The sequence below is a fragment of the Ancylobacter tetraedralis genome (genome assembly GCF_014195655.1).
Taxonomy (GTDB): Bacteria; Pseudomonadota; Alphaproteobacteria; order Rhizobiales; family Xanthobacteraceae; genus Ancylobacter; species Ancylobacter tetraedralis.
Map to the genome: position 1 here is coordinate 1 of NZ_JACICD010000003.1, position 53,284 is coordinate 53,284.

Annotated in this window: 67 protein-coding genes, 1 tRNA gene and 1 pseudogene (1 of these 69 cut by a window edge); 51 read left to right on the top strand and 18 right to left on the bottom strand. The window is 66.7% G+C overall.

Annotated features, from left to right (window positions below; all coding sequences use genetic code 11):
* The 33 genes from FHS55_RS08330 to FHS55_RS08490 all read left to right on the top strand — a co-directional run.
* The coding region (locus FHS55_RS08330) for an EF-Tu C-terminal domain-related protein (RefSeq protein ID WP_131837545.1) at positions 1-95 on the top strand (95 nt) is incomplete at its 5' end.
* 97 nt (positions 96-192) lie between these two features.
* A complete protein-coding gene (rpsJ, locus tag FHS55_RS08335) occupies positions 193-501 on the top strand; it encodes a 30S ribosomal protein S10 (RefSeq protein ID WP_013166261.1) in 309 nt (102 codons plus the stop codon).
* A 22-nt stretch (positions 502-523) separates the two neighbouring features.
* A complete protein-coding gene (rplC, locus tag FHS55_RS08340) occupies positions 524-1,261 on the top strand; it encodes a 50S ribosomal protein L3 (protein ID WP_183189286.1) in 738 nt (245 codons plus the stop codon).
* Between the two features lie 2 nt (positions 1,262-1,263).
* Positions 1,264-1,884 carry a 50S ribosomal protein L4 gene (rplD, locus tag FHS55_RS08345; RefSeq protein WP_183189776.1) on the top strand — a complete coding sequence of 207 codons (621 nt, stop codon included), beginning with the start codon at positions 1,264-1,266 and terminating at the stop codon, positions 1,882-1,884.
* The gene (locus FHS55_RS08350; RefSeq protein ID WP_183189287.1) at positions 1,881-2,177 is read left to right on the top strand and encodes a 50S ribosomal protein L23; all 297 of its coding nucleotides are present in this window, start codon (positions 1,881-1,883) and stop codon (positions 2,175-2,177) included. Before rplD ends, FHS55_RS08350 begins: the two co-directional genes overlap by 4 nt.
* 23 nt (positions 2,178-2,200) lie before the next feature.
* Complete coding sequence (gene rplB, locus FHS55_RS08355) at positions 2,201-3,034, top strand: 50S ribosomal protein L2 (RefSeq protein WP_183189288.1); 834 nt, start codon at positions 2,201-2,203, stop codon at positions 3,032-3,034.
* Between the two features lie 17 nt (positions 3,035-3,051).
* Positions 3,052-3,330: a 30S ribosomal protein S19 gene (rpsS, locus tag FHS55_RS08360; protein ID WP_183189289.1), complete on the top strand. Its 279-nt coding sequence runs from the start codon at positions 3,052-3,054 to the stop codon at positions 3,328-3,330.
* 10 nt (positions 3,331-3,340) lie between these two features.
* A complete protein-coding gene (rplV, locus tag FHS55_RS08365) occupies positions 3,341-3,721 on the top strand; it encodes a 50S ribosomal protein L22 (RefSeq protein WP_183189290.1) in 381 nt (126 codons plus the stop codon).
* Positions 3,721-4,428, top strand: coding sequence for a 30S ribosomal protein S3 (rpsC, locus tag FHS55_RS08370; protein WP_183189291.1), 708 nt, complete (start codon positions 3,721-3,723; stop codon positions 4,426-4,428). The genes rplV and rpsC overlap by 1 nt, the downstream gene beginning before the upstream one ends.
* 30 nt (positions 4,429-4,458) lie before the next feature.
* Positions 4,459-4,872 (top strand): 50S ribosomal protein L16, encoded by a 414-nt coding sequence (gene rplP / locus FHS55_RS08375; protein WP_183189292.1) that lies wholly within the window; start codon positions 4,459-4,461, stop codon positions 4,870-4,872.
* Positions 4,873-4,883: 11 nt separating this feature from the next.
* Positions 4,884-5,093 (top strand): 50S ribosomal protein L29, encoded by a 210-nt coding sequence (rpmC, locus tag FHS55_RS08380; protein ID WP_183189777.1) that lies wholly within the window; start codon positions 4,884-4,886, stop codon positions 5,091-5,093.
* A 10-nt stretch (positions 5,094-5,103) separates the two neighbouring features.
* Positions 5,104-5,352: a 30S ribosomal protein S17 gene (gene rpsQ / locus FHS55_RS08385; protein WP_183189293.1), complete on the top strand. Its 249-nt coding sequence runs from the start codon at positions 5,104-5,106 to the stop codon at positions 5,350-5,352.
* 75 nt (positions 5,353-5,427) lie between these two features.
* Complete coding sequence (gene rplN, locus FHS55_RS08390; protein WP_018390610.1) at positions 5,428-5,796, top strand: 50S ribosomal protein L14; 369 nt, start codon at positions 5,428-5,430, stop codon at positions 5,794-5,796.
* Positions 5,796-6,113 carry a 50S ribosomal protein L24 gene (gene rplX, locus FHS55_RS08395; protein WP_183189294.1) on the top strand — a complete coding sequence of 106 codons (318 nt, stop codon included), beginning with the start codon at positions 5,796-5,798 and terminating at the stop codon, positions 6,111-6,113. Before rplN ends, rplX begins: the two co-directional genes overlap by 1 nt.
* On the top strand, positions 6,106-6,663 hold the full coding sequence (gene rplE / locus FHS55_RS08400) for a 50S ribosomal protein L5 (RefSeq protein ID WP_183189295.1): 558 nt from the start codon (positions 6,106-6,108) through the stop codon (positions 6,661-6,663). Before rplX ends, rplE begins: the two co-directional genes overlap by 8 nt.
* Positions 6,664-6,722: 59 nt before the next feature.
* On the top strand, positions 6,723-7,028 hold the full coding sequence (gene rpsN / locus FHS55_RS08405) for a 30S ribosomal protein S14 (protein ID WP_183189296.1): 306 nt from the start codon (positions 6,723-6,725) through the stop codon (positions 7,026-7,028).
* Positions 7,029-7,041: 13 nt separating this feature from the next.
* Entirely contained in the window at positions 7,042-7,440 is a 399-nt protein-coding gene (gene rpsH, locus FHS55_RS08410; protein ID WP_183189297.1) for a 30S ribosomal protein S8, read from the top strand.
* A gap of 21 nt (positions 7,441-7,461) precedes the next feature.
* A complete protein-coding gene (gene rplF / locus FHS55_RS08415; RefSeq protein ID WP_183189298.1) occupies positions 7,462-7,995 on the top strand; it encodes a 50S ribosomal protein L6 in 534 nt (177 codons plus the stop codon).
* Between the two features lie 12 nt (positions 7,996-8,007).
* Positions 8,008-8,370: a 50S ribosomal protein L18 gene (gene rplR, locus FHS55_RS08420; RefSeq protein WP_183189299.1), complete on the top strand. Its 363-nt coding sequence runs from the start codon at positions 8,008-8,010 to the stop codon at positions 8,368-8,370.
* 40 nt (positions 8,371-8,410) lie between these two features.
* Positions 8,411-8,962, top strand: a complete 552-nt coding sequence (gene rpsE / locus FHS55_RS08425) for a 30S ribosomal protein S5 (protein ID WP_152301896.1) — start codon at positions 8,411-8,413, stop codon at positions 8,960-8,962.
* 26 nt (positions 8,963-8,988) lie between these two features.
* Positions 8,989-9,180, top strand: coding sequence for a 50S ribosomal protein L30 (gene rpmD / locus FHS55_RS08430; protein ID WP_183189300.1), 192 nt, complete (start codon positions 8,989-8,991; stop codon positions 9,178-9,180).
* A 19-nt stretch (positions 9,181-9,199) separates the two neighbouring features.
* Positions 9,200-9,688, top strand: coding sequence for a 50S ribosomal protein L15 (rplO, locus tag FHS55_RS08435; RefSeq protein ID WP_183189301.1), 489 nt, complete (start codon positions 9,200-9,202; stop codon positions 9,686-9,688).
* A gap of 54 nt (positions 9,689-9,742) precedes the next feature.
* Entirely contained in the window at positions 9,743-11,074 is a 1,332-nt protein-coding gene (gene secY, locus FHS55_RS08440) for a preprotein translocase subunit SecY (RefSeq protein WP_183189302.1), read from the top strand.
* The gene (locus tag FHS55_RS08445; RefSeq protein WP_183189303.1) at positions 11,071-11,655 is read left to right on the top strand and encodes an adenylate kinase; all 585 of its coding nucleotides are present in this window, start codon (positions 11,071-11,073) and stop codon (positions 11,653-11,655) included. The genes secY and FHS55_RS08445 overlap by 4 nt, the downstream gene beginning before the upstream one ends.
* 188 nt (positions 11,656-11,843) lie before the next feature.
* Entirely contained in the window at positions 11,844-12,212 is a 369-nt protein-coding gene (gene rpsM, locus FHS55_RS08450) for a 30S ribosomal protein S13 (RefSeq protein ID WP_183189304.1), read from the top strand.
* 117 nt (positions 12,213-12,329) lie between these two features.
* Positions 12,330-12,719: a 30S ribosomal protein S11 gene (rpsK, locus tag FHS55_RS08455; RefSeq protein ID WP_018390623.1), complete on the top strand. Its 390-nt coding sequence runs from the start codon at positions 12,330-12,332 to the stop codon at positions 12,717-12,719.
* Positions 12,720-12,824: 105 nt separating this feature from the next.
* The gene (locus tag FHS55_RS08460) at positions 12,825-13,865 is read left to right on the top strand and encodes a DNA-directed RNA polymerase subunit alpha (protein ID WP_183189778.1); all 1,041 of its coding nucleotides are present in this window, start codon (positions 12,825-12,827) and stop codon (positions 13,863-13,865) included.
* Positions 13,866-13,935: 70 nt separating this feature from the next.
* Positions 13,936-14,361: a 50S ribosomal protein L17 gene (gene rplQ / locus FHS55_RS08465; protein ID WP_183189305.1), complete on the top strand. Its 426-nt coding sequence runs from the start codon at positions 13,936-13,938 to the stop codon at positions 14,359-14,361.
* Positions 14,362-14,489: 128 nt separating this feature from the next.
* Positions 14,490-15,929 carry a DegQ family serine endoprotease gene (locus FHS55_RS08470; protein ID WP_183189306.1) on the top strand — a complete coding sequence of 480 codons (1,440 nt, stop codon included), beginning with the start codon at positions 14,490-14,492 and terminating at the stop codon, positions 15,927-15,929.
* A 7-nt stretch (positions 15,930-15,936) separates the two neighbouring features.
* Entirely contained in the window at positions 15,937-17,259 is a 1,323-nt protein-coding gene (locus FHS55_RS08475) for an AAA family ATPase (RefSeq protein ID WP_183189307.1), read from the top strand.
* A gap of 262 nt (positions 17,260-17,521) precedes the next feature.
* Positions 17,522-18,712 carry an RluA family pseudouridine synthase gene (locus tag FHS55_RS08480; protein WP_183189308.1) on the top strand — a complete coding sequence of 397 codons (1,191 nt, stop codon included), beginning with the start codon at positions 17,522-17,524 and terminating at the stop codon, positions 18,710-18,712.
* A 309-nt stretch (positions 18,713-19,021) separates the two neighbouring features.
* Positions 19,022-20,416: an exopolysaccharide biosynthesis polyprenyl glycosylphosphotransferase gene (locus FHS55_RS08485; protein ID WP_246339990.1), complete on the top strand. Its 1,395-nt coding sequence runs from the start codon at positions 19,022-19,024 to the stop codon at positions 20,414-20,416.
* 433 nt (positions 20,417-20,849) lie between these two features.
* Positions 20,850-21,632 carry a polysaccharide deacetylase family protein gene (locus tag FHS55_RS08490; protein WP_183189310.1) on the top strand — a complete coding sequence of 261 codons (783 nt, stop codon included), beginning with the start codon at positions 20,850-20,852 and terminating at the stop codon, positions 21,630-21,632.
* A 364-nt stretch (positions 21,633-21,996) separates the two neighbouring features.
* Here FHS55_RS08490 and FHS55_RS08495 read toward each other — a convergent pair.
* Positions 21,997-22,081, bottom strand: a tRNA-Leu gene (locus FHS55_RS08495).
* A 250-nt stretch (positions 22,082-22,331) separates the two neighbouring features.
* Here FHS55_RS08495 and lipB point away from each other — a divergent pair.
* On the top strand, positions 22,332-23,030 hold the full coding sequence (gene lipB / locus FHS55_RS08500) for a lipoyl(octanoyl) transferase LipB (RefSeq protein ID WP_183189779.1): 699 nt from the start codon (positions 22,332-22,334) through the stop codon (positions 23,028-23,030).
* A gap of 90 nt (positions 23,031-23,120) precedes the next feature.
* Here the strand turns inward: lipB and FHS55_RS08505 are convergent, their stop codons facing one another.
* Positions 23,121-23,411: an acylphosphatase gene (locus FHS55_RS08505; RefSeq protein WP_183189311.1), complete on the bottom strand. Its 291-nt coding sequence runs from the start codon at positions 23,409-23,411 to the stop codon at positions 23,121-23,123.
* A gap of 154 nt (positions 23,412-23,565) precedes the next feature.
* Between FHS55_RS08505 and mgtE the strand changes: the two genes are divergently transcribed.
* The 3 genes from mgtE (at position 23,566) to FHS55_RS08520 (ending at position 28,225) form a co-directional block, all read left to right on the top strand.
* Complete coding sequence (gene mgtE / locus FHS55_RS08510; RefSeq protein ID WP_183189312.1) at positions 23,566-24,969, top strand: magnesium transporter; 1,404 nt, start codon at positions 23,566-23,568, stop codon at positions 24,967-24,969.
* Positions 24,970-25,115: 146 nt separating this feature from the next.
* The gene (locus FHS55_RS08515; protein ID WP_183189313.1) at positions 25,116-27,422 is read left to right on the top strand and encodes a putative bifunctional diguanylate cyclase/phosphodiesterase; all 2,307 of its coding nucleotides are present in this window, start codon (positions 25,116-25,118) and stop codon (positions 27,420-27,422) included.
* An 11-nt stretch (positions 27,423-27,433) separates the two neighbouring features.
* Positions 27,434-28,225 (top strand): YdcF family protein, encoded by a 792-nt coding sequence (locus FHS55_RS08520; RefSeq protein ID WP_183189314.1) that lies wholly within the window; start codon positions 27,434-27,436, stop codon positions 28,223-28,225.
* A gap of 2 nt (positions 28,226-28,227) precedes the next feature.
* Here FHS55_RS08520 and FHS55_RS08525 read toward each other — a convergent pair whose 3' ends face one another.
* Both FHS55_RS08525 and FHS55_RS08530 read right to left on the bottom strand, forming a co-directional pair.
* Complete coding sequence (locus FHS55_RS08525; protein WP_183189315.1) at positions 28,228-28,563, bottom strand: DUF3253 domain-containing protein; 336 nt, start codon at positions 28,561-28,563, stop codon at positions 28,228-28,230.
* The gene (locus tag FHS55_RS08530; protein ID WP_183189316.1) at positions 28,563-29,309 is read right to left on the bottom strand and encodes a DUF599 domain-containing protein; all 747 of its coding nucleotides are present in this window, start codon (positions 29,307-29,309) and stop codon (positions 28,563-28,565) included. The genes FHS55_RS08525 and FHS55_RS08530 overlap by 1 nt, the downstream gene beginning before the upstream one ends.
* Positions 29,310-29,591: 282 nt before the next feature.
* On the opposite strand from FHS55_RS08530, the gene FHS55_RS23710 reads away from it, so the two are divergent.
* From FHS55_RS23710 to FHS55_RS08545, 4 genes are all read left to right on the top strand, one after another.
* Complete coding sequence (locus FHS55_RS23710; RefSeq protein WP_281379574.1) at positions 29,592-29,717, top strand: hypothetical protein; 126 nt, start codon at positions 29,592-29,594, stop codon at positions 29,715-29,717.
* 211 nt (positions 29,718-29,928) lie between these two features.
* A complete protein-coding gene (locus FHS55_RS08535; RefSeq protein WP_183189317.1) occupies positions 29,929-30,615 on the top strand; it encodes a glutathione S-transferase family protein in 687 nt (228 codons plus the stop codon).
* Positions 30,616-30,669: 54 nt separating this feature from the next.
* Positions 30,670-31,104 (top strand): DUF1489 family protein, encoded by a 435-nt coding sequence (locus FHS55_RS08540; protein WP_183189318.1) that lies wholly within the window; start codon positions 30,670-30,672, stop codon positions 31,102-31,104.
* A 69-nt stretch (positions 31,105-31,173) separates the two neighbouring features.
* On the top strand, positions 31,174-31,344 hold the full coding sequence (locus tag FHS55_RS08545; RefSeq protein WP_183189319.1) for a hypothetical protein: 171 nt from the start codon (positions 31,174-31,176) through the stop codon (positions 31,342-31,344).
* 19 nt (positions 31,345-31,363) lie between these two features.
* Here FHS55_RS08545 and panC read toward each other — a convergent pair whose 3' ends face one another.
* A complete protein-coding gene (gene panC, locus FHS55_RS08550) occupies positions 31,364-32,224 on the bottom strand; it encodes a pantoate--beta-alanine ligase (protein ID WP_183189320.1) in 861 nt (286 codons plus the stop codon).
* A 254-nt stretch (positions 32,225-32,478) separates the two neighbouring features.
* On the opposite strand from panC, the gene FHS55_RS08555 reads away from it, so the two are divergent.
* On the top strand, positions 32,479-33,195 hold the full coding sequence (locus FHS55_RS08555; RefSeq protein WP_183189321.1) for a VWA domain-containing protein: 717 nt from the start codon (positions 32,479-32,481) through the stop codon (positions 33,193-33,195).
* Positions 33,192-33,890: a DnaJ domain-containing protein gene (locus FHS55_RS08560; protein WP_183189322.1), complete on the top strand. Its 699-nt coding sequence runs from the start codon at positions 33,192-33,194 to the stop codon at positions 33,888-33,890. Before FHS55_RS08555 ends, FHS55_RS08560 begins: the two co-directional genes overlap by 4 nt.
* Positions 33,891-33,899: 9 nt before the next feature.
* Here the strand turns inward: FHS55_RS08560 and FHS55_RS23410 are convergent, their stop codons facing one another.
* Together FHS55_RS23410 and FHS55_RS23415 are read right to left on the bottom strand one after the other, a co-directional pair.
* Positions 33,900-34,502 carry an SPOR domain-containing protein gene (locus FHS55_RS23410; RefSeq protein ID WP_246339992.1) on the bottom strand — a complete coding sequence of 201 codons (603 nt, stop codon included), beginning with the start codon at positions 34,500-34,502 and terminating at the stop codon, positions 33,900-33,902.
* 352 nt (positions 34,503-34,854) lie between these two features.
* Positions 34,855-35,622, bottom strand: a pseudogene (locus FHS55_RS23415) (D-alanyl-D-alanine carboxypeptidase family protein); the annotation flags it as partial.
* Between the two features lie 377 nt (positions 35,623-35,999).
* On the opposite strand from FHS55_RS23415, the gene FHS55_RS08570 reads away from it, so the two are divergent.
* The 5 genes from FHS55_RS08570 to FHS55_RS08590 all read left to right on the top strand — a co-directional run bounded on the left by FHS55_RS08570 (position 36,000) and on the right by FHS55_RS08590 (position 40,845).
* Positions 36,000-36,338, top strand: a complete 339-nt coding sequence (locus FHS55_RS08570; protein ID WP_183189323.1) for a phasin family protein — start codon at positions 36,000-36,002, stop codon at positions 36,336-36,338.
* Positions 36,339-36,731: 393 nt separating this feature from the next.
* Positions 36,732-37,064, top strand: coding sequence for an ATP-dependent Clp protease adapter ClpS (gene clpS / locus FHS55_RS08575; RefSeq protein ID WP_306889678.1), 333 nt, complete (start codon positions 36,732-36,734; stop codon positions 37,062-37,064).
* Positions 37,065-37,095: 31 nt separating this feature from the next.
* A complete protein-coding gene (gene clpA / locus FHS55_RS08580) occupies positions 37,096-39,546 on the top strand; it encodes an ATP-dependent Clp protease ATP-binding subunit ClpA (protein ID WP_183189325.1) in 2,451 nt (816 codons plus the stop codon).
* A 292-nt stretch (positions 39,547-39,838) separates the two neighbouring features.
* Complete coding sequence (locus FHS55_RS08585) at positions 39,839-40,498, top strand: AzlC family ABC transporter permease (protein ID WP_343056075.1); 660 nt, start codon at positions 39,839-39,841, stop codon at positions 40,496-40,498.
* The gene (locus tag FHS55_RS08590; protein ID WP_183189327.1) at positions 40,495-40,845 is read left to right on the top strand and encodes an AzlD domain-containing protein; all 351 of its coding nucleotides are present in this window, start codon (positions 40,495-40,497) and stop codon (positions 40,843-40,845) included. Before FHS55_RS08585 ends, FHS55_RS08590 begins: the two co-directional genes overlap by 4 nt.
* A gap of 3 nt (positions 40,846-40,848) precedes the next feature.
* Here the strand turns inward: FHS55_RS08590 and FHS55_RS08595 are convergent, their stop codons facing one another.
* The 4 genes from FHS55_RS08595 to FHS55_RS08610 form a co-directional block, all read right to left on the bottom strand.
* On the bottom strand, positions 40,849-41,271 hold the full coding sequence (locus FHS55_RS08595) for an HIT domain-containing protein (protein ID WP_183189328.1): 423 nt from the start codon (positions 41,269-41,271) through the stop codon (positions 40,849-40,851).
* 79 nt (positions 41,272-41,350) lie between these two features.
* Complete coding sequence (locus tag FHS55_RS08600) at positions 41,351-42,646, bottom strand: GNAT family N-acetyltransferase (protein WP_183189329.1); 1,296 nt, start codon at positions 42,644-42,646, stop codon at positions 41,351-41,353.
* 120 nt (positions 42,647-42,766) lie between these two features.
* A complete protein-coding gene (locus tag FHS55_RS08605; RefSeq protein WP_183189330.1) occupies positions 42,767-43,513 on the bottom strand; it encodes a glycerophosphodiester phosphodiesterase family protein in 747 nt (248 codons plus the stop codon).
* 28 nt (positions 43,514-43,541) lie between these two features.
* Positions 43,542-44,003, bottom strand: coding sequence for a RidA family protein (locus FHS55_RS08610; RefSeq protein ID WP_183189331.1), 462 nt, complete (start codon positions 44,001-44,003; stop codon positions 43,542-43,544).
* A gap of 152 nt (positions 44,004-44,155) precedes the next feature.
* On the opposite strand from FHS55_RS08610, the gene FHS55_RS08615 reads away from it, so the two are divergent.
* Positions 44,156-45,028 carry a cell envelope integrity EipB family protein gene (locus tag FHS55_RS08615; RefSeq protein ID WP_183189332.1) on the top strand — a complete coding sequence of 291 codons (873 nt, stop codon included), beginning with the start codon at positions 44,156-44,158 and terminating at the stop codon, positions 45,026-45,028.
* On the opposite strand, the gene FHS55_RS08620 is transcribed toward FHS55_RS08615, so the two are convergent.
* Both FHS55_RS08620 and FHS55_RS08625 read right to left on the bottom strand, forming a co-directional pair.
* Positions 44,985-46,355, bottom strand: coding sequence for a DNA polymerase IV (locus tag FHS55_RS08620; RefSeq protein ID WP_183189333.1), 1,371 nt, complete (start codon positions 46,353-46,355; stop codon positions 44,985-44,987). The two genes, FHS55_RS08615 and FHS55_RS08620, sit on opposite strands and share 44 nt — an antisense overlap.
* Before the next feature lie 8 nt (positions 46,356-46,363).
* Entirely contained in the window at positions 46,364-46,666 is a 303-nt protein-coding gene (locus FHS55_RS08625; protein WP_183189334.1) for a DUF3572 domain-containing protein, read from the bottom strand.
* Positions 46,667-46,789: 123 nt separating this feature from the next.
* On the opposite strand from FHS55_RS08625, the gene FHS55_RS08630 reads away from it, so the two are divergent.
* Complete coding sequence (locus FHS55_RS08630) at positions 46,790-47,161, top strand: response regulator (protein ID WP_183189780.1); 372 nt, start codon at positions 46,790-46,792, stop codon at positions 47,159-47,161.
* Positions 47,162-47,616: 455 nt separating this feature from the next.
* Here FHS55_RS08630 and rpmG read toward each other — a convergent pair whose 3' ends face one another.
* The 5 genes from rpmG to rnr form a co-directional block, all read right to left on the bottom strand.
* On the bottom strand, positions 47,617-47,784 hold the full coding sequence (gene rpmG, locus FHS55_RS08635) for a 50S ribosomal protein L33 (RefSeq protein ID WP_018390658.1): 168 nt from the start codon (positions 47,782-47,784) through the stop codon (positions 47,617-47,619).
* Positions 47,785-47,903: 119 nt separating this feature from the next.
* Positions 47,904-49,061 (bottom strand): MFS transporter, encoded by a 1,158-nt coding sequence (locus FHS55_RS08640; protein ID WP_183189335.1) that lies wholly within the window; start codon positions 49,059-49,061, stop codon positions 47,904-47,906.
* A gap of 253 nt (positions 49,062-49,314) precedes the next feature.
* Complete coding sequence (locus FHS55_RS08645; protein ID WP_183189336.1) at positions 49,315-50,076, bottom strand: NUDIX hydrolase; 762 nt, start codon at positions 50,074-50,076, stop codon at positions 49,315-49,317.
* Between the two features lie 13 nt (positions 50,077-50,089).
* On the bottom strand, positions 50,090-50,548 hold the full coding sequence (locus FHS55_RS08650) for a DUF983 domain-containing protein (RefSeq protein ID WP_183189337.1): 459 nt from the start codon (positions 50,546-50,548) through the stop codon (positions 50,090-50,092).
* 32 nt (positions 50,549-50,580) lie between these two features.
* Positions 50,581-52,860, bottom strand: a complete 2,280-nt coding sequence (rnr, locus tag FHS55_RS08655) for a ribonuclease R (protein ID WP_246339994.1) — start codon at positions 52,858-52,860, stop codon at positions 50,581-50,583.
* 252 nt (positions 52,861-53,112) lie between these two features.
* Between rnr and FHS55_RS08660 the strand changes: the two genes are divergently transcribed.
* A protein-coding gene (locus tag FHS55_RS08660; protein ID WP_183189338.1) for an MDR family MFS transporter crosses the window boundary here: on the top strand, positions 53,113-53,284 show its beginning. 1,310 nt of this gene lie beyond the right edge of the window; 172 of the gene's 1,482 nt are visible here — the first part of the coding sequence; its start codon is at positions 53,113-53,115; its stop codon lies off the right edge, out of view.

Below are 53,284 nucleotides of genomic sequence, written 5' to 3' on the forward strand. Positions count from 1 at the left end.
TCGTGCCGATCGCGATGGAAGAGAAGCTGCGCTTCGCCATCCGCGAAGGCGGTCGCACCGTCGGCGCCGGCGTCGTCGCATCCATCATCGAGTGATCTAACCAATCCCGAGGGGCGCGGGATCGCCTGCGCCCCTTTTTCGTGGTGCTCGTAATAGAGCCCTATTGACGAGCCCTCTGGGAGCCTGAAGTCAATGAACGGCCAGAACATTCGGATTCGCCTCAAGGCGTTCGATCATCGCATACTCGACGCCTCGACGCGTGAAATCGTTTCGACGGCGAAGCGCACGGGCGCCCAGGTTCGCGGCCCCATTCCGCTGCCGACGCGGATCGAGAAATTCACGGTCAATCGTTCTCCCCACGTCGACAAGAAGTCGCGTGAGCAGTTCGAGATGCGGACGCACAAGCGTTTGCTGGACATAGTCGACCCGACCCCCCAGACCGTGGACGCGCTGATGAAGCTCGACCTCGCTGCGGGTGTCGACGTCGAGATCAAGCTCTGAGAGAAGGCGAAGGGACACGGCCATGCGGTCAGGCGTCATCGCCCAGAAGGTCGGCATGACCCGCATCTTTAACGATGCAGGTGAACATGTTCCGGTCACTGTGCTGAAAGTCGATAATTGCCAGGTGGTTGCCCACCGTACGCTCGAGAAGAACGGCTACACGGCCGTCCAGCTTGGCGTCGGTCAGGCGAAGCCGCAGAACACCACCCGCGCGCTGCGCGGCCACTTCGCCGTGGCGAAGGTGGAGCCCAAGCGCAAGATGGCGGAGTTCCGCGTCGAGGAGGCCGAGTTGATCCCGGTCGGCGCCGAGCTGACCGTCGATCACTTCGTGGTCGGCCAGTTCGTCGATGTGACGGGCACGTCCATCGGTAAGGGCTTCGCCGGTGGCATGAAGCGCCACAATTTCGGTGGCCTGCGCGCCACTCACGGCGTGTCGGTCTCGCATCGTTCGATCGGTTCGACCGGTGGTCGTCAGGATCCCGGCAAGACCTTCAAGAACAAGAAGATGCCGGGTCACATGGGCGCCGATACGGTGACCACGCAGAACCTCAAGGTCGTTCTGACCGATGTGGAGCGTGGCCTGATCGCGGTCGAGGGCGCGGTTCCCGGCAACAAGGGCGGCTGGATCCTGGTCGCCGATGCCGTGAAGAAGAAGCTTCCGGCCGAGGCGCCGCAGCCGGGCAAGTTCCGTCTGCCGGGCACCGAGGCGGTGAACGACGCGGCCCCCGCCACCGAGGCTCAGGCCGAGGAGAATGTGTGATGGTGGAACTCGCCGTTAAAACGCTCGAAGGAGCCGAGGCCGGCTCCGTGACGCTCTCGGACGAGATCTACGGTCTCGAGCCGCGTCAGGATATCCTTCACCGCATGGTGGTGTGGCAGCTTGCCCGCCGTCAGGCCGGCACGCACCAGACCCTGTCGCGCGCGGACATCAATCGCACCAAGCGGAAGATGTACAAGCAGAAGGGCACCGGCGGCGCTCGTCACGGCGCTGCTTCCGCTCCGCAGTTCCGCGGCGGCGGTCGTGCCTTCGGTCCGGTCCAGCGCAGCCACGCCAGCGACCTGCCCAAGAAGGTCCGCGCGCTTGCCCTCAAGCATGCGCTGTCGACCAAGGCGAAGGAGCAGGCGATCGTCATCCTCGACGAGGCCACGCTGGCCGAGCCGAAGACGAAGCTGCTCAAGGAGCGCCTGGCGGGTCTCGGCCTGTCGAACGCGCTCGTCATTTCGGGCGCGGAAGTCGATGCCAATTTCGGCCTTGCCTCCCGCAATATCGGCCATTTCGACGTTCTGCCCGTCCAGGGCATCAACGTCTACGACATCCTGCGCCGTCACACCCTGGTGCTGACGAAGGCGGCTGTCGACGCTCTGGAGGCGCGCTTCAAATGAGTCTCGATCCGCGCCACTACGACGTGATCGTGTCCCCGGTCATCACCGAGAAGGCCACGGCGGCCTCCGAGCACAACAAGGTCGTCTTCAAGGTTGCTCTGACGGCTACCAAGCCGCAGATCAAGGAGGCGGTCGAGAAGCTTTTCGACGTCAAGGTCGAGAGCGTCAACACGCTGGTCCGCAAGGGGAAGACGAAGTTCTTCAAGGGCCGCAAGGGCGTGCAGAGCGACGTGAAGAAGGCGGTCGTGACCCTCGCCGAGGGGCACACCATCGACATCACGTCGGGTCTGTGAGCCGGGATTAAGGGATCAGAGACATGGCGCTCAAAACCTTCAAGCCGGTAACGCCGAGCCTCCGTCAGCTCGTCATCGTCGATCGCTCGGGCCTGTACAAGGGCAAGCCGATCAAGACGCTGACCGAGGGCAAGTCGGAAGCGGGCGGCCGCAACAATACGGGGCGGATCACTGTCCGTTTCCGCGGCGGTGGCCACAAGCAGGCCTATCGCATCGTCGACTTCAAGCGCGCCAAGCGCGATGTGTCGGCGATCGTGGAGCGGATCGAGTATGATCCCAACCGCACCGCCTTCATCGCCCTCGTCAAGTATGATGACGGCGAGCTCAGCTACATCCTGGCGCCGCAGCGCCTGGCTGTCGGCGACAAGGTTGTGGCGTCGAAGAGCGTGGACGTGAAGCCCGGCAACGCGGCTCCGCTCGGCAATCTCCCCGTGGGCACGATCGTGCACAATGTGGAGCTGAAGATCGGCAAGGGCGGCCAGATTGCCCGCTCCGCCGGCTCCTATGCGCAGATCGTCGGCCGCGACCAGGGCTATGTCATCATCCGACTCAATTCGGGTGAGCAGCGTCTTGTTCATGGCGAGTGCCTCGGCACGGTGGGCGCGGTGTCCAACCCCGACCACATGAACACCAACCTCGGCAAGGCCGGCCGCAAGCGCTGGCTGGGCCGTCGCCCGCATAACCGCGGTGTCACGATGAACCCGGTCGATCATCCGCATGGCGGCGGCGAAGGCCGTACGTCGGGCGGCCGTCATCCGGTCACCCCGTGGGGTCTCCCCACGAAGGGCAAGAAGACCCGGAAGAACAAGTCGACCACCAAGTTCATCGTGTCCAGCCGGCACGCCCGCAAGAAGTGAGCGAGGGGAACTGAATTATGTCTCGATCGGTCTGGAAAGGTCCGTTCGTCGACGGCTACCTCCTCAAGAAGGCGGAAGCCGCACGCTCGTCGGGTCGTCACGACGTCGTCAAGATCTGGAGCCGTCGCTCCACGATCCTGCCGCAGTTCGTCGGGGTTACCTTTGGCGTCTATAACGGCAACAAGCATGTTCCGGTCGCGGTGACCGAGGACATGGTCGGCCACAAGTTCGGCGAGTTCGCTCCTACCCGTACCTATTACGGGCATGCGGCGGACAAGAAAGCCAAGCGCAAGTAGAGGCAGGGTCATGGGTAAGGCAGCTCGTCCGCGCTCGCTCGCGGATACGGAAGCCAAGGCGGTTGCTCGCAATCTGCGAATCAGCCCCCAGAAGCTCAACCTCGTCGCGGGTCTCATCCGGGGCAAGAAGGTCGCGACAGCGCTCGCCGACCTTCAGTTCTCGCGTAAGCGGATCGCCGGCGACGTGAAGAAGTGCCTGGAATCGGCGATCGCCAATGCCGAGAACAATCATGAACTCGATGTCGACGATCTGATCGTCGCCGAGGCTCATGTCGGCAAGGGGCTGGTCATGAAGCGCTTCGCGGCGCGTGCGCGCGGGCGTGCCAGCCGTATCGAGAAGCCGTTCTCGCATATCACGATCGTGGTGCGTGAAGTCGAGGAGAAGGTCTGATGGGTCAGAAGGTTAATCCCGTCGGGCTGCGGCTCGGCATCAACCGCACCTGGGATTCGCGCTGGTTCGCCAGCAAGGGCGAATACGGGCAGCTGCTGCACGAGGATATCAAGATCCGCGAAGTGCTGCACAAGCTGCTCAAGCAGGCTGCGGTGTCGAAGATCGTCATCGAGCGTCCGCACAAGAAGTGCCGCGTCACCATCTACTCGGCTCGCCCGGGCGTGGTGATCGGCAAGAAGGGCGCGGACATCGACAAGCTGCGCAAGAAGGTTGCGGAGATGACCTCCTCGGAGGTCTTCATCAACATCGTCGAGATTCGCAAGCCGGAAATCGATGCGCGCCTCGTCGCCGAATCGATCGCGCAGCAGCTCGAGCGCCGTGTGGCGTTCCGTCGCGCCATGAAGCGCGCGGTCCAGTCCGCGATGCGTCTGGGCGCGGAAGGTATCCGTATCAACTGCTCGGGCCGCCTCGGCGGCGCGGAAATCGCCCGTCTGGAATGGTATCGTGAAGGGCGTGTGCCACTTCACACCTTGCGCGCGGACGTGGATTACGGTACGGCCACCGCCTTCACGACCTACGGCACCTGCGGTGTCAAGGTTTGGATCTTCAAGGGCGAGATCCTGGAGCACGACCCGATGGCGCAGGACAAGCGTCAGGCGGAGAGTGAATCTTCGGGTGGTCGTTCCTCGCGCCGCGACGCGGCGTGAGATCGGTAAAGAAGGAATAAGAGGCGCGTCATGCTGCAACCGAAGCGCACGAAGTTCCGCAAGCAGTTCAAGGGCCGTATTCACGGTGCTGCGAAAGGCGGAACTGACCTCAATTTCGGCCAGTTCGGGCTGAAGGCCCTGGAGCCGGAGCGCGTTACCGCGCGTCAGATCGAAGCCGCGCGTCGCGCGCTCACCCGTCACATGAAGCGTGCGGGCCGGGTGTGGATCCGCGTGTTCCCCGACGTGCCGGTGTCGTCCAAGCCGACCGAAGTTCGTATGGGTAAAGGCAAGGGCGCCCCGGAATATTGGGCGGCCAAGGTCAAGCCGGGCCGAATCATGTTCGAGATCGATGGCGTGAGCCAGGAGATCGCGCGTGAGGCCCTGACGCTTGCCGCGGCCAAGCTGCCGATCAAGACGCGCTTCGTCGAACGTATCGCTGAGTGACGGGGGAGATGATGACAAAGGCTTCCGACATTCGGACGAAGACCGTGGACGAACTCCAGGACGAACTGCTGTCCCTGAAGAAGGAGCAGTTCAACCTGCGCTTCCAGAAGGCGACCGGCCAGCTCGAGAACACGGCGCGGGTGCGTCAGGTCCGCCGCGACATCGCGCGGACCAAGACCGTCCAGGCGCAGAAGGCCGCATCTGCGGCCAAGGCGAAGTGAGGAGATAGCGATGCCGAAGCGTTTGCTGCAGGGCGTCGTGGTGAGCGACAAGCAGGACAAGACCGTCGTGGTCCGGGTCGAGCGCCGTTTCACCCATCCGCTGCTGAAGAAGACCGTCCGTCGTTCCAAGAAGTACCATGCCCATGATGAGGGCAATGCGTGGAAGGAAGGCGACACCGTCTGGATCGAGGAGCACCGCCCCTTGTCCAAGCTCAAGAACTGGATTGTGGTCCAGGGCGAGAAGCGGGCTGAAGTCTGAGCGCCCGGAAACGGGATTGAGGGGCGCGTGCCGGCATGACTGGTGCGCGCAGTTTTTGCGAGAAATAGGTGCGTCATGATCCAGATGCAGACCAATCTCGACGTGGCGGACAATTCCGGCGCGCGTCGCGTCATGTGCATCAAGGTGCTTGGCGGTTCCAAGCGTAAGTATGCCCATGTCGGCGACATCATCGTGGTGTCGGTGAAGGAAGCTATCCCGCGCGGCCGCGTCAAGAAGGGCGACGTGATGAAGGCGGTTGTCGTTCGCACCGCCAAGGACATCCGTCGCGTCGACGGTTCGGTGATCCGTTTCGACCGCAATGCGGCCGTGCTGATCAACAACAACAAGGAGCCGGTGGGCACGCGTATCTTCGGGCCGGTTCCGCGCGAGCTGCGCGCGAAGAACCACATGAAGATCATCTCGCTGGCGCCGGAGGTGCTTTGATGGCCGCGAAAATCAAAAAGGGCGACAAGGTCGTCGTCCTCGCCGGCCGCGACAAGGGCCGCAGCGGCGAGGTGATCGAGGTGCTTCCGAAGGAGAATACCGCCAAGGTGCGCGGTGTGAACCTGGTGAAGCGCCACCAGCGCCAGAGCGCGAACCAGGAAGGCGGAATCATCTCCAAGGAGGCTTCCATCGACCTGTCGAACATCGCGATTGCCGATCCCAAGGACGGCAAGCCGACCCGCGTTGGTTTCCTTGTGCAGGCAGACGGCACCAAGGTGCGCGTCGCCAAGCGCTCGGGGGAGAAGATCGATGGCTGAGACCAGCTACACCCCGCGGATGAAGTCCTTCTACGAGGACGAAGTTCGCAAGACCCTGATTGAGCAGTTCGGCTACAAGAACGCTCTCGAGGTGCCGACGGTCGACAAGATCGTCATCAACATGGGTGTCGGCGAGGCAACTGCCGACACGAAGAAGGTGCAGACCGCCGCGGCGGACCTCGCGCTGATCGCCGGCCAGCGGCCGGTCGTCACGCGGGCTCGCAAGGCGATCTCGAACTTCAAGCTGCGTGAAAACCAGCCTGTCGGCGCGAAGGTCACCCTTCGCAAGGTGCGTATGTACGAGTTTCTCGATCGGCTCGTCACCATCGCGCTGCCGCGGGTTCGCGACTTTCGCGGCCTGAACCCCAAGAGCTTCGATGGCCGGGGCAATTACGCCCTGGGTATCAAGGAGCATATCGTGTTCCCGGAAATCAACTACGACAAGGTTGATCAGGCCTGGGGCATGGACATCATTGTCTGCACGACGGCGAAGACGGACGACGAGGCGCGCGCGCTTCTGAAGGCCCTCAACTTCCCGTTCCGTCAGTAAGCATCCCCTTCCGGCAGTGGGGCCAAGGCCCCAAACGCGGAGACTAGGAGCAAAGTCATATGGCGAAGAAGAGCGCGGTCGAGAAGAACGAACACCGCCGGAAGCTCGTAAAGAACTATTCCGGCAAGCGTGCGCGTCTCAAGGCCCTCGTAAGCGACAAGGAACTGCCGATTGAGGAGCGCTTCGCCGCGGTCCTCAAGCTCGCGCAGCTCCCGCGCAATTCCGCGAAGGTGCGTATCCGCAACCGGTGTGAAGTCACCGGTCGTCCGCGCGCCTATTACCGCAAGCTCAAGATGAGCCGCATCGCGCTTCGTGAGCTCGGGTCGCAGGGGCAGATCCCTGGCCTGGTCAAGTCGAGCTGGTGAGGAGGGTCTGACCATGTCCACGACTGATCCGATCGGCGATCTCATCACCCGCATCCGCAACGCGCAGCTCCGTCGCAAGGAGAAGATCTCCACGCCCGGTTCTCGCCTGCGCGCCAGCGTTCTCGAAGTGCTCGCCGCCGAAGGCTTCATCCGGGGCTATTCCGCCTCGGAGCCGCTGAACGGCCGCACCGAGTTCGAGATCGAGCTGAAATATTACGATGGCGAGCCGGTGATCCGCGAGATCTCCCGCGTGTCCAAGCCTGGCCGGCGCGTTTATTCGTCGGTCAAGACCCTTCCGCGCGTCGCCAACGGTCTCGGCGTCGCTGTCGTCTCCACGCCGCAGGGCGTGATGGCGGACCACGAAGCCCGCGAGAAGAACGTGGGCGGCGAGGTCCTCTTCACGGTCTTCTGATCGGGGAGGGAGAGAGAGCACATGTCCAAGATCGGTAAAGCACCCATCACCATCCCGGCCGGCGTCACCGCCAGCGTCGATGGCCAGACGGTCACGGTGAAGGGCCCCAAGGGCGCCCTTGAAGTGAATGTCGTCGAGGAAATCGGCGTCACGCTCGACAACGGCACGGTGCTGTTCGCACCGCGCGGCGAGACCAACCGCCATCGCGCGATGTGGGGCCTGTCCCGCACGCTGGTGGCGAACCTGGTGGAAGGCGTGACCAAGGGCTTCGAGAAGAAGCTTGAGATCAGCGGCGTCGGCTATCGCGCGGCGGTTCAGGGCAAGAACCTGAACCTGGCGCTCGGTTATAGCCATGACGTCATCTACTCGATCCCGGAAGGGATCCAGATCGTCACGCCGAAGCCGACCGAAATCGTGGTGTCGGGCATCGACCGTCAGAAGGTCGGCCAGGTCGCCGCAGAGATTCGCGAATTCCGCGGTCCCGAGCCCTATAAGGGCAAGGGCGTGAAATACGCGGGCGAGTTCATCTTCCGCAAGGAAGGCAAGAAGAAGTAACGGACCCGAACCATGGCTCAGTATAAGGACGCTACCGAGCGCCGTAAGGCGCGTGTCCGCCGTGCCTTGCGCGCGACGGCGAACGGGCGGCCGCGCCTCTCGGTGCATCGCTCGTCGAAGCACATCTATGCGCAGATCATCGACGATGCGCGCGGCGTGACCATCGCCGCCGCTTCGTCGCTTGAGAAGGATCTGCGGGACAGCCTGAAGACCGGCGCGGATGTCGCGGCGGCCCAGGCGATCGGCAAGCTCGTGGCGGAACGCGCCGTCGCAGCCGGTGTGAAGGACGTGGTCTTCGACCGCGGAGCCTTCATTTATCACGGCCGCGTCAAGGCGCTCGCCGAGGCCGCCCGCGAGGGCGGTCTCAACTTCTAATCACGAGCGGGATCTCCCGCAGAACGACAAGGATAAGATCATGGCTCGTGAACGTGAGCGTGAACGCGAGGATCGCGACAACACGTTCGTGGACAAGCTGGTCCACATCAATCGTGTCGCGAAGGTTGTGAAGGGTGGCCGTCGCTTCGGCTTCGCGGCTCTCGTCGTCGTCGGCGACCAGAAGGGCCGCGTCGGTTTTGGCCACGGCAAGGCGCGTGAAGTGCCGGAAGCCATCCGCAAGGCGACGGAAGCCGCCAAGCGCGCGCTGATCCGCGTGCCGCTGCGCGAGGGTCGGACGCTGCATCATGACGTGCACGGCCATCATGGCGCGGGCAAGGTCATCCTGCGCGCGGCTCCGGCCGGTACGGGCATCATCGCCGGCGGCCCGATGCGCGCCGTCTTCGAGACGCTCGGCATGCAGGACGTGGTGGCGAAGTCGTTCGGCTCGTCCAACCCGTACAACATGGTTCGCGCGACCTTCGATGCGCTGAAGAACCAGGACAGCCCGCGTCTGGTGGCTGCCCGCCGCAGCCTGAAGGTCTCGCAGCTTCAGTCGCGCCGTCGCGTCGACGACGCCGAAGCGACCGACTGAGCGCCTGAGAGGTAGTGGAGCTTATCATGGCGAACAGCAGCAAGACGGTTACCGTCGAGCAGACCGGCAGCGCGATCCGCCGTCCGGAAGATCAGCGGGCGACCCTCATCGGCCTCGGCCTCAACAAGCTTGGGCGTCGTTCGACGCTCGAAGACACCCCGGCCGTGCGTGGCATGATCCAGAAGGTTCGCCACCTCGTCCGCGTCGTCGAAGCGTGACGACGCAAGGAGATTGGCGATGAGCAGCCTTAACGATATCAAGGACAACGCCGGCTCGCGCAAGAAGCGCATGCGCGTCGGTCGCGGCATCGGTTCCGGCAAGGGCAAGACCGGCGGACGTGGCGTGAAGGGACAGACCTCGCGCACTGGCGTCGCGATCAAGGGCTTCGAGGGCGGCCAGATGCCGATCCATCGTCGCCTGCCCAAGCGCGGCTTCCACAACATCTTCGCACTGGATTGGAACGAGGTTTCCCTCGATCGCATCCAGATCGCGATCGATGCCGGCAAGCTGGATGCGACGGTCGCCATCACCCAGGCGGCGCTTGTCGAGGCGGGCGTCCTGCGCCGCGTCAAGGCCGGCGTGCGCGTGCTGGGCGGCGAACTGACCGGGAAGGTCGTGCTTGAAGTGGCCTATGCCACCAAGTCGGCCCTGGCGGCGGTCGAGCAGGCCGGCGGCACTGTGACGCTGCTGGCGTCGAAGGGCGACGCTGGCGAAACGGCGGCCTGACGATTAAGTCAGGCCTTCCGCCTTTTCAGGGCACAGGTGAGGGAGCGAAGCCCCATGGCCTCGGCAGCAGAACAGCTCGCGGCAAACCTCAATTTCGGTGCTCTGGCGAAAGCCGATGAACTCAAGAAGCGCATCTGGTTCACGCTGGGTGCGCTTCTCGTGTATCGGCTCGGCACCTATATTCCGATGCCCGGCATCAATCCGGATGCACTTGCCGACGTGTTCCGCACGGCGTCGCAGGGCATTATCGGCCTTTTCAACATGTTCTCGGGCGGCGCGGTATCGCGCATGGCGATTTTCGCCCTGAACATCATGCCCTACATCTCCGCCTCCATCATCATTCAGCTGTTGACGACCGTGTCGCCGACGCTGGAAGCGCTGAAGAAGGAAGGCGAGTCGGGCCGCAAGACCATCAACCAGTACACGCGCTACCTGACCGTGGTGCTCGCCGTGTTCCAGTCCTACGGCATCGCCGTCGGTCTTGAGGGCTCGGGCGCCGTCGTGTCGGATCCGGGCTGGTTCTTCCGCATCTCCACCGTCGTCACGCTGACCGGCGGCACGATGTTCCTGATGTGGCTGGGTGAACAGATCACCTCACGCGGCATCGGCAACGGCATCTCGCTGATCATCTTCGCCGGGATTGTCGCCGAATTGCCGGCGGCCATGGCCAACACCCTGGAGCTCGGCCGTCAGGGCGCCTTGTCGACCGGCGTGATCCTCGGCGTGATCCTGATGGTCGTCGCGGTCATCACCTTCATCGTGTTCATGGAGCGTGCCCAGCGCCGGCTGCTGATCCAGTATCCGAAGCGCCAGGTAGGCAACAAGCTGTACGAGGGGCAGTCCTCGCATCTGCCGCTGAAGCTGAACACCTCGGGCGTCATCCCGCCGATCTTCGCTTCCTCGCTGCTGCTCATCCCGACCACGGTCGCGAGCTTCATGCAGGGGCAGGGGCCGTCCTGGCTGACAACGGTGACGACGCTGATCGGCCACGGTCAGCCGCTGTTCATGCTGCTCTACGTGCTGCTGATCGTGTTCTTCTGCTTCTTCTACACCGCGATCGTGTTCAATCCGACCGAAACCGCGGACAACCTCAAGAAGCATGGAGGGTTCATCCCAGGTATCCGCCCGGGTGAGCGGACCGCCGAGTATATCGACTATGTGCTGACTCGCATCACCGTCATCGGTGCGGCTTACCTTGCGATCGTCTGCCTGTTCCCCGAGATCCTGATCTCGTATGCCGCAGTCCCGTTCTATTTCGGTGGCACCTCGCTGCTGATTGTGGTGAGCGTGACCATGGATACGGTGGCTCAGGTCCAGGGGCACCTGCTGGCGCATCAATATGAGGGTCTGGTCAAGAAGGCCAAGCTCAGGGGGAAGCGTCGATGAGGTTGATTCTGCTCGGACCGCCAGGGGCGGGCAAGGGCACCCAGGCCCAGCGTCTGGTCGAACGCCACGGCATTGTGCAGCTGTCCACGGGGGACATGCTGCGCGAGGCGGTGCGAAACGGGACGCCGATCGGCCTCAAGGCCAAGGCGGTGATGGAGGCCGGCCAGCTGGTCTCGGACGAGATCGTGATCGGCATCATCTCCGACCGGATCGACCAGCCCGACGGCGCGAAGGGCTTCATTCTCGACGGCTTTCCCCGGACCGTGGCGCAGGCCGAGGCTCTGGACGGCATCCTGGCCGAGAAGGGCTTGAAGCTCGACGCGGTGATCGAGTTCAAGGTCGATCAGGAAAAGCTGGTGGACCGCATCCTGCAGCGCGCGCGCGAAACCGCCGCGCGCGGGGAGCCGGTGCGCAAGGACGACGATCCGGAGATCTTCAAGACCCGCCTGGAGGCCTTCAATCGCGACACCGCGGTCGTGGCGCCCTATTACGCGGGGCGCGGGTTGCTGGTTGAGGTCGACGGCATGAAGCCGATCGACGACGTGACGCGGGCGATTTCGGACGTTCTCGAAACGGTCTGACGAAACATGGCGCGGCTTGACATGTGAGCGGAATCGCTCTATGTGCCGCGCTTCACTCATGCGATCGTCACTTTCCGACATCATTCGCTGATGCCGGGCGACGTCGTGCGTATCTCCGCAGGGGCCGGTCTCCACCGGACGCGGAGTCAATCATCACCGGCATTGCCGGCGTACATGGAGAGAGCGAAGTGGCTCGTATTGCAGGCGTCAACATCCCGACCAACAAGCGCGTCATCATTGCGCTTCAGTACATTCACGGCATTGGCGCCAAGCACGCCGCCGACATCGTCTCGAAGGTCGGGATCCCGCTGGAGCGCCGCGTCAACCAGTTGACCGACCAGGAAGTGGCCCAGATCCGCGAGACGATCGATCGCGACTATCTGGTCGAGGGCGACCTGCGTCGCGAAGTGTCGATGAACATCAAGCGCCTGATGGACCTGGGCTGCTACCGCGGCCTGCGTCACCGTCGTGGCCTGCCGGTTCGTGGCCAGCGCACGCACACCAATGCCCGCACCCGCAAGGGTCCGGCCAAGGCGATCGCCGGCAAGAAGAAGTGATCGGGCGGGCCTTGGCCCGCCTTTTCCTGGCCGGCGGCGCGAGCGGCCGGCACCGCAACCAAGCATATTGTCCCGAGCGCCTGGAACGACGGGCGCGCCTGAAGGATCGAAGGTCAAATGGCTAAAGAAGCTGCCCGTATCAAGCGTCGCGAGCGCAAGAACATCGCCTCGGGCGTCGCGCATGTGAACGCCTCGTTCAACAACACCATGATCACCATCACCGACGCGCAGGGCAACACCATTGCCTGGTCGTCGGCCGGTGCCATGGGCTTCAAGGGTTCGCGCAAGTCGACGCCGTATGCCGCGCAGGTGGCAGCCGAGGATTGCGCCCGCAAGGCCGCCGATCACGGCATGCGCACCATCGAGGTCGAGGTGTCGGGTCCGGGCTCCGGTCGCGAATCGGCGCTGCGCGCCTTCCAGGCTGCGGGCTTCACGGTGACGTCAATCCGCGATGTTACCCCGATTCCGCACAATGGCTGCCGTCCGCGCAAGCGTCGGCGCGTCTGACGCCATTCCGTCCGGTGGCGTCTCGGCGCCGTCGGGACCGCTGCGTTTGGCATTCCCTCCCGGCGGAGCCGGGGGACGGTGCGGTCGGGTGAGGGTGCCCGGGGTATCGTCGAGAGCAAGGGTGACGTCGTGATTCAGAAGAACTGGCAAGAGCTGATCAAGCCCGAGAAGCTCGAGGTCGCCGTCGGCAGCGACCCGAAGCGTTTTGCCACCGTCGTCGCAGAGCCGCTGGAGCGTGGCTTCGGCCAGACGCTTGGCAACTCGCTGCGTCGTATCCTGCTGTCCTCGCTGCAGGGCGCCGCTGTGACTTCGGTCCATATCGACGGCGTGCTGCACGAGTTCTCCTCGATCCCCGGCGTGCGCGAGGACGTGACCGACATCGTCCTGAACATCAAGGACATCGCCATCAAGATGGCCGGCGACGGCCCCAAGCGGATGGTGGTGAAGAAGCAGGGCCCGGGTGTGGTCACCGCCGGTGACATCCAGACCGTAGGCGACGTCCAGGTGCTGAACCCCGAGCTGGTGCTGTGCACCCTCGACGACGGCGCCGAGATCCGCATGGAATTCACCGTCGATACCGGCAAGGGCTACATCGCGGCCGATCGCAACCGGCCCGAGGATGCCCCGATCGGTCTCATTCCGGTGGACAGCCTCTATTCGCCGGTCAAGAAGGTCTCCTACAAGGTCGAGAACACCCGCGAGGGCCAGATTCTCGACTATGACAAGTTGACCCTCTCCATCGAGACCAACGGTTCGGTCAGCCCCGAGGATGCGCTCGCCTATGCCGCGCGAATCCTTCAGGATCAGCTTGAGATCTTCGTGAATTTCGAGGAGCCCAAGCGCGAGACCGAGAGCCCGGCCATCCAGGAGCTGCCCTTCAACCCGGCGCTGCTGAAGAAGGTCGACGAGCTCGAACTGTCCGTGCGTTCGGCGAACTGCTTGAAGAACGACAACATCGTCTATATCGGCGACCTGATCCAGAAGACCGAGGCGGAGATGCTCCGTACCCCGAACTTCGGCCGCAAGTCGCTGAACGAGATCAAGGAAGTTCTCGCCAGCATGGGCCTGCACCTCGGCATGGAAGTGCCGGGCTGGCCGCCCGAGAACATCGAAGACCTCGCCAAGCGCTTCGAAGATCATTACTGAGCATTAGACGCGGCGGTCGAGCCGCCTTCCTCCACACCGGCTCGAAGCCGTCGCATTTAGGATACTCGCCATGAACCACGGCAAGACGTATCGGAAGTTCAACCGTACCGCTGAACACCGCAAGGCCATGTTCGCCAATCTCGCGCAGGCCCTCATCACCCACGAGCAGATCATCACCACGCTGCCCAAGGCGAAGGATCTTCGCCCGGTCGTGGAAAAGCTGATCACCCTCGGCAAGCGGGGCGGCCTGCACGCCCGCCGCCAGGCGATTGCCGACATCCGCGACGTGGCGGTGGTCCGCAAGCTGTTCGACGTGATCGGCCCGCGCTACAAGGAGCGCAATGGCGGCTACACCCGCATCATCAAGGCGGGCTTCCGCCACGGTGATTCGGCCGCCATCGCGGTGATCGAGCTGGTCGATCGCGACGAAGCCGCCAAGGGCGCGGCCGATCTGGCTCGGCTTGAGGCGACGAAATCGGCGGAAGCCGCCGCCTGATCGCGATTTCGAGACATAGTTGATGAAGAGGGGCGGTTTTCACCGCCCCTTTTTCTTTTGTCGCGCGGCCGGCTCGGCATAGGTGCGACACCCTTTTTCTGCCGCGAGGCGAGGGCTATATCTCGTTCATGCAACGTTTCGCTCTTTCCCTCGCCGCCAGTCTCTTGCTCACCCTTCCGGCCGCGGCCCAGATGCCGCCGTCCCCGGCGGAGGTGGCGCAGCCGCGTGTGCCGGCTTCGCGCGCGGAGATCGGCCTCAGCTTCGCGCCCATCGTGGCCAAGACCGCGCCGGCCATCGTCAATGTCTATGCGATGCGCACGGTGCAGGCGCGGCGCGGGCCTTCGCTGCTGGAGGACCCGTTCTTCCGCCGCTTCTTCGGCGCACCGAACGGGCCGGGCTTCGGCGGCCCGAGCGAGCGCATCCAGCGCGCGCTCGGCTCGGGCGTCATCGTCGATGCCTCAGGGCTGGTCGTGACCAATAACCACGTCATCGAGGGCGCGGACGAGGTCCGCGTGTCGCTGTCCGACAAGCGGGAATTCGATGCCGACATCCTCCTGCGCGACCCGCGCACCGATCTTGCGGTGCTGAAGCTGCGGGACGGCAAGACGCGTTTCCCGGCCGCCCAGCTCGGTTCGTCGGACGACCTGCAGGTCGGCGACATCGTTCTGGCCATCGGCAATCCGTTCGGCGTGGGGCAGACGGTGACGCAGGGCATCGTCTCGGCGCTCGCGCGCACGCAGGTCGGCATTACCGACTACCAGTTCTTCATCCAGACGGACGCGGCGATCAATCCCGGCAATTCCGGCGGCGCTCTGGTGGATGGCGCCGGACGCGTGGTGGGAATCAACACGGCGATCTTCTCGCGTTCCGGCGGCTCGCAGGGCATCGGCTTCGCGATTCCGGCCGACATGGTGCGCGTGGTGCTCGAATCGGCGCTGACCGGCGGCAAGTCGGTGCGCCGGCCCTGGCTCGGCGCCAGCCTGCAATCGGTGACGGCGGACATTGCCGAGGGCCTCGACCTGCCGCGCCCGGTCGGTTCGCTGGTCCAGAGCATCCGGCCGGGAAGTCCCGCCGAGAAGAGCGGCCTGAAGGTGGGCGATCTCATCACCAGCATTGCCGGCCAGGAGACCGACGACCCCGACGCGTTCGGCTACCGCTTCGCCACCCGCCCGATCGGCGGGGCGGTGGAGGTGTCGGTCATCCGCCAGGGCAAGCCGCTGACGCTGACCATCCCGCTTCTCACCGCGCCGGAGACCACGCCGCGCGAGGAGGTGACGGTGTCGACCCGCTCACCCTTCGGCGGGGCGACGGTGGTGAACCTGTCGCCGGCGGTTGCCGAGGAGTTGCGCACCGTCGAGGCCGATAGCGGCGTGGTCGTCACCGCCGTGGCGGAGGGCTCGCCGGCGGATGCCACCAACCTTCGGGTGGGTGATGTCATCCGCGAGGTGAACGGCATGCCCATCACCCGCACCGCCGATCTCGTGCGCGCCACCTCCACGCCGGCGCGCGTGTGGCGCATCACCCTGCAACGCGGCGGTCGCACCCTGACCGCCATGCTCCCCGGTTGAGGCGCCCGTGGCCGATCTCTTCGCCACGGCGGGACTGGAGACGGGGGCCCCGCGGCCGCTGGCCGACCGGCTGCGGCCGCAGAGGCTTGGCGAGGTGGTCGGCCAGGAGTACCTGACCGGGCCGGAGGGCATGCTCACCCGGATGATCGCGCATCATTCGCTGGGCTCGCTCATTTTCTGGGGGCCGCCGGGCACCGGCAAGACCACGGTGGCGCGGCTGCTGGCACGCGAGACGGACCTGCATTTCGAGCAGATCTCCGCCATCTTCACCGGCGTCGCCGACCTCAAGAAGGTGTTCGAGGCCGCGCGGGGCCGGCGCGCGGTGGGGCAGGGCACGCTGCTGTTCGTGGACGAGATCCACCGCTTCAACCGCGCCCAGCAGGACGGCTTCCTCCCCGTGATGGAAGACGGCACCATCACCCTGATCGGCGCGACCACCGAGAACCCGTCTTTCGAGCTGAACGCGGCGCTGCTGTCGCGGGCGCGGGTTCTGGTGTTCAAGGCGCTCGATGCGGAGGCGATCGAGCGGCTGCTGCAGCGCGCGGAGACGCTGGAAGGCCGGCGCCTGCCGCTGGATGCCGATGCGCGGGGAGCGCTCGCCGGCATGGCGGATGGCGACGGGCGCTATCTGCTCGGCCTCGCCGAGGAGCTGCTGGCGCTGCCGCCGGGGCCGGATCTCGATATCGGTGCGCTTGCCGCCAGCCTGCAGAAGCGGGCGCCGATCTACGACAAGGGGCAGGACGAGCATTACAATCTGCTCAGCTGCTTCCACAAGAGCCTGCGCGGCTCGGACGTGAACGGCGCCATGTACTGGGCGGCGCGCATGATCGTGGGCGGGGAGGATCCGGGCACGGTGTTCCGTCGCCTCGCCTGCGCGGCGTCGGAGGATGTCGGCATGGCCGACCCGCAGGCGATGCCGCAGGTGGTGGCGGCGTGGACCGCGTTCGATCGCGTCGGCTGGCCGGAAGGGCGGCTGTTCCTGGCGCAGGCCATCGCCTATGTCGCCACCGCGCCGAAATCGAACGCCGCCTATTCGGCCTTCAACGCCGCGCTCGCGCTGGCGAAGGCGACCGGTTCGCTGCCGCCGCCCAAGCACATCCTCAATGCCCCAACCCGTTTGATGAAGGAACTCGGCTACCACGCCGGTTATCGCTACGACCACGATTATCCCGATGCCTATGCGGGACAGCAGTTCTTTCCCGATGAACTCGCCGGTGATCGTCGGGCAGAGTTCTACGTGCCGAATGAACGCGGCTTCGAGCGTGACGTTAAGAAGCGGCTGGAATACTGGGCCCGCCTCAAGGCGGAGCGACAGGGCGGCAACAAGTAGGCCCCCGTGCGCGACGTCTTGCCTGGCGGAAGTCGGCGGTTGAGGCGGCGCGTAGGCTCGGTGGTTTCACAACCTTCTCCTCCGTCTCGCCCGATACCGCGATGTTGGCGGAAGGCGACAAAATCGGCCTCGCCGCCTTCAATAGCGCGCGTCGGTCGCCATTTCCCGGGTTGCCGTGTTCGCCGGGCTTGCGCTCACATGCGCAGTCGCGTGACGTGAGGCCGCGTCTCGGCTATGTGCAGGCGTGAGGAGTACCCGACCCATGGCTGTTGAAATCCACCGCGTCGATTCGGACGAGGAGGGCATGCGGCTCGACCGCTGGTTCAAGACGCATTTTCCCGACCTGTCCTTCGGGCACCTGCAGAAGCTGCTGCGCAGCGGGCAGGTGCGCGTCGATGGCGGCCGGGTGAAGACCAACACGCGGCTGGCTGCCGGCCAGAGCGTGCGCGTCCCACCGCTCGAGGAGAAGCCGCAGCTCTCGACCGCCGATTATCTGGAGGCGGAGGAGCGCCGTGCGCGCGGCGAGACCGTGCCACGCGGGCGCGTGCCGCGTGACGCCGCGGCCGATGATGCCGCGCGGGATGACACCGGCTCCGATGACGATGTGTCCGAAGACCTGGCGTCCGGCGATGAGGCCTCCGGCCGTCCGGCGCCGCGCGCGCGGGCCGAGAGCCTCGCCGCGCCGGCGGTGAAGCGCGCCAGCAGCGATGACAAGGATGCCGCGGCCCTGCGCGCCATGACGCTGTTCGAGGATCGCGACGTGCTGGTGCTGAACAAGCCCTACGGCCTTGCCGTGCAGGGGGGCTCGGGCACTTATCGCCATGTCGACGGCATGCTGGAAGCGCTCCGCGCCGATGATGGCCAGAAGCCGCGCCTCGTGCATCGCATCGACAAGGACACCTCCGGCATTCTGCTGATCGCCAAGAACCGGCTCTCGGCCTCGACGCTGGCCAAGACCTTCCGGTCGCGCTCGGCGCGCAAGGTCTACTGGGCGCTGGTTCCCGGCGTGCCGCGCCCGGCACAGGGACGCATCTCGACCTACCTCGCCAAAGACGAGGCGGCCGAGCGCATGCGGGTTGCCCGCCATGGCGACGACGAGGCCAGCCATGCCATTTCCTATTACGCCGTGGTCGACCACGCGGCGCAGAAACTCGCCTGGCTGTCGCTGAAGCCCGTCACCGGCCGCACACACCAGCTGCGCGCCCACGCCGCCCATATCGGTCATCCCATTGTCGGTGATCCCAAGTATTTCAACGTCGAGAACTGGCCGTTGCCGGGGGGGCTGCAAAACCGGCTGCATCTTCTGGCGCGTAGGCTGGTCATCCCTCATCCGCGCGCGGATAAGCTGATCGACGTCTCGGCTCCCTTGCCACCGCACATGCAGCAAAGCTGGAATGTTCTGGGCTTTGATGCAGGCCAATACGATCCGATTGTGGACGCGCCGGAGAGTTGACCTTGCGTTATATGCACGCGCCGCATCGTAGGCGCGATGCATCGCAGCAACATGTGCGCGAAAATAAGATTGAGTGCACCGCATTCATATTGGCTTAACCCAGCATAAAGCGTTGATGATGACCTATACTCGCTAACCAGTGATGCCGAGTTCAGGGCAATTTAGTTCTGTATTCGAACAATCTCTGGGGTGGCTGGTAAATGGCGCTGCAACCTTCTATGCCGCAGCGCAACCTGATTGCGGTGTCTGGATAGTGAAGGGCAGTTGCCGATGACCGAGATGGGAGCCTTTGTCGGAGTGGCGAGGCGGATGTCCCACGCGGCACAGGGGGGCGTTGGCAAGGGGCAGAGCCTCTTGTGGCGCCATCGCAATCTTGTGCGCCTCGGCTTGGTCGGTGGTGCTGTCGTCGTCGACATGGCCGCCATCGTTGCGGCCAGCGGGCTGGGTGCCTATCTGAAGACCGGCGATCTCCTGGGGGGCAACTGGACGCAGACTTTCGTCCTGCTCGCCCCGACCTATCTTCTCGCCGCTCTCGTGCTGCACGGCTACCGGCTGAGGACGCTGCGCTCGTTCGGGCGCTCGGTGACGGCGGCAGTCTCCGCGCTGCTCATCGCCTCCGGCATCAGCTTCGCCGCCATGTTCGCGCTGAAGGTCTCCGAGATGACCTCGCGCCTGGAGACCGGCTATTCGCTGCTGCTCGCCGCCACCCTGCTGGTGCTGTTCCGCGCCGTAGGATCGGCTGTGATACGACGTGTGTTCCGCACCGTCGTGGAGCCGCGCTTCATCGTTCTCACCGACGGTGTCGGCCTCGGACGCCGTTCCGGCAACCGCGCCACGACGCTGATCGATGTACGGCAGGCGGGAATGGTGCCCGCGCTTGCCGATCCCCGTTTCTTCGACACGTTGAGCCGGGCCGTGCGCGACGCCGATCGCGTGGTGCTGTCCTTCTCCGATTCGCAGGAGCGGCTGAAGTGGAGCGAGGCCATGCGCCTCAGCGGCCTCGATGCCGAGATCGTCGCCGATCTCGGCGACGTGCAGCCGCTCGCCCTGTCGCACTGGGAGAGCCACCCCACTCTGGTCATTTCGCGCGGTCCGCTCAACATGGTGGAGCGGGCGGCCAAGCGCCTGTTTGATCTGGTGGTGACCGGCGGGCTGATGCTGATCGCCGGGCCGATCATCGCCGTGGCGGCGCTGCTGGTGAAAGTCGATTCCCCCGGCCCGGTCTTCTTCATTCAGGAGCGGGTGGGGCGCAACAACCGCACCTATCGCTGCTTCAAGCTGCGTACCATGCGCATCGACACGGTCGATACCGCCGGGGCGGTCTCCGCGTCGCGTGGCGACGCCCGCATCACCCGCATCGGCGCCATTCTGCGTCGCACCAGTATCGACGAACTGCCGCAACTGCTGAATGTGCTGATCGGGGACATGAGCCTCGTCGGCCCGCGCCCGCATGCGCTGGGCTCGCGGGCGGAAGGGGCGCTGTTCTGGGAACTGGTGCCGGACTACTGGAGCCGCCATTCGATGAAGCCCGGCGTCACCGGTCTCGCCCAGGTGCGGGGCCTGCGCGGAGCAACGCATAGCCGCGCCGACATCGAACAGCGCGTGGCGGCGGACCTCGAATATATCAACGGCTGGTCGCTCTGGCTGGACATCAAGATCCTGTTCATGACGATCCGTGTCGCGGTTCATCCCAACGCCTACTAGGGCTTGTCCGGTCGAACGCGCGGGCGCCAAGGTGCGCCCGAATCGTATCCTTGCTGGGCGTGGCGCGCAGCGCTTGGGACGGGGCAGCGCTTGGGACGGGTTCGCGTCTCGCTGCCACGATCCCGCCCAGTCGGCCATCCAAACGCCCAGAAGGCGATCCATTGCTCCGCGCTGTCCGGCGTTTCGCTGCGCGCCGGTGGCGGCAAAAGCCTTGGAAATGTCAGGACTGAACATCCAGGGCCACGTCGATCGGATGGCAGCGCGGTCGGACGCGTGCCTTATCCATCAGCTTCTAGAGTGTTTTCGAGCGAAGTGGGTTCCGGTTCGCGTCAAGAAAACGCGTCAAACCAAGAACCTGGAGCGTTGCCGGTGAACCGGAATTCACTGGAAATGCTCCAGGCAACCGTTCCCTCGGTTTCGATCCGGAGTCGACATGCCCGGCCTTCTCAGGCACACGGTCGCCGCGCTGGCGGTGTTCTGCGTTCTCTCGCTTCCCGCCCGCGCCGCGGCGCCCTGCGAGGGCGCGCTCGGCACCTCCCGCGTGATGGAGGTGCCCGCCGCCGGCCTCCAACTCGGCACCAAGCACTTTCCCCAGACGCTCGACCTCACCGATGGCGAAGTGGTGCTGACCTTTGATGACGGCCCGCATCCCGGCACCACGCCGGCGGTGCTGAAGGCGCTGGCGAAGGAATGCGTGCGCGCCACCTTTTTCCTGATCGGGCGTAATGCGAGCGCCCATCCCGATCTCGCCCGGCGCCTGGTCGCCGAGGGCCACACGGTCGCCTATCACAGCCAGACCCATCCGATGACGCTGGCGGACCTGCCGTTCGACAAGGCGGTGGCGGATATCGAGAAGGGCTTCGTCAGCGTCGACAAGGCGGCCTATGGCAGCGCCAGCGCGCACCCGCGCACGCCCTTCTTCCGCTTTCCCGGATTCGGCTCCTCGCCCGAACTGCTGAAATATCTCGGCGATCGCGGCATCGACACGTTCGGCGCCGATCTATGGGCGAGCGACTGGAACCCGATGACGCCGGACCAGCAGCTGAAACTCCTGATGGAGCGGCTCGATCACCAGCGGCGCGGCATCATCCTGCTGCACGACACCCGCGAGCAGACCGCCCGGATGGTTCCCGCCTTCCTTGCCGAACTCAAGGCGAAGGGCTACCGGGTCGTGCATGTGGTGCCGGCTGGCGTGACGACGGCGGCGAAGCCATAGCATCCCTTGCCATTGGCAAGCGGTAGCCGAGCGGTAGCCGAGCGGCGGTGGTGTGATCATCCCGTTTGAGCGGCAGCCCGCGACTCGGAACGCCGCCAGCGGCGGCTCGGGCGGCGCGGAGAGCCGAATCGGGCGTGCCCGCGTCCATCCTGTTCATCCGGCCTGTTCATCCGGCGGGCAGGGGATAAAGCAGCGACGCTCGCCCGGCGAGCTTGCCTGCGACAGGCCGTGGACAGGCGCAGGCTCCCGAGGATCGAAACGCAAGCGCAGGTGCCGGGGGAACGGGGCCGGGGGAACGGGAATGCCGGGGCCCAAAACGACAACGGCGACCCGAAGGCCGCCGTACGTTCTGCTCGTAAGAAGATGGTGCGGTCGAGAGGACTCGAACCTCCACGGTGTTACCCACTGCCACCTCAAGGCAGCGCGTCTACCAATTCCGCCACGACCGCATCTTCCCCCATCGAACCGCCGAAGCCTGAGGCCTTTGGCAGCCCGTCCGGGCGGGGCATCGTCTAACAGATCAAATCAGGGTCCACAAGGGCCGCCCTGGTCCTGTCCCGGCCTGTGGATAGCTCGGACGCGCCGGGCAGGTGGGCGGGCCGCCACGCGGGGCAGACAGATGCCGCGGCGATGATTATCTGTGGAGGCATGAAGGACGATGCAAACGAGAGTGCCGAACAGGGCCTGACGCCGCGCCAGATGCCGCGCCACGAACTGGCGGCGCTGCTGCGGCCCGCGCCGGGCAGCGCGCCGGTGCGCTGGCGCGTGGCCGAGCAACCCGTCGGCTATCCCGAGGCGCTGGCCGAGATGGACCGGCTGGCCGAGGCGATCGCGAGCGGCCGCGCCGACGAGACCGTGTGGTTGCTGGAGCATCCCTCGCTCTACACGGCGGGAACCAGCGCGCAGGCGCAGGATCTGGTCGAGCCCGACCGATTCCCCATTTTCCAGACCGGCCGGGGCGGGCAATTCACCTATCACGGGCCCGGCCAGCGCGTGGCCTATGTGATGCTGGACCTCAAGCGCCGCTCGCCGGATGTGCGCCGCTACGTGGCGGCGCTGGAGGAATGGCTGATCGCCGCGCTCGCCGACTTCAACATTCGCGGGGAGCGGCGGGAGGACCGCGTCGGCGTGTGGGTGCGACGTCCCACAAAGGCCGGGGAGGGCGAGGACAAGATCGCCGCCATCGGCATTCGCGTGCGCCGCTGGGTGACGATGCACGGCATCTCGCTCAATGTGGAGCCCGATCTCGGCCATTTCGACGGCATCGTGCCCTGCGGCGTGCGCGAGCATGGCGTGACCAGCCTGGTCGACCTGGGCCTGCCGGTAACGATGGAGGATGCCGACATCGCCCTGCGCCGCGCCTTCGAGGACGTGTTCGGCCCGACGGTCGACGATTAGAGCCTTTTCCAGCGAAGTGGATGCCGGTTCGCGTGAAGAAAATGCGTAAAAACAAAGACCTGGAGTGTTTCCGTGTTTCCGTGAAACACTCTAGGCGGTCGGCAGCACCGTGAAGCCGGCGAGGAGGGCGATGTCGCTCTCACCCACGGCGAGGATCTCGATCTCGGCGACCCGGGCGGCGGGCGGTCCCTGCCGGCAGGCGGCGACCAGATCCCCGAGGATCGCGGCATCAACGGCTACCAGCGCCTCGACGCTGCCGTCACGGCGATTGCGCACCCAACCCGTGAGCCCGCGCCGCTCCGCCTCCCGTGCGAACCACGCGCGGTAGCCCACGCCCTGCACGCGGCCGGAAATGATCAGACGCGCGTGTTCCGGCGCCATCCTGCCCTCGCCCTGTTGCCCGCGAAGCACGACGGCGCGGGCACGGAGGCGCCTGCGGGCCGTTCGAATTGCCTTCCCTGGCGTCGCTTCCTAAGAACGGCTCCAGCCATTCGAATCTCGATCTCCGTCAGAAACCTGTCAACCGGAGTGCGGCATGCGCGAAGATAACGACGCCGCCCGATCCGCGCATGTGGGACGCGAGGGGGAGCATGACATTGACCGCATCGAGTCGCCAGGCTTCGTGGAAGCGGTGGTCGGCGCCATCGAGGCGGGCGAGCGCGACATTCTGCGCAGCCTCATCGCCGACCTGCACGAGAGCGACCTCGGCCGGCTGATCGAGGCGCTGCCGCCGCCCGACCGGCCGCGCATGATCGAACTGCTCGGCGCCGATTTCGACTTCACCGCGCTGACCGAGCTGGACGAGACCACCCGCGTCCGCATTCTCGAGGAATTGTCGACCCAGACCGTCGTCGAGGGCATGCGCGACCTCGATTCGGACGACGCGGTCTATATTCTGGAAGACCTCGGCGACGCCGAGAAGCAGGAGATTCTCGCCGGCCTGTCGGTGCCCGAGCGGGCCGCGCTGCAGCGCAGCCTCGACTATCCGGAAGAGAGCGCCGGCCGGCGCATGCAGACCGAGTTCATCGCTCTGCCGCCCTTCTGGACGGTCGGTCAGGCGCTGGACTATATCGGCGAGACGGAGGGACTGCCCGAGGTCTTCTTCGAGGTCTTCATCGTCGATCCCACGTTCCGCCTCAGCGGCTCGGTGCCGCTCGACCGGCTGCTGCGCACCAAGCGCGGCACCAAGCTCGGCGAGGTCGTGACGCCCGACCGTCACGTGGTCAACGTGCTGGACGACCAGGAGGACGTGGCACGCATCTTCGAGCGCTACAACCTGATCTCCGCCCCGGTGGTGGACGCGGCAGGGCGCATCGTCGGCGTGCTCACGGTCGACGACATCGTCGACGTGATCCAGGAGGAGGCGGACGAGGACCTCAAGGCGCTCGGCGGCGTCGCCGGCGACGAAGAGCTGTCGGATAGTTTCTGGTACATCGCCAAGAGCCGTTTCGCCTGGCTGCTGCTCAACCTCATCGCCGCCAATCTCGCCTCCTTCGTGATCGCGCTGTTCGAGAACGAGCTGCAGCGCATGGTGGCGCTGGCCGTGCTCATGCCCATCGTGGCCAGCCAGGGCGGCAATGCCGGCACGCAGACCATGACGGTGGCGGTGCGCGCGCTCGCCACCCGCGAACTGAAGCCGAGCAACGCGCGGCGCATCGTCGCGCGCGAACTGCTGGTGGGCCTGTTCAACGGCGTGGTGTTCGCGGTGATCATGGCGGCGGTGGTGTTCGCCCGCTTCGGCGTCATGGATCTCGGCTTCGTCATCGGCCTCGCCATGATCATCAATCTGGTCGCGGCGGCTCTGGGCGGTATCTTGATCCCGTTGACACTCGACCGGCTGAAAGTCGATCCAGCGGTATCCTCCGGCCCCTTCGTGACGACGATTACGGACGTGGTCGGCTTCTTCGCCTTCCTCGGCATCGCCTCGCTGTGGTTCTAGCGGCGCGCCGTCCGGGCGCGCGGGGCGCAATGGGAGGCGTGGACGGGCGGCGACGACAGGTAGACGGCGCAGTCCAAGATTGATTTACTTCAAGCTATATGTGGGGATCTCGCTAGATTGGCCGGCGAATCCATGGAGGCAAAGGGATGAGGGCGCCGACCGGTCGTCTTCCCGATTTCCCGCCTCACGACACCCCGTCGGCCGTCATGCGCGGGAGCGAGGCATCGCCCAAGAGCGACCGGACCATTCTGGCCGTCGCGCTGGTCATCGCGGCGGCGATCGCGGCCATGGTCGCATTCTCGCTGATCGCGGCGGAACGGGTCGATGCCGCGTCACGCGCGCGCTGGGCCGAATTGATGCTGGATTCGCTTCAGCGGCGCGCCGGCGACATGGAGCGCGACCTCGCGAGCTTCGCGCATTGGGATGAATCGGTGCTGCGCACCGCCTATTTCCTCGATACCGAGTGGGTTCACGAGAATTTCGGCCAGTGGCTGCACGAGACGCAGGGGCACGATCGCTCCTATGTCGTGCTGGAAGGCGGGCTCGGCTACGCCTCCGTCAACGGAACGCTGGTGAAGGTCGAGCGCGCTCCGTTCGATTCGGAGGCCCTCATGCCGCTGGTGCGCGGAGTGCAGGCAGCCTTTCTCGACCAGGCCACGCGGCTCGCGCAGGTCGCTCCCTACGGCGGGAGCGAGAACACGCGGCCGCGCCAGGTGGAGCCGATCTTCCGGGCCGGGTATCTGCGTATCGAGGGCCGGCCGGCGCTGGTCGGCGCCATCAGCATCACCCCCGATTATGGCCGCGTGGTCTCGCCCAAGCGGGTGCCGCCGGTCGCGGTGACGGTGATCTTCCTCGATGGGGACTTCCTGCGGGACGTGGTCGCCGAACTGCACGTCACCAATCCGGCGGTGTCCGATGCCCCCCCGTCGCCCGAGCGGCTGTCGGTGGCCGTGCCGTTCCACGATGGCGCCATCGCGCCCGCCTGGCTCAACTGGGAGCCGGAGAACCCCGGCGCCGCCTTGCTGCGGGCACTGCTGCCCGCCCTGCTGGGCACGGCCGTGCTGCTGCTGGTGGCGGCGGCGATCATTCTCTTCTACGCCCGTCGCGCCAATCGCGAGATTGCCGCCAGCGAGGCGCTGGCCACGCGGCTCGCCTATATCGATTCGCTGAGCGGGCTGGCCAACCGCTCCATGCTGATGCGCGCGCTCGCCGAGCGGCTTCCGCGTGTGACGCCGCAGCAACGGCTCGCCGTCCTGTTCCTTGATCTCGACGGCTTCAAGGACATTAACGACACGCTGGGCCACTATGCCGGCGATCTGCTGCTCGCCGAGGTCGGCAAGCGCCTCAACGCGCTCGACCTGCCGGGCATGCTGGCGGCCCGCTTCGGCGGCGACGAGTTCGTGCTGCTCGCCACGGTCGGCCCGGAAGACGACGAGGTGGCGGCGATCGGCGCGGTGGTTCTCGATGCCATCCGCCAGCCGGTATCGATTGCCGGGCAGATGCTGGTGGTCGGGGGATCGATCGGGGCGACCATCGCGCCCGATCACGGAACGGAGGCGAGCCAGCTGATCCGGCGCTCGGATATCGCCGTCTACCGCTCCAAGTCCGATGGGCGCGGTGCGCTACGGCTGTTCGTGCCCAGCATGGAACGCGAGCTGATCCGCCGCCGCGATCTCGAACTGGAGCTCAAGCGGGCGCTGGCCCAGGACGAACTCACCGTCTACTACCAGCCGCAATTCTCCGTCAGCGGCGAGGTCGTGGTCGGCTTCGAGGCGCTGGTACGCTGGATCCACCCCGTTCAGGGGCTGATTTCGCCCGGCGAGTTCATCCCTGTCGCCGAGCAGACCGGCCTCATCACTGAGCTCGACATGTGGGTGCTGCGGCGCGCCTGCGCCCAGGCGCGCGACTGGGGCGAGGTGAAACTGGCGGTGAACCTTTCCCCGGTCGATTTCCGCTCGCATGACCTCGCCGGTTCCGTCGCCGCCATCCTGCGGGAAACCGGTTTCCCGCCGCAGCGGCTGGAGATCGAAATCACCGAGAACCTGTTGTTCGGCAACCACGCGGAAGCCTTCGCCGCGCTCTCGGCGCTGCGCAGCACGGGCATCCGCATCGCGCTCGACGATTTCGGCAGCGGCTATTCCTCGCTCGGCTATATCCGCCGCTTCCGGGTCGACACGATCAAGATCGACCGCAGCTTCACGCAGAATATCAGCCAGAGCGACGATGCCGCTGCCATCATCGATTGCGTGGTCCGGCTGGCCCGCGCTCTGGCGATCACGGTCACGGCGGAGGGCGTGGAGACGCGCGACCAGCTGCGCTACCTGCAATCGGTCGGCTGTCATTATGTGCAGGGTTTCCTGCTCGCCAGCCCCGTGCCGTTCAGCAGCATCGACCGCTATCTCGAACGGGCGAAGCGGCCCGATTCCGCCCGGCACCCCCGGCTCGTCAACTGAGCGGGAAGCGGATGTTCTTCGCCGCGTCCAAGCTGTTCTGGATGGTCAGCGTGCCTTCGACGCTGCTGACCATGATCGCCCTCGCGGGACTGCTCGTGCTGGCGCGCTGGAGGCGGGCCGGCGCCGTGCTCACGTCCATCGGGGTGATCGGGCTGGTGCTGGCGGGGCTCGGCCCGTTCGGGCGGCTGCTGACCGTGCCGCTCGAGCAACGCTTCCCGACCTTCGTCGACGATGGCCGCCCGGTGGAGGGTGTCATCGTGCTCGGCGGCGCCGAACTGCCCGGCATCACCGCCGCGCGCGGCCAGCCGGCCTTCCAGGAATCGGCCGAGCGGATGTTCGCGCTGGCCGATCTCAGCCGGCGCTATCCGCAGGCGCGCCTTCTGTTCTCGGGCGGTAGCGGCGCGCTCATTCCCGCCGCGCTGCAGGAGGCGGACGTGGTGCGGATGGCGCTGCCGCAGCTGGGCGTCGATCCCGCGCGGGTGGCGTTCGAGACGCGCTCGCGCAACACGGCGGAGAATGCGCGCTTCTCGCGCGCGCTGGCGCAGCCCAAGCCGGGCGAGCGCTGGCTGCTCGTCACCTCCGCCCTGCACATGCCGCGCGCCATGGGCTGCTTCCGCGCCGCCGGCTTTCCGGTGGTTGCCTATCCCGTCGATTTCCGCACGACGGGGCAGGCGCCGTGGTGGCAACCCTTCGATTCGGTGGCGCAGGGGCTCGATTTCTTCGACACCGCGCTGCGGCAGTGGATCGGCCTCGCGGCCTATTACTGGACCGGGCGCACCGACGCGCTGTTCCCCGCGCCGTAGGCTCAGTCGGCTGTGTCCTCGGTGTCAGGGGTGCCGGCGGTATCGGAGCCGGAGGGCAGGCCGAGCCGATACACGCCGCGCAACTCGTCCGGGTCGATCGGCTTGCCCTTGCGATAGATCACCAGCCGTCCCTCATGGGCCAGACGCAGCGCTGCGCGCCGCACCCGCGGCAACCGGGCCTGCCAGTCCGGCCCGTCGACGAGCGCGCGGGCGACATCCTCCGGCGCGATGGACCGGCCCTTGGGGGCGTTCGCGGCGAGGTGAAGGATCGCCGCCTCCGTCTCCAGATCAGGTGAGTTCGGATCGGGGGCGGGGGCAGACGGGGTTGTTTCGCTCATCAGCTGGCATCCGGCTCGTTATCGCGATGAATCCCGGCATTTCGGGACATGGCCAGTGGATCGGGATCTCCGTCATCGAGAACCCAGTGGGCATCCCGGCCGAACTGGCGGTTGGTCATGACGATGAAGATCGCGGTGGTCGCCGCCATGAACGCCCACGCGTTCACGTACCAGCCGAGATAGGCGATGGCGAAGAAGAAGGAGCGCTGTCCACGATTGAAATGGCGCCCTGCCAGCGTCACCATCCGGGCGACTTTGAGCACATGGGCGTGCGCGTGGGCGCTTCCCGCCTCGGCGGGCGGCGGCGTCGAGCCGAGCAGGATGGTGGTGTAGTTGAACAGCCGATAGGCCCACGCGAACTTGAAGAAGGCATTGGCGAAGATCAGCGTCAGGCCCAGCGTCTTCAGCTCCCAGTTGGAGCGGTTGGACGTGACGAAGGGCAGGTCCATGAAGATCGCCATCACCGCATCCGTCGATTGCAGGATGGCCAGCGTGCCGCCAATGGCGAGCAGCGAGGTGGAGGCGAAAAAGGCCGTCCCGTTTTGCAGCGCAGCGACGATCTGGGCGTCGACGATCCGGTTCTCGCGCGCCAGCATGCGCTGCATCCATTCGAGGCGGAACAGGTCCATGCGGCGGTTGAACGAGCGCCGTTCTGCCCATTCACCCTCCATCAACTGGTGATAGGCAGCCCACGCCGCGAGAAAGGCGGCGAAGGCCAGGCCGTCCAAAGCGGTAAATCCCAACATCGCCTTACGCCATGAACCTCATATCTCGGATGAAGAGCGGCGCACCGCGCCGACGCCTGCCGGGCGTGCCGCCGATCCTGCCGGCCCGTTCCGCAGGCAGCGCCTGCTCAAGGAATACCCGATTCGGCGACTGCCGCGTGTCAGGGTTGCGCCCGGCGCGTGGCATTGTGACCATTTTGCGATTGCGAATAAGTTCATGTTTCATTAAATATCAATGCGTCGCGCGCTGAGACCGGAGTCGCATCCGGCGCGTGCGGAGGCCAATCAATCTAGGGATTTTCGATGAACTCCGTATCCGAGCGCTCCTGCTGGGGAGTCGCACGCTGGACTGTCATCGCCTTCCTGGCCCTTGTGGCACTGGTTTACCTGTTCGGCGGCTTTCAGGCTGTCCAGGTGGCGGCGAGCTGACCGGGCTGCCTGAGACTGACATCCGTTCATATCCACGATCACCGCGGATCGCGGCCCGGGCGCCGGCTCGGGCCGTTCTGATTCAGGTGGCTTGGCCGCGGGATAGGTCGGTCGCGACATCACCGCTTCTTATGGCCGGCATTTCATTCGTGCGTTTGCTTCTTGGCACGACCCGGTCGATCCTGCGCACCATTCGTGTGGGAGACGGGCCATGACGCTGAAGCTGGTGATCGGCAACAAGAACTATTCCTCGTGGTCGCTCCGGCCCTGGCTGGCCCTCAAGGCCTTCGACATCCCGTTCGAGGAGGCCACGGTGTCTCTCGGCGCGGCCGACTTCAAGGAGCAGGTGCGGGCGCATTCGCCGGCCGGCCGTGTGCCGGTGCTGCTGGACGGGCCGGCCGTGGTGTGGGAATCCATCGCCATCCTCGAGCATCTCGCCGAGCGCTTTCCCGGCAAGGCGATCTGGCCGGCCGATCCGGTGGCGCGGGCGCATGCGCGCTCGCTGGCTACCGAGATGCATGGCGGGTTCGGCGCCCTGCGCTCCGTGGCGCCCATGAACCTGTGGCGGCCGATCGAGGCCCGGACGCTGCCCGAGGCGGCGCTGAAGGACGTGCGGGCGCTGGAGCGCCGCTGGAGCGAAGCGCGTGCGCGTTTCGGGCAGGGGGACGGGCAAGCCGGGCCGTTCCTCTACGGCGCCTTCAGCGGGGCGGATGCGATGTACGCGCCGGTCGCCACGCGAATCCGCACCTATGGCATCGAGGTCGGCCCTCTCGCGCTCGCCTATGTCGAGGCCATCCATGCCCATCCCGCCTTCGTCGAGTGGAAGAATCTCGCCCTCACGGAGAGCGAGGTGCTGCCGGAAGACGAGGTCGACTGGCCGGTGGTGAAGCGCGTATAAGGCGCGGCCGGCGGTTCGCGCCGCGACCGCTCCCCAGCCCGAAACCGTTCGAACATGCCGCTTCATCTGCTCAAGCTCTGCGTCGGTGCCGAATCGGTCCAGGACCTGGAGGAATGGATCGCCGAGAATGGCGCCGCCAGGATCGCGCGGGGCGAGCCGGCCGAACCGTTCCACACGACCCGCATGGTGCCGACGCGCAATGAGGAATTGCTGGCCGGCGGCTCGCTCTACTGGGTGATCAAGGGCGAGATCGCGTGCCGGCAGGTGCTGACCGATATCCGCCCGTTCGTCGATACGGATGGCATCCGCCGCTGCCGGCTGGTGCTGGACCCGGTCGTGCACCGGGTGAGCCCGCGCCCGAGCCGCCCGTTCCAGGGCTGGCGTTACCTCGCCCCCAAGGACGCGCCGCCCGACCTCGCCAGCGGCGGCGAGGAGGCCCCGCTGCCGGACGAATTACGGCGCGAACTGCGCGCGCTCGGCCTGCTCTGATTGCCGGAAGGGAAACTTCCTGCCCTCACCGGGCGTTGTCCCTCCGAAGCACAGCAACGGAGCGAACGGATGACCCAGGATTCGAATGACCGCCGCGTGGTCGAGCACGGCGAAGTCGTCGTGAAATCCCAGCCGGAAGAGCGGCAGGCGGTTGAGGTGCGGCCGATGCGCTACGTGCTCGGCATCAGCCTCGTTCTCGTCATCCTCGGCATGGCGGTCAGCTATTTCGGCGTGGCCTGACGCGAGCAACGCGCGCAATTCAATCGACGCCGATATTGTCGATGAGGCGCGTCGCACCGATCCGCGCGGCCACCAGCAGGCGGATCGGCCCTTCCTCGGGCGCGGCGATCGGGGCGAGGCTGTGAGCGTGGCGCGCCTCCAGATAGTCGAGCGCGAATCCGGAGGCGATCACCTGCGCGCGCGCTGTCGCCACCGCCGCCGCGATGTCGCCGCCGGCCCGTATCTCCGCCGCCGCCGCCTGCAGCGCGCGATGCAGCACCGGCGCGGTCGCGCGGTCCTCTGCGCTCAGATAGACATTGCGCGAGGAGAGGGCGAGGCCATCGGCTTCGCGCACGGTCGGCACGCCGACAATATCCACCGGCAGGTCGAGGTCGCGCGTCATGCGGGTGACGACCTGAAGCTGCTGGTAATCCTTCTCGCCGAACAGGGCGACGTCCGGCCCCGTCTGCAGGAGGAGCTTGGCCACCACCGTGGCGACGCCGGCGAAATGGGTCGGCCGGAAATCGGTCTCCAGCCCGAGCGCCGGTCCGGCGAGCGAAATGGTGGTGACGAAGCCCGGCGGATACATTTCCGCGACGTCCGGCACGAAGGCGATGTCGACGCCCGCCGCGTCGGCCTTCTCCAGGTCCGCCGCCAGGGTGCGGGGGTAGCGGCCGAGATCCTCGGTCGGGGCGAACTGCGTCGGGTTGACGAAGATGGACACCACGATGCGCTGCGCCAGCGTCCGCGCCACGTTCATCAACTCGACATGGCCGGCGTGCAGCGCGCCCATGGTGGGCACGAGTGCGACCCGCTCGCCGGCCGCGCGCCACGCACGCACCTGCGCGCGCAGTTCGGCAACGTTGTGGAGGGTGCGGATGCGGGGCGAGGAAGAGGGCATGATGGTTCATCCGCTGGCGGAAGGGCGGGGGCGAGACTGGCGCGCCGTGGTCTAATGCCTTTTCTCCGCCAAGGGAATTGCCTCCTGCGGACGCGGTCGCCATGCGATCGCGTACGAAGCGGGGAGCCCATTCGGCCGCCGTATGCCCTGCCGCACGCGACAGGCCGGCCGCACTCGCTGGTCAACCGTACGGGAGGAGGCTGTTCGAGACGGCGAGGTCGCCGCTACACTCGCGCCGAATCCGGCGGATGATCATGACTTCAGACAAGACACGACCCACAGTGCCCCTCCCGTCCGCCACCTCGCAGGTCGCGGCCTTCCTCGCGGAAGTGCGCGCCCGCCCTCCCGTGCCCGCCGAGCGGCGTGGCCGACTCATCTTCGCGCTCGACGCCACGATGAGCCGGCAGCCGACCTGGGATCTCGCCTGCGCCTTGCAGGCCGAGATGTTCGAGGAAGCGGCGGCTGTCGGCGGGCTCGACCTTCAGCTGGTCTATTATCGCGGCATAGGCGAATGCCGGGCATCGCCCTGGATTGCCGATGCCTCCCGGTTCGGCGCGCTGATGGGGCGGATCGAGTGTCGCGGCGGGCGAACGCAGATCGGCCGGGTGCTCAAGCATGCCGGAGCGGAAGCCGCGCGCGGGCCGCTCGGCGCGGTGGTCCTCATCGGCGATGCCATGGAGGAGACGCTGGATCATCTCTGCGCAGAGGCGGGTCCGCTCGCCGTGCGGGGCATTCCGGTCTTCCTGTTCCAGGAAGGGCATGACCCGGGCGCCGAGCGCGCCTTCCGCGAGATCGCGCGGCTGACGAAAGGGGCGTGGTGCCGGTTCGATGCCGGTGCGAGCGCACAATTGCGGGCCCTCCTGCGGGCCGCCGCGAGCTATGCCGCAGGCGGAACGCAGGCCCTCACCGCGCTGTCCGCGTCTTCCGCCGGAGCCCGCCAACTCCTCGCCGCGATGCGGGATTCACAATGATCAATCTTCTCATCGGCGCGGCCATCGTCGCGCTGCTCTATTACGGGCTCAAGGCCTTCGGGCGGGCGGATTCCAAGTCGCTGGCGCGCATGGGCCGCATGGTCGGGGGCACGCTCACGCTGCTGGTGGCCGGCTTCCTCGGCATGCGCGGCCATTTCGAGACGGCCCTGCCGCTGGGCATCTTCGGCCTGTCGCTGATTGGCTGGAACCTCGGCAACGCGCTGCCCTGGCAGCGGCTCAAGCCCAGCAAGGGCCGGACTTCCTCGGTTCGCACAGCCGCGCTCGACATGGTGCTCGACCATGATAGCGGGCGGCTGTCGGGCACGGTGATCAGCGGATCGCTGGCCGGCCAGTCGCTCGAAGGGTTGCCCGTGCCGGAGATTGCCCGGCTCGCCCTCGACCTTGACCCCGAGAGCCGTCAGCTACTCGAAGCATATCTTGACCGCCGGGCGCCCGGCTGGCGTGAACACGCTCAGGGCGACATGGGCGGGCGGGGCGCTCATCCGCCGCGCAGCGGCACGATGACGAAAGAGGAGGCCTACCAGATCCTGGGGCTTCAGACGGGCGCGGGGGCGGATGACATCCGCAAGGCCCACCGATCCCTTATGAAGAAACTCCATCCCGATCAGGGCGGGTCGAACTATCTCGCTGCCCGGGTGAACGAAGCCAAGGACGTCTTGCTCGAGATACATTGATTTCACCCGTCAGTTCCGGAAGACCATGCAGCTGAACGCGCTGCGCTTGAGGGCCTGACAGGCCTTCTGGGCGGCGGCTTCGGCGTTGAATCCGACGAAGCGGGCACGGACGATCTTCGAGGAGCCCTTGGCGACCTGCTCGGTATAGGGCTCGGCGCTGGCGAGCTGGCCGGAGGCCTTCTCCTTGGCCTTCGCCATCTGGTCGCGCGCATCGGCTTCGCTGCCATAGGCGCCGATCTGGATGCCCCATCCACCGGCACGGGGGCGGGCGGAGGTGTCGGCTGCCTCGGCCTCCTGGCGGGGAAGCTCGGTCGGGCCGGCGCTGGCCAGCTTGACCTGCTTGATCGCGCGCTGGGCCGGCGCCGTCTGGGCTGTCGTCGCCGACATCGCGACGGGGCTGGAACCATCCACGCTCGAGAAGGACAGCGTGCCGAGAATGCCGGGCTGGTTGCTGAGCGTGGCGGTGGGGGCGGCCGGACGGGCGACCGGGACGGTCTTGACCGCAACGGGGACGATCGGCTGGGCGGTGCCGACCTGCGCGGCGGGGGCGGACCCACGCGCCACAGGTGCCGGGGCGGAGGCCGGCGTGGGGATCGAGGCCGTCGTCAGCATGTCGGTGCCGGCGGCGGAAGCCATGGCAAGGCGGGGGGCTGGCAGGGGGCACCGCGATCGTCGCGGGAGCGCGGGTGGCGACGACCGGAGGGGGCAGCGGCGCGGGAGCCGGAGCCGCCTCGGGCTCCTCGGCGACAGCCACCTCGGCGGCCTGCTGGACCGGCGCCTCGTCGTCGGTCGACAGGGCCGGGGCGGCATTCATGCGGGCGACCATCTGCCGGCCGGCATAGGAGCGGGGCAGGGTGTCGTTGAGCAACTCCACCATCCGGTTGTCGCGCGAGCCGGCGCTGGTGCCGCCCATCACGACCGCTATGACGTAGTGGCCTTCATGCTTGACGCTGGTCAGCAGGTTGAAGCCCGAGGCTGCGGTATAGCCGGTCTTGATGCCATCCACGCCCTCGATCCGACCGAACATGCGGTTGTGGCTGGGAATGGTGACGCCGCGATAGACGAAGCTGCGGGTGGAGAAATACGCGTAATAGCGCGGGAAGCGCTCCTGGATGGCGCGGCCGAGAGTGGCGAGGTCGCGCGCCGTCGTCACCTGTTGCGGATCGGGCAGGCCATTCGGATTCTTGAAGGTGGTGCGCGACATGCCGAGCGAGCGGGCGCGCAGCGTCATCTGCCGCGCGAAGCTGGAGGAATCGCCGGCAATGTTCTCGGCGATGACCACGGCGACGTCATTGGCCGAGCGCGTGACCAATGCCTGGATGGCGTCTTCGACGGAGATGGTCGAGCCCGCCTTGACGCCGAGCTTGGAAGGCTGCTGCGCTGCGGCATAGGCAGAAACGCGCAGCTGGGTGCCGAGCGTCATACGCCGCTGCTCCAACTGCTCGAACAGCACGTAGAGCGTCATGACCTTGGTGACGGAGGCCGGGTGGCGCAGGGCGTCGGCATTGTCCTCGTGCAGGATCTTGCCGGTATTGGCGTCGATGACGATGTCGGAATATCCGCGCTTCCACACGCCGCTGGCGGCGACCGTGCGGGTCACGACCGATTTGTTGCGCGCCTGCTTCTTCTTTTTCGTCGCGGCATCCGCAACGCCCGCGCCGAGCAGCGAAACTGCCAGCAGCGCCACGCCCGCTCGCGCCAGACAAGTGCCAACGATCACCGGAACCCGCATCTAATCCGTCCCGCTATTTGGTTCCGGTTCGAGCCGGAACCTGTAAATCCGGCGAGAGCCCAGCAACGGGGGCGGCCTTGGCCGCCGGCCCCTTAGCCTCGAAAAATCAAGGAACGTTGCCGGGCAATCACTACCGCAACCTTAAAAAGGATGCGGTTACGAAGTGGTAAACCGCCGGCCATCAAGCGGCTCCTTGTGGCGATATAAAGGGCAGGTATGCCGGTGGCTCCGACGCCGTCGGACGTCATATTGCACTGCACAAAAATTGATTGACGACGATGCTGCGCCGCATTAGGTTGCAATCAGGGAAACGCGATCCCGTTGGACGCGGGCGAGGAAGCCTCGGCGCCGCGTGGTGGCATCAAAGGAGCTGGATCATGATGCAGAATTTCGAAGACGTTCAGAAGCTCGGCAAGGACAATATGGAACTCGCGGTCAAGAGCTTCGGCACCGTATCCAAGGGCGTCCAGGCGATTGCCGTCGAAGTGGCGGACTACTCCAAGAAGTCCTTCGAGGAAGGCACCGCCGTCGCTGAGAAGCTGTTCGGCGCCAAGACCATCGACAAGGCGGTCGAGATCCAGTCCACGTACTTCAAGAGCGCCTACGAGAGCTATGTCGCCCAGGCGACCAAGATCGGCGAGCTCTATGCCGACCTCGCCAAGGAAGCCTACAAGCCCTACGAAGGCGTGCTCGGCAAGCTGCCCGCCGTCAAGTGAGGCCGGTTCGCTGGCGGCCCGCCGAGGGCTGCCGGCAGGCTTGAGTCAAAGGCTTGAGTCAAAGGCCTGGCGCCGTGCTGGCGGCTCCGTTTGATGCGGAGCAGCCCGGATGCAGCGTCGCCCGCGATATTGTGAAGGAGGCCCGGCCAACGCCGGGCCTCTTTTCGTTTTGCCGCCCGACGCCATCCCTGTCACCGAGATGACATGGCGGAAATGGCGAAAGCGCAAGGCGCGAGGGGGGATGGTCACCGGAATGCGACGGCGGATACGCAACGTGCCTCTGGCGCCGCCCGTCAGGCGTACATATTATACATCCCGTAACCCCGGGCATCCGTCCGGCAAGGTCCCGCCCGAATGTCTGCAATCGTGATGACCAAGCTGCCCGACACCCTGATGGCCGACGACGAGCGTCGCCGGCGCAACGACAACGCGCCGGGCACGGCCGTCATCACGCGCACCAAGCCGCAGGTGAAGCGGCCCAGCCTTTACCGGGTGCTCCTGCTCAACGACGACTACACGCCAATGGAGTTCGTTGTGCATGTGCTGGAGCACTTCTTCACCAAGAATCGGGAGGAGGCGACCCAGATCATGCTGCATGTGCATCAGCATGGCGTGGGCGAGTGCGGCGTCTACACCTATGAAGTGGCCGAGACAAAGGTCACCCAGGTGATGGACTTCGCGCGAAAGCACCAGCATCCTTTGCAGTGCGTCATGGAGAAGAAGTGACGCTCCGCGACGGCTAAACGAAGAGGTCCCGATGCCCACCTTCTCCCGCAGCCTCGAGCAGTCGCTTCACCGGGCCCTCGCGCTCGCCAACGAACGCCATCACGAATACGCCACGCTGGAGCACCTGCTCCTCTCGCTGGTCGACGATCAGGATTCAGCCGCGGTCATGCGCGCCTGCAATGTCGACATCGAGAAGCTGCGCCGCAATCTGGTCGAATATATCGACACCGAGCTCGACAATCTCGTGCAGGATAGCGGCGAGGATTCCAAGCCGACCGCCGGCTTCCAGCGCGTCATCCAGCGCGCCGTGATTCACGTCCAGTCCTCCGGGCGCGAGGAAGTCACCGGCGCCAACGTGCTGGTGGCCATTTTCGCCGAGCGGGAGAGCCACGCGGCCTATTTCCTGCAAGAGCAGGACATGACCCGCTACGATGCGGTCAACTACATCAGTCACGGCATCGCCAAGCGCGCCGGCATGTCGGAGAGTCGTCCCGTCCGCGGCGCCGAAGAGGAGACGGAGACGAAGACCGGGGAAGAGACCAAGAAGAAGGCCGATGCGCTCGATGCCTATTGCGTGAACCTCAACAAGAAGGCGCGCGAAGGCAAGATCGACCCGCTGATCGGCCGCGATGGCGAGATCCAGCGCACCATCCAGGTGCTCTGCCGCCGCTCCAAGAACAACCCGCTCTTCGTGGGCGATCCCGGCGTGGGCAAGACCGCCATCGCCGAGGGCCTCGCGCGGCGCATCGTTTCCGGCGAAGTGCCGGACGTGCTGAAGAAGGCAACCGTGTTCTCGCTCGACATGGGCGCGCTGCTGGCCGGCACGCGCTATCGCGGCGATTTCGAGGAACGCCTGAAGCAGGTGGTGAAGGAGATCGAGGCCTACCCCGACGCCATCATGTTCATCGACGAGATCCACACGGTGATCGGCGCCGGCGCGACCTCGGGCGGGGCGATGGATGCCTCCAACCTGCTCAAGCCCGCGCTGGCTTCCGGCACGCTGCGCTGCATCGGCTCGACCACCTACAAGGAGTACCGCCAGTACTTCGAGAAGGACCGCGCGCTGGTGCGCCGCTTCCAGAAGATCGACGTGCCCGAGCCGACCGTGCCGGACGCGATCGAGATCCTCAAAGGTCTCAAGCCCTATTTCGAGGACTATCACCGTCTGCGCTACACCAACGAAGCCATCAAGGCGGCGGTGGAGCTTTCGGCCCGCTACATTCACGACCGCAAGCTGCCCGACAAGGCGATCGACATCATCGATGAATCGGGCGCGGCGCAGATGCTGCTGCCGGAGGCCAAGCGCAAGAAGACCATCGGCGTGAAGGAGATCGAGGCGACCATCGCCACCATCGCCCGCATCCCGCCAAAGACCGTCTCCAAGACCGATACCGAGGTTCTGGCGGCGCTGGAGACCACGCTCAAGCGCGTCGTCTATGGGCAGGATCGGGCGATCGAGGCGCTGGCCTCGGCGATCAAGCTGGCCCGCGCCGGCCTGCGCGAGCCGGAGAAGCCGATCGGCTCCTACCTGTTCTCGGGTCCCACCGGCGTCGGCAAGACCGAAGTGGCCAAGCAGCTGGCCTCCTCGCTGGGCGTCGAACTCCTGCGCTTCGACATGTCGGAATATATGGAGCGGCACACCATCTCGCGGCTGATCGGCGCCCCTCCGGGCTATGTCGGCTTCGACCAGGGCGGCCTGTTGACGGACGGCATCGACCAGCATCCGCATTGCGTGCTGCTGCTCGACGAGATCGAGAAGGCGCATCCCGACCTGTTCAACATCCTGCTGCAGGTGATGGACCACGGGAAGCTGACCGACCATAACGGCAAGCAGGTGGATTTCCGCAACGTCATCCTCATCATGACGACCAATGCGGGCGCGGCCGATCTGTCGAAGTCGGCCTTCGGCTTCACGCGCACCAAGCGGGAAGGCGATGACGTGGAGGCGATCAACCGGCTGTTCGCACCGGAGTTCCGCAACCGCCTCGACGCGACCATTACCTTCGCGCATCTCAATAACGAGGTGATTGCGCTGGTGGTGGAGAAGTTCGTGCTCCAGCTGGAAGCCCAGCTCGCCGACCGCAACGTCACCATCGAACTGTCCGATGCGGCGACCGCCTGGCTGGTGGAACGCGGCTATGACCAGCAGATGGGCGCGCGGCCGATGGGCCGGGTGATCCAGGAGCACATCAAGAAGGCGCTCGCCGACGAGGTTTTGTTCGGCAAGCTGCGCACGGGCGGGCATGTCCGCGTGGTCGTCAAGACCGACGAGGAAGGCGCCACCACGCTCGGCTTCGAGTTCCCGGAAGGGCCGATCACGCCCAAGCCCGAGAAGATCGAGCCGGTCAAGGCCAAGCGCGCGCCGCGTCGGCGCAGCGCGGGCGCGACCAAGGCGAAGAAGCCGGGCGAGGGCGCAGGCCCCGGGGCCGCGCCTGGGCCCAGCGGCTCGAAGGTGCCGAAGGTTCCGCTCGTCAAGGCGTGAGAAGCCGGGCGCCGTTTCGCCCTTGAGCAGAGACAACCCCGTCGCGGCCCCGTGCCGCGGCGGGGTTTTTCATATCCATGCATGGCCTATCCCCAGCTCGCCGCAGCCCCCGGCCGGTTCGGCATGGGCGGTATGCGGGACGCGGGGCGCTCTCGCTTGACGGCAGCGGCGGCGAGGGCGATGAACGGCCGGCATCGGGTTTCGCATCATGCCTTCGCCTGTTCCGTCGCCATCCCTCGCTCCGGCTTCCTCGCTCCGCTGGTTTTTCCGCGGCATGGCGGGAGCCTGCGCGGTGCCCGGATTCGTGCTGGTGGCGACCTTCATAGGCTTTGGCGGGCTGATGCACGATGTCGGCTTTCCCATTGTCGCCGGCCTGCTCTCCACCCTGCTTGTCTGGGCGCTGCCGGCGCAGGTGATTCTGGTTGGCGGTCTTGGCGCGGGCACTTCGCTGCCCGCGCTGGCACTCGCGGTCTGCCTCTCGGGCGTGCGGCTGATGCCGATGGTGGTGGCGCTGATGCCGCTGATGCGCGGCCCGCGCCCCCGTTTGTGGCGGGAGTTGCTCTGCGCCCATTTCGTCGCCGTGACCTTGTGGGTGGAGGGCTTCCGCCTGCTGCCCGGCGTGCCGGAACCTGCGCGCCCGGTCTATTCCTGTGGGCTTGGCGTCGGCCTCACCACCCTGAGCATGGTGGGCACCGCGTTCGGCTTCTACCTCACCAATGCGCTGCCGGGCCCGCTCGCCGTGGCGCTGCTGCTGCTGACGCCGATTTCCTTCACCATCCTGCTGGTGCGCAATGCCCGGCAGGCGGTGGACTGGCTGGCCATCGCGCTCGGGGCGGCGATTTCGCCGCTGGTGGCCAATTCGCCCGGCGGGCTGGACCTGTTCTGGGCTGGGGTCGGCGGGGGCACGCTGGCCTTCCTCCTCACGCGCTACGGGCCGAGGCGGCGCGCGTGAGCTTCTACAGCAACGAACTCACCGCCATCCTCATCGTGATCTTCGTCGGCTTCCTGCCGAACGAGGTCTGGCGCGTGTTCGGCGTGCTGTTCGGGCGCCGCATCGATGAGAACAGCCTGTTGATGCAATGGGTGCGCGCCGTGGCGACGGCGCTGCTCGCCGCCGTGGTGGCGCGGCTGGTGCTGGTGCCGAGCGGCGCGCTGGTGGCGCTGCCGCTCTGGCTGCGGCTCGGCGCGGTGGCGGCCGGCATTGCCGGTTTCCTCACCATGCGCCGCTCGGTGCTGGCCGGCGTGCTCACCGCCGAGGCGGTATTGGTGATCGGTGCCTGGTGGCTCGGCGTCGGCTGACGCTCAGTCGGCCAGCGCCGCCTGGAGCCGGGCGGCCTGTTCGGCCAGCACATCCGCCGTTTCCTTGTAGGATAGCGGCGGCTTCAGCTCGACGCCGAGGCGGCGGGGAATCACATGCACATGCAGGTGGAACACTTCCTGTCCGCCGGCATGCTCGTTGTGCTGGGTCACGGTGATGCCCTCCGCCTCGAAGGCGGTCATCTGCGCCCGCGCGATGCGCTGGGCGGCGGCGGCCACGGCGGCCAGATCCTCCGGCTCGATATCCAGCAGGTTGCGCGAGGGTGCCTTCGGGATGACGAGCGTGTGGCCCGGCGCGCGGGGCATGATGTCGAGGAAGGCGAGAACGCGCGCGTCCTCATAGACGCGGTAGGCGGGCAATTCGCCGCGCAGGATCTTCGCGAAGATGTTGCCGGGATCGTAGGCCATCGGAATTCTCCCCTGTCGGCCCGACCTGATGACAAGCCGGGCGCGAGCGGTCAAGTCTGGGCACAAGAGTGCAGGGCGGTCACGGCTCGTCCAGCTGGGCGGGATCGAGATCGCGGCGGAACGGGCCAAGTTCGCTCAGCTCGGCGCCGGCCTGCGCGACATAGCGGCGCTCGCGGTCGAGATAATGCGCCACCGCCGCGCGGAAATCGGGATCGGCGATGTAATGCGCGGAGCGGGTGGTGACGGGCAGGTAGCCGCGCGCCAGCTTGTGCTCGCCCTGCGCGCCGGCCTCCGCCCTCTTGAGCCCGCGAGCGATGGCGAACTCGATGGCCTGATGGTAGCAGACCTCGAAATGCAGGAACGGATGCTGCTCGATCGCGCCCCAGTGGCGCCCATAGAGCGCATCCGAGCCGATGAAATTGATCGCGCCGGCAATCCAGCGCCCGGCGCGTTTCGCCATCACCAGCAGGATGCGCTCCGCCATGCGCGCGCCGATGAGCGAATAGAACTGCCGGTTGAGATAGGGGCGGCCCCATTTGCGCGAGCCGGTTTCCATGTAGAAGGCGAAGAACGCGTCCCACGCCTCCTCGGTGATGTCGCTGCCGGTCAGCCAGTGCAGGGTGATGCCGTCGCCCAGCGCCTCGCGCCGCTCGCGCCGGATCGCCTTGCGCTTGCGCGAGGCGAGATCCCCGAGGAAGGCCTCGTAGTCGCCATAGCCGTGATTGTGCCAGTGAAACTGCTGGTCGGTTCGGGGCAGGAACCCTTCCGTCTCCAGCGACTGCGCATCCTCCTCGCGGAGGAACGTGGCGTGCACGGAGGAGGCGCCGCGCATCTGCGCCAGCGTGAGCAACCCGCGCGCCAGAGCCTGCCGCACGTCTTCAGCCGGGGCACCGGCCCGCACCAGCAGGCGTGGGCCTGTGGCGGGGGTGAAGGGCACCGAGACTTGCAACTTGGGGTAATAGCGCCCGCCGGCCCGCTCGAACGCATCCGCCCAGCCTTCGTCGAACACATATTCGCCGCGTGAATGCGACTTGAGATAGGCGGGACAGATGCCGAGCGGCACGCCCTCCGCATCGGCGAGCACGAGGTGCTGCGGCAACCAGCCGGTGGTCCGCGACGCGGAGCCGGATTCCTCCAGCGCGGAGAGATATTCGTGCGATACGAAGGGGTTGTAGGCAGGTTCTTCACCGAACGTGGCAGGAGGCTCGGTGTGGCGAGGAGGAGTGTCCGAGGCCGAATCGCCGTTCAATGGCAAGGACGTGCGGGGCGTTGTTGGCGGTTCGTCGGAGGCGGGATTGGCGCACGAATTCCAATCCGTGGCGGAGAGCTTGGTGATGTCGCTCTCGACACGCAGGGTGAACGTATCGTCAGGCATGGGGGTGGTTCGCTCGGGCCGGCGCACGGAAGGCATGGCGCCAATTTGCGCGCCTTCGCGCGGCAGCGGAAGAGCGTTCACGACAAAGAGAACATGCCGGCGGCCGCACTCCGGGACGTCTCAGGGCACGAAGCCCTCGAAGATCATCTGGTCGGCATGGCGGGCGGCGGTGGCGCGGTCCTCGGCCGTTCGCACCGTCCAGGTCAGCAGCGGCAGGGCGAAGCTGCGGCGCGCCAGCGCGACCGGGGCCGAGGGCAGCTCCTTCACGTAGTGGGCGATGAAATCCGGCCGTGTGCGCGGAAAATGCAGCAGGTTGCCCCACGCGAACTTGGTCGCCGCGCTCAGCATGTCCCATTCTGGGTCGTCATAGGCATGTTCCATGGTGATGCCGCGCGGAATGCGCGGCGCCAGATGCCGCACGGCTTCCACCAGATCCGGGTCGAACGACATCAGCGCCGCCGGGCCCGCGTAGCCGGCGAGATCCACGGCGGCCCGCTCGGCCACCGCGCGGTTGCCGTCGAACTGGCTCTTCAGCTCAATGATGAGCGGCACGCGGCCGGCGACGCGCGCCAGAAGCTCGGGCAGCGTCATGGTGCGGTCGTCCGTGCCGCGCAACGCGGTGGCCTTGAACTGGGCGGCGGTGAGCGCAGGGGCCGGCCCGGTGGCGGTGGTCAGCCGCTCCAGCGTGTCGTCGTGGAACACCATGGCCTCGCCATCGGCGGAAAGCTGGATGTCCACCTCGATGGCGAAGCCGTGCGCCAGCGCGGCATCGACCGCCGAGGGCGTGTTCTCGATCACGCCGCGCGCCGCATCATGCAGCGCGCGGTGGGCGACGGGCCGGGCGGTGAGCCAGGCGGGGGCGTTCATGAGGACCTGCCGATCGGGCTGCCGGGGATCAGACGAATTCGACGACCGCCTCGATCTCGACGCTGACATTGAACGGCAGCGCCGCCACGCCCACCGCCGAGCGCGCGTGGCGGCCGGCATCGCCGAACACCTCGACGAGGAGGTCGGAGGCGCCGTTCACCACCTTCGGCTGGTCGGTGAAGTCCGGCGCGGAATTGACGAAGGCCACCAGCTTGACCACCCGCTTCACCCGGTCGAGATCGCCGAGCGCGGCTTTCACCTGGGCCAGGATGTTGATGGCGCATTGGCGCGCGGCGGCGCGGCCGCCCTCGATATCGGCCTCGCCCGTGAGCTTGCCGGCGAGGAACTTGCCCTCGGCCACGGAGATCTGCCCGGAAATCCACAGCTGGTTGCCGCTGATCACGGTCGGCACATAATTGGCCGCTGGCGCGGTGGCGGCGGGAATGGTGATGCCGAGAGCCGCGAGCTTCGCCTCAACCGTACCGGACATGTCGATCTCCATGCTAATCTGATGCGTGAAGGGCGCGTTGGGGCCTGCCAACATGTCGCCCTTGTTCTCGCCTTGTGTTCGGGGTGCGATGTTTGTCTGATCGACCAGCCGTGCGCAAGTCGTGCGCCTTCGCCGAAGGGAAATCCAACCTGATGTCCGCACCCGTGCCTGCCCGCGCGTTTCCGCGCCTGTCCTTGCCCGGCCAATCCTCACGCGGCCAATCCCTGCGCGGACTCGCCGCGCTCGCGCTGCTTCTGGCCGCGGTGGTGCCGGCCGGCGCCGTGCAACTCTCGCCGCACCGGGCGACCTATGCGCTGACGCTGGATGGCGCCAAGCCCTCCAAACGCATCAACGCCGCGAAGGGGGAGATCGTGTACGAATTGCGGGGCGACGCTTGCGCCGGCTATTCCGTGCAATTGCGGCAGGCGACCGCGCTGGAAACCGAAGGCGGGCGGGTGAACAGCGCCATCGACACGGCCACCTGGGAGGATGGCGATGCCAATGCCTATCGCTTCCGCGTGACCAACACGATCAACGGCTCCGCGCCCGAGGAGGCCGACGGGGTCGCCGAGCGCCGCGATGGTCGGCTGGTGGTGACGGCCACCAAGCCCTCCTCCGCCACTCTGGAACTCGGCAAGACCGTGCTTCTGCCCACCCAGCACGTGCTGCGCGTGCTCGGCGCCGCGCAGCAGAACGAGGCGACCCTCGAGGCACCGGTCTATGACGGCTCGCCCGATGCCAGGAAGATCTACGACACGCTCTCGGTGATCGGGCGCGGCACGGCCGATCCCAAGGGGCTGGAAGAGGCGGCCACGAGCGGCGACCTGGCCGGGCGCATGCGCTACCCCGTGACGATCAGCTATTACGAGCGCGGCGCCGCCGCGCAGACGCCGGACTACACGATCAGCTTCGACCTGTTCGACAATGGCGTGAGCCGCGCCCTGAAGCTCGACTACGGCGATTTCGCGCTGCGCGGCACGCTCACTTCCTACGAGGCGCTGCCGCAGGAGAGCTGCTCGAAATAGTCGGATCGTCCGCGCGCGGTTCGTCCGGCGCGTTGCGGTGCGGCTGGGTCGGCCCGCGTCGGCGCGGGCTGTCGAGCAGGATGCCGCGATCGATGATCGCCGTGCCGAAGCGGGCGCGCAGATCATCCACGGCCAGTTCCGCCTTGCCTTTCTTGGTGGCCTGCATGTCCACGAGGTCGGCGGGATCGGCAAGCGCGGGATCGGCGAGTTCGGAGACGCCGACACCGATCAGCCGAAAGCGCCGACCATCCGCCTCCTTCGCCAGCAATTCACGCGCGTGCTCGAAGATGCGGTGGGCGAGGCGGGTCGGGTCCTCCAGCGAGCGGGCGCGGGTGATGAGGCGGAAATCCGCCGTCTTGAGCTTCAGCGTCACCGTGCGCCCGGCATGGCCGGCGGCCTTCAGCCGGTCGGAGAGCTTGCGCGAGAGGGCGTAGAGCTCCTGCTCCAGCGTGCGGAACTCGGCGATGTCGACATCGAAGGTCGTCTCGGTCGAGACGCTCTTGGTCTCGCGCTCGGGGTTCACGCGGCGCTCGTCGATGCCGCGCGCGAGGCGAAAGAGCCGCAGGCCCTCATTGCCGAAACGGCGGGCGAGGGTGGCTTCATCCGCGGCCTGCAGGTCGGCGATGAGGCGGAAGCCCTCGCGGGCGAGCCGCTCCTGCGTTGCCTTGCCCACCCCCCAGATGGTGCCGACGCTGCGCGGGGCGAGGAAGGCGGCCGCCTCCGCCGCGCCGATCACCGCGAAGCCGCGCGGCTTGTCGAGATCGGAGGCGATCTTGGCGAGGAACTTGTTCGGCGCCAGCCCGACCGAGAGGGTGACGCCGATCTCCGCCTCGACCGCGCGGGCGAGCCGGGCGAGGGCGCGGGCCGGGCTCTCGCCATGCAGGCGCGCGGTGCCGGCGAGATCGAGGAAGGCCTCGTCGATCGACAAGGGCTCGACCAGCGGCGTGAGGTTCAGCATCCGCTCGCGGATCTGCCGGCCGACGCTGACATATTTGGCCATGTTGGGCTTCACCACCACGGCTTCGGGGCACAGCGCCAGCGCCTTGAACATCGGCATGGCCGAGCGCACGCCCTTCACGCGGGCGAGATAGCAGCAGGTGGAGACCACGCCGCGCTTGCCGCCGCCGATGATGACCGGCACGTCGCGCAGCGCGGGGTCGTCGCGCTTCTCCACCGCCGCGTAGAAGGCATCGCAGTCGACATGGGCGATGTGCAGGCGGTCAAGCTCGGCATGGCGGGTGATGCGCGGGCTGCCGCAATGGCGGCAGCGCACGGCCTCGCCCGCCTCGTGCAGGCAATCGCGGCAGAAGGCCGGCTCGCCCGCCATGGCGCCCCTCAGTCCCCGTTCGTCCCGTCATGGGCGAGGATCTCGCGCGCGGCCACCACATGGCCGGGATCGATGCCCGCCTCGCCCGCATAGGCGATGAGAAGATCCTGCCGGTTGATCAGGAAGTCCAGCAGGGCGACATGAAAGGCCGTGGATCCCGCGATGCCCCGCAGGTCGGCGGGCGAGAGGCCGCTCTCGGCGAGGAAGGGGCCGATTCGCTCAGGGTCGGCGGCGAGAAAGCCGAGCGCGCCGAGGGCGACCTCGCGGGCGGCCTGTCCGGTGGACAATGACTTCGATCTGCGACTGTGCATTTGCGGTTCCGTAAGGAATGCTGGCGTAAGCTGCGCTCACGAAGAGGGGCCGACGCCTGCTGGATAGTGGCCCGCGTGCGGACCGTCGACGACGAACTCAAAGACGCAACGGACCCCCGCCCGATGTCCAAGACCGTTCTGATCGTTGAGGATAATGAGCTGAATATGAAGCTCTTCAACGATCTTCTTGAAGCCCACGGCTATGTGACCCTCGGTACCCGGCATGGGCTCGAGGCGTTGGATCTGGCGCGCAAGCACCGGCCGGACCTCATTCTCATGGACATCCAGCTGCCGGAAATTTCCGGGATCGATGTCACCCGTCGGCTGAAGGCCGATCCGGAGCTGAAGGCCATACCCGTCATCGCCGTCACCGCCTTCGCCATGAAGGGCGACGAGGAGCGGATTCGCGAGGGCGGCTGCGAAGCCTATCTGTCCAAGCCCATTTCCGTCGCCAAGTTCCTGGAAACGGTGCGCCAGTTTCTCCCCGACGAGTGAGTCGGGCGAATCGGCCGGCAGCGGACGCCCCGTTCGACACACGCGGCCGGGGGAGCGAATCTTGCGAAACTAGTTCGACTTTATTGCCTGGAGCCGCGCAACCCCGTTGCTTTCGCCCACGGTTGAGCTAGCTTTATAGCGGTATCGCCTTGCCCTGCGGAGTGCTCGGGTCCGCCGCATCTCCTGGGTCCGTAGGGTTCGGTCGGCGGGCGGTGGTGTTGGATGGCCTCTCCTCACCACTGCCTGCCGATCACCGATTGCGCCACCCCGCCCCGGGGGTGATCAAGGCATGAACCGAAACCGATCAAGCACAGCGACGTCGTCCGTTACGCTGTCCGCGTCAGGCCGAGTGATCGCAGCATTGAACGATCGCAGCATTAAAAAAGGCGCCTCTCGGCGCCTTTTCTCGTTCCAGCGGCAGCGTCTGGCGACGCCGGCTCAGCTGAACGTGCGGATCACTTGATCTTGCCTTCGCGGAACTCGACGTGCTTGCGCGCGACGGGATCGTACTTCTTCACGACCAGCTTGTCGGTCATGGTGCGCGAGTTCTTCTTGGTAACATAGAAGAAGCCGGTGTCGGCGCTGGACACGAGCTTGATCTTGATGGTCGTTGCCTTGGCCATTGACCGGGTCTCCTGCTACGTGGCCGCAGCCACGCCTAATTTATCTGGATCGCGCGGCATAGGTGCCGCTCGTTGGCGTCCGTATCCGTGATCGGGACGCGAATGTCAAGAATTCCCGTTCAGCGGTCGCGCCATATCTGGCCGGCGACCACCACGGCATACATCACGAGAAAGCCGCCAATGGTCCAGGCGAAGCCGTGCGGGTCGAACAATTGCATGCCACCGCCCACCGTGGTGGGCCCGAGGATCAGGCCCAGCGAATACAGCATGACGAAGCCTGCATTGGCGGTGGCGAGCGCCGCCCCGTCGAATCGCGCGCCCAGCAGGGCGAGCCCGATCGTGTAGAGACCGGCGACGATTCCCGTGGTGATGAACACCGTCGCCCACATCGCCCAGCCATCGATGGCAAGGTAGGGCATGAGAAAAGCACCGACGACGCCGACCATGCCGCAGCCCAGCAGCATCTTGCGCCGGTCCAGCCGGTCGCTCAGCAGGCCGATCGGCAGTTGCAGCGCGACATTGCCCAGTTCCGCGATGGTGAGCAGCAGCGCCGCCTGCGGGGCGTCGAGGCCCCGCCTCAGGCCATAGAGCGGGAGGAAATTGACCAGCCCGGTCTCCACCGCGCCGAACACGAAGGCGGCCAGCGTCGCCGCCGGCGCAATGCGCAGCAGGCTCAGCACGCCGCCGGAGCTTTCCGTCTCGATGGACGGCGCTCCGGCCGCGCCGATCATCACGGGAATCGCCGCCAGCCCGATGCAGGCGGCGCCGCTCAGATAGGGCGCCCAACCCGTGGTTCCGACCAGGCTGAGAATCGCCGGCCCGCCGGCAAAGCCGGCCGAAAGCACCGTGGCATAGATGCCGATGACCAGCCCGCGCCGGTGGCTCGGCGACGCGGCGTTGATCCAGAACTCGCTGACCACGAACAGCACGCACAGCGCCGCGCCGAAGACGAAGCGCAGCGGAAACCACAGCAGGAAGGACGACGTGACCTTGAACGTGAGCAGGCTCACGGCGGCCGCGGCGATGGCCGTCAGCAGCAGCGGGCCCGCGCCGAAGCGGCGCACCATGTTGGGCAGGAAGGGCGCGAGGGCAATGGTCGCCACGCCGCCGACGGCGGTGTTGATGCCGATCCAGGTCGAGGAAATGCCGCGCGCGTCGAGCTCGAAGGCCAGCAGCGGAATCGACAGCGCGAGCCCGAGCCCGACCGCGGATATGGCGCCGATGGCCGCGGCGATGGAGGCGATATTGATGTCGCGACGCGCGACCGGGGCATGCATGGCGTCACCTGAGAGGGCCTCTTGAGCGCCTTCGAGCCAAGGGGATTCAGGCTCGCGTGGAGAAAACGCATCAAGGCAAAGACCTGGAGAATTTTCGCCGAACGCGCGTTCGGCGAAAATTCTCCAGCGGCCGCCTCGTCTAAACCATGCGCCGTGAAAGTCGAATGACTTTTGGCAATGCCAGCATGACGGGCATTTCTGGATCGGGCGGCGGGTCAGCCGCGACAGACCCGGGGGCTGCGGCAATCCGCCATCAGGCGAGCGTCTCGCGCAACATGCGGCCGGCACGCGAGAAATAGAACGGCACTGGTGTCCATGGGCGGTTGCCCGCCTTTAGCCGGGCCTCCACTTCCTCGATGATGACAAGCGTGATGCGCGGCACCTCGGCGGCCTTGGCCTCGCTGAAGGTCATCCAGGCGAGTTCCACCAGCTCCGTGTCGGGACCGATATTGCGTTCCTCGCGGTGGGCGATCTCGCCGGCATCGGCGAGAAAGAAGCGCGTATCGAAGCGGCGCGGCAGGCTCGGCGGGGTGATGGCGCGGGCCACGAAGGTCAGCGCCTCCAGGCTTGGAAACACGCCGGCATCGCCGAAGCCCTGCCAGCTCGGCGGCAGGTTTTCCGGCGTTCCGGCCTCGCGCGTGCCGATCAGCAGGCCGGTCTCCTCGCAGGTCTCGCGGATGGCGGCCAGTGCCAGCGCGCGCGCCCGTGCCGCGCTCGGCCGGGTAACGCGGGCGAGCAGGCGGCGCTCGCTCTCGGTGTCGAGCATGCCGTAGACCGGCACGCGGCGGTCCTGTGGATCGACCCGCCCGCCGGGGAAGACGAACTTGCCCGGCATGAATTTCAGCGCCGGGTTGCGACGCCCGAGCAGGATGCGTGGCGTGCGGCGGGAGCGGTCGACCAGCACCAGCGTCGCCGCGTCCACCGGACGCACGGGAGCGGCCGCCCGAGCGGCGGTCGGCTCGGTCGCGGGGGCGCGCGGCACGTCGAAGCGCGCGGAAACGTCGGTCGGGATCATCGCGGGGGGCTGCTCAGGTTCGGCGGCTGGGAGGAACGGGGTCGTGCTCGCCATCGGCCGGGTCGAAGCCGTGCATGCGCAGCGCCCATTGATAGCCGATCAGCGCCCCCTTCACCGGGGGCAGCAGCGCGAGCGAGAGAAGGAGCGTCAGCGGCAGCCAGATGACGAGGTGGATCCACACCGCCGGGCGCAGCGCCATCTCCACGGTCAGCAGCAGCGGCACGACGATGTGGCCGACAAGGGTGATGACCATGTAGGGCGGCGCATCGTCCGCCCGGTGGTGCCACAATTCCTCGCCACAGCTCGGGCAAGTCTCGTTCACCTTGAGATAGGCGTTGTACAGCGCGCCCTTGCCGCAGGCCGGGCAGCGCATGCGAAAGCCGTTGATGAGTGCCGGCCCGACCGGGCGCGCGGGCCCGCCCGCCATCTTGTGCCCGCCGATCGGGGGCGTCGACATCTGCCGTGCGGTCATTGCCGGCTGCCTCCAATCGTCGTTCTCGGGCGTCATCGCCGCTTGCCGGGGCCCTTGCCCGGTCCCTTGCCGGGCCGCGTGGACGTCGCGGAGCGCTGTTCCGGGCGGCGATAGCCGCCGCGTCCCGGTGCTCCCGATCCACGCCGGCCGCCCGCGACCCGCGCCCCTTCCGATAGTAGCTCGAAGCGCAGCGCGCCAGCCACCGGCGCGGCTTCCACCAGCTTCACTTCGACGCGGTCGCCCAGCCGGTGCATCTCGCCGCTGCGCTCGCCGATCAGCGCGTGGCGTGATTCGTCGTAGAGATAATAGTCCTGGCCCAGAGTCGCGGCGGGAATGAAGCCGTCGGCGCCGGTGTCGTCCAGCGCGACGAACAGCCCGGCCTTGGTGACGCCGGCGATGCGCCCGTGGAAGGTCGCGCCGATCTGCTGCGCCATGTGGTGGGCGATCAGCCGGTCGATGGTCTCGCGCTCGGCCGCCATGGCGCGGCGCTCGCTGGCGGAAATGCGCGCGGCGATTTCCGCCAGCTGCTCCGGCGTCGTGCTCTCGGGCAGCCCGTCGCGGCCGAAATCCAGCGCGCGGACCAGCCCGCGATGCACGATGAGGTCGGCATAGCGGCGGATGGGCGAGGTGAAATGCGCGTAGCGGCGCAGATGCAGGCCGAAATGGCCGTAATTTTCCTGCGCATATTCGGCCTGCGCCTGGCTGCGCAGGATCACCTGGTTCACCAGCGGCGCCAGCTCCGTGCCGACGACGCGGGCGAGGATCTCGTTGAACTGGGCGGGGCGCACCGTCTCGCTCTTGGCCAGCTTGATATCGAGTGTCTGCAGGAATTCGCGCAGGCTCGACATCTTCTCCAGCGAAGGCTGGTCGTGCACGCGGTAGACAAGGGGGGTGCGCTTCTCCTCCAGCGTCTCGGCGGCGGCGACATTGGCGAGGATCATGAACTCCTCGATCAGCTTGTGCGCGTCCAGCCGCTCGGGAACGATCACCCTGTCCACCGTGCCGTCGGCTTTCAGCAGGATCTTGCGCTCGGGCAGGTCGAGTTCCAGCGGCGAGCGGGCATCGCGCGCCGTCTTCACCGCCGCGTAGGCCGCCCAGAGCGGGCGCAGCACGTCATCCAGCAGCGGCGCGGTCGTCTCGTCCGGCCAGCCGTCGATCGCCGCCTGCGCCTGCGCATAGGCAAGCTTGGCGGCCGAGCGCATCATGATGCGGTGGAAGCTGTGGCGCTTCTTGCGGCCATTGGCACCCACCACCATGCGCACGGCGAGGGCCGGGCGGTCCTCCAGCGGGCGCAGCGAGCACAGGTCGTTGGAAATGCGCTCGGGCAGCATCGGCACCACCCGGTCGGGGAAATACACCGAATTGCCGCGCACCAGCGCCTCGCGGTCCAGCGCGCTGCCGGGGCGCACATAGGCGGCCACGTCGGCGATGGCGACGGTGAGGATGAAGCCGCCCTCATTGTCCGGATCGAGATCCGGCACCGCGTGGACGGCGTCGTCATGGTCCTTGGCGTCCGGCGGATCGATGGTGACGAGCGGCAGGTCGCGCCAGTCCTCGCGCGTCTCGTGGCGCCCGTTGAGCGTGGCGGGCCGTGCGGCTTCCGCTTCCGCCAAGGTCTCGCGGCGAAACACGCTGGGAATGCTGTGGGCGTAGATGGCGATGAGGCTGATCGCCTTCTCGGTGGCGACCGAGCCGAGCCGCTCCTTCACCCGCGCGATGGGCAGGCCATAGGCGTGGTGGCGCACCACTTCCACCGCCACCAGGTCGCCTTCCTGCGCCTCGCCGGCAAAATCCGGCGGGATGGCGAGTTCCCGGCCCATGTTGCGCTTGTCGACGGGAACGAGCCGCCCACCGCCCTGCGCGTCGCGCCGGAAGATGCCGAGCGTCAACGCGCGCGCCTTGTCGATCAGCTTGAGCACGTGGCCATTGTGGCGGATGTGCCCGTCCGCCTCGGGAAGCTCCTCGGTCTTCAGCAGCACGCGGTCGCCGATGGTGGGGGCCGGCCCGGCCACGCGGCCGCGGCGCGCCAGACGCACGAGAATGCGCGGCGCCTCGCCCTGCTCCTCCTCGTCCCAGTCGACCGGCTGGGCGATGAGTTCGCCGTCCTCGTCGCGCTCCACCACTTCGGCCATGACGATGGCGGGCAGGGCGCCGGGAACGTGCAGCTTGCGGCGCTTGCGCCCGATCACGCCTTCCTCGGCGAGTTCTCGCAGCACGTCCTTGAGAATGATTCGGTCGCTGCCATCGAGGCCGAAATGGCGTGAAATCTCCCGCTTGCCGACATCCCCGCCATGCTCGGCGATGAACGCCATCAACTCCTCGCGAGTGGGCAATCCCCGGGGCGGACGGGGCGAGGAGGACTTGCGTATCTTCGGCTTCAAGGGTTTGCGCACTGATCAGGGGTCCGTGAATGACGTTGCGACGCTAGCGGTTACGCGCAGCCGCGTCGACCGGGCAACGTGGCCTGAGGGCGCCATGGTGGGCGCGGTCTCTTGCAATTGATGGTTTATGCGCCGATTTTGCCGCGCTCCCCGGGGCGGGGCCCCCGATCTGAAAGCTGCCCGATGGACGCCCACTCTCCCCCCAGTGCCGATTACCAGCTGGCCCACGCCGAGATTCGCACCATCATCATCGGCGTGATGCTGGCCATGTTCCTCAGCGCGCTGGACCAGACCATCATCGCCACCGCGCTGCCGACCATCGGCGCGCAGTTCGGCGATCTCGAAAGCATCTCCT

Coding starts and splice junctions, on each gene's coding strand:
- rpsE (WP_152301896.1), top strand. CDS start 8,411: ATGGCTCGTGAACGTGAGCGTGAACGCGAGGATCGCGACAACACGTTC.
- rplF (WP_183189298.1), top strand. CDS start 7,462: ATGTCCAAGATCGGTAAAGCACCCATCACCATCCCGGCCGGCGTCACC.
- rplE (WP_183189295.1), top strand. CDS start 6,106: ATGGCTGAGACCAGCTACACCCCGCGGATGAAGTCCTTCTACGAGGAC.
- rplB (WP_183189288.1), top strand. CDS start 2,201: ATGGCGCTCAAAACCTTCAAGCCGGTAACGCCGAGCCTCCGTCAGCTC.
- FHS55_RS08485 (WP_246339990.1), top strand. CDS start 19,022: ATGTCCCACGCGGCACAGGGGGGCGTTGGCAAGGGGCAGAGCCTCTTG.
- rpsQ (WP_183189293.1), top strand. CDS start 5,104: ATGCCGAAGCGTTTGCTGCAGGGCGTCGTGGTGAGCGACAAGCAGGAC.
- FHS55_RS23710 (WP_281379574.1), top strand. CDS start 29,592: ATGAACTCCGTATCCGAGCGCTCCTGCTGGGGAGTCGCACGCTGGACT.
- rpmC (WP_183189777.1), top strand. CDS start 4,884: ATGACAAAGGCTTCCGACATTCGGACGAAGACCGTGGACGAACTCCAG.
- FHS55_RS08600 (WP_183189329.1), bottom strand. CDS start 42,646: ATGCCTGACGATACGTTCACCCTGCGTGTCGAGAGCGACATCACCAAG.
- FHS55_RS08650 (WP_183189337.1), bottom strand. CDS start 50,548: ATGACCGCACGGCAGATGTCGACGCCCCCGATCGGCGGGCACAAGATG.
- FHS55_RS08445 (WP_183189303.1), top strand. CDS start 11,071: ATGAGGTTGATTCTGCTCGGACCGCCAGGGGCGGGCAAGGGCACCCAG.
- FHS55_RS08610 (WP_183189331.1), bottom strand. CDS start 44,003: ATGTCCGGTACGGTTGAGGCGAAGCTCGCGGCTCTCGGCATCACCATT.
- FHS55_RS08625 (WP_183189334.1), bottom strand. CDS start 46,666: ATGCACAGTCGCAGATCGAAGTCATTGTCCACCGGACAGGCCGCCCGC.
- rplN (WP_018390610.1), top strand. CDS start 5,428: ATGATCCAGATGCAGACCAATCTCGACGTGGCGGACAATTCCGGCGCG.
- FHS55_RS08630 (WP_183189780.1), top strand. CDS start 46,790: ATGTCCAAGACCGTTCTGATCGTTGAGGATAATGAGCTGAATATGAAG.
- FHS55_RS08615 (WP_183189332.1), top strand. CDS start 44,156: ATGTCCGCACCCGTGCCTGCCCGCGCGTTTCCGCGCCTGTCCTTGCCC.
- lipB (WP_183189779.1), top strand. CDS start 22,332: ATGCCGCGCCACGAACTGGCGGCGCTGCTGCGGCCCGCGCCGGGCAGC.
- FHS55_RS08505 (WP_183189311.1), bottom strand. CDS start 23,411: ATGGCGCCGGAACACGCGCGTCTGATCATTTCCGGCCGCGTGCAGGGC.
- FHS55_RS08525 (WP_183189315.1), bottom strand. CDS start 28,563: ATGAGCGAAACAACCCCGTCTGCCCCCGCCCCCGATCCGAACTCACCT.
- FHS55_RS08480 (WP_183189308.1), top strand. CDS start 17,522: ATGGCTGTTGAAATCCACCGCGTCGATTCGGACGAGGAGGGCATGCGG.
- secY (WP_183189302.1), top strand. CDS start 9,743: ATGGCCTCGGCAGCAGAACAGCTCGCGGCAAACCTCAATTTCGGTGCT.
- FHS55_RS08595 (WP_183189328.1), bottom strand. CDS start 41,271: ATGGCCTACGATCCCGGCAACATCTTCGCGAAGATCCTGCGCGGCGAA.
- rpsN (WP_183189296.1), top strand. CDS start 6,723: ATGGCGAAGAAGAGCGCGGTCGAGAAGAACGAACACCGCCGGAAGCTC.
- FHS55_RS08530 (WP_183189316.1), bottom strand. CDS start 29,309: ATGTTGGGATTTACCGCTTTGGACGGCCTGGCCTTCGCCGCCTTTCTC.
- mgtE (WP_183189312.1), top strand. CDS start 23,566: ATGCGCGAAGATAACGACGCCGCCCGATCCGCGCATGTGGGACGCGAG.
- rplC (WP_183189286.1), top strand. CDS start 524: ATGCGGTCAGGCGTCATCGCCCAGAAGGTCGGCATGACCCGCATCTTT.
- FHS55_RS08640 (WP_183189335.1), bottom strand. CDS start 49,061: ATGCATGCCCCGGTCGCGCGTCGCGACATCAATATCGCCTCCATCGCC.
- rnr (WP_246339994.1), bottom strand. CDS start 52,860: ATGGCGTTCATCGCCGAGCATGGCGGGGATGTCGGCAAGCGGGAGATT.
- FHS55_RS23410 (WP_246339992.1), bottom strand. CDS start 34,502: ATGCTGACGACGGCCTCGATCCCCACGCCGGCCTCCGCCCCGGCACCT.
- FHS55_RS08570 (WP_183189323.1), top strand. CDS start 36,000: ATGATGCAGAATTTCGAAGACGTTCAGAAGCTCGGCAAGGACAATATG.
- rplO (WP_183189301.1), top strand. CDS start 9,200: ATGAGCAGCCTTAACGATATCAAGGACAACGCCGGCTCGCGCAAGAAG.
- FHS55_RS08620 (WP_183189333.1), bottom strand. CDS start 46,355: ATGGCGGGCGAGCCGGCCTTCTGCCGCGATTGCCTGCACGAGGCGGGC.
- clpS (WP_306889678.1), top strand. CDS start 36,732: ATGGCCGACGACGAGCGTCGCCGGCGCAACGACAACGCGCCGGGCACG.
- FHS55_RS08470 (WP_183189306.1), top strand. CDS start 14,490: ATGCAACGTTTCGCTCTTTCCCTCGCCGCCAGTCTCTTGCTCACCCTT.
- FHS55_RS08645 (WP_183189336.1), bottom strand. CDS start 50,076: ATGATCCCGACCGACGTTTCCGCGCGCTTCGACGTGCCGCGCGCCCCC.
- FHS55_RS08560 (WP_183189322.1), top strand. CDS start 33,192: ATGATCAATCTTCTCATCGGCGCGGCCATCGTCGCGCTGCTCTATTAC.
- FHS55_RS08515 (WP_183189313.1), top strand. CDS start 25,116: ATGAGGGCGCCGACCGGTCGTCTTCCCGATTTCCCGCCTCACGACACC.
- rpsK (WP_018390623.1), top strand. CDS start 12,330: ATGGCTAAAGAAGCTGCCCGTATCAAGCGTCGCGAGCGCAAGAACATC.
- rplR (WP_183189299.1), top strand. CDS start 8,008: ATGGCTCAGTATAAGGACGCTACCGAGCGCCGTAAGGCGCGTGTCCGC.
- rplV (WP_183189290.1), top strand. CDS start 3,341: ATGGGTAAGGCAGCTCGTCCGCGCTCGCTCGCGGATACGGAAGCCAAG.
- FHS55_RS08535 (WP_183189317.1), top strand. CDS start 29,929: ATGACGCTGAAGCTGGTGATCGGCAACAAGAACTATTCCTCGTGGTCG.
- rpmG (WP_018390658.1), bottom strand. CDS start 47,784: ATGGCCAAGGCAACGACCATCAAGATCAAGCTCGTGTCCAGCGCCGAC.
- rpsC (WP_183189291.1), top strand. CDS start 3,721: ATGGGTCAGAAGGTTAATCCCGTCGGGCTGCGGCTCGGCATCAACCGC.
- FHS55_RS08540 (WP_183189318.1), top strand. CDS start 30,670: ATGCCGCTTCATCTGCTCAAGCTCTGCGTCGGTGCCGAATCGGTCCAG.
- rpsH (WP_183189297.1), top strand. CDS start 7,042: ATGTCCACGACTGATCCGATCGGCGATCTCATCACCCGCATCCGCAAC.
- rplQ (WP_183189305.1), top strand. CDS start 13,936: ATGAACCACGGCAAGACGTATCGGAAGTTCAACCGTACCGCTGAACAC.
- rplP (WP_183189292.1), top strand. CDS start 4,459: ATGCTGCAACCGAAGCGCACGAAGTTCCGCAAGCAGTTCAAGGGCCGT.
- FHS55_RS08490 (WP_183189310.1), top strand. CDS start 20,850: ATGCCCGGCCTTCTCAGGCACACGGTCGCCGCGCTGGCGGTGTTCTGC.
- panC (WP_183189320.1), bottom strand. CDS start 32,224: ATGCCCTCTTCCTCGCCCCGCATCCGCACCCTCCACAACGTTGCCGAA.
- FHS55_RS08350 (WP_183189287.1), top strand. CDS start 1,881: ATGAGTCTCGATCCGCGCCACTACGACGTGATCGTGTCCCCGGTCATC.
- rpsS (WP_183189289.1), top strand. CDS start 3,052: ATGTCTCGATCGGTCTGGAAAGGTCCGTTCGTCGACGGCTACCTCCTC.
- rpsJ (WP_013166261.1), top strand. CDS start 193: ATGAACGGCCAGAACATTCGGATTCGCCTCAAGGCGTTCGATCATCGC.
- rplX (WP_183189294.1), top strand. CDS start 5,796: ATGGCCGCGAAAATCAAAAAGGGCGACAAGGTCGTCGTCCTCGCCGGC.
- rpmD (WP_183189300.1), top strand. CDS start 8,989: ATGGCGAACAGCAGCAAGACGGTTACCGTCGAGCAGACCGGCAGCGCG.
- FHS55_RS08605 (WP_183189330.1), bottom strand. CDS start 43,513: ATGAACGCCCCCGCCTGGCTCACCGCCCGGCCCGTCGCCCACCGCGCG.
- clpA (WP_183189325.1), top strand. CDS start 37,096: ATGCCCACCTTCTCCCGCAGCCTCGAGCAGTCGCTTCACCGGGCCCTC.
- FHS55_RS08555 (WP_183189321.1), top strand. CDS start 32,479: ATGACTTCAGACAAGACACGACCCACAGTGCCCCTCCCGTCCGCCACC.
- FHS55_RS08545 (WP_183189319.1), top strand. CDS start 31,174: ATGACCCAGGATTCGAATGACCGCCGCGTGGTCGAGCACGGCGAAGTC.
- FHS55_RS08520 (WP_183189314.1), top strand. CDS start 27,434: ATGTTCTTCGCCGCGTCCAAGCTGTTCTGGATGGTCAGCGTGCCTTCG.